The following is a 57,671-nucleotide window of genomic DNA, read 5'->3' on the forward strand; positions in this document are numbered from 1 at the left end:
TTTTGTTGTAGCTGTAGCCGGCTGTTAGGGTTAGGTAATCACTAGCAACATATTGCGCATCAATTTCAAACCCGTAACCGACACCCTTATCTGCATTTACCAGTGCAACATTGTTTGCGCCACCGCCAATGGCAGAGAACTGCATATCATCAATCTGGTAATAAAAAGTCGCTGCATTTAGGCGTAAAGTGTTGTCTAACAAGTCAGATTTGAAACCAAACTCGATTGAGTTAATAGTTTCAGCGTCAGCTACTGACGGTGCGCCTTCAAACGCGACATCACGGCCTTGTATAGACTGCGCTCTAAAGCCATTGGCTAAACGAGCAAATACGGACGTATCGCCGTTAATTTTGTAGTTTGCGCTTAACTCCCAGCTAATCTGACCATCGTCAACATCGATGTCTTCGTAATCTTGAACGCTTGCATCACCAGTCACCAGGGCAAAACCATTTACATTTTGCTCACCAACGCGAAGCGATTTTTCGTCATAGGTATAACGTATTCCACCCGTAACATTTAAACGCTCATTGACTTCATAAGTCGTTTGACCAAACACGGCCCAAGTGGTGTTTTCATGGAATACTGTGGTTGCACCAAAGTAACCGTCAATACTGGTCACATTGAATGACGAATCATAGTAAAAGGCACCCGTTTGCCAGCTTAAGGCGTCATCGGTTTCACTGGCAAAGCGGATCTCTTGAGTAAACTGCTCTAAGTCGTCTAGGTTATCCTGGGTAACGGCACTAAAGCCGATTGCGCCAGGGAAAGTTAGCACATCTTCAAAACCTGAATTGAAGTTTGCTGACGTTAATCCATCAGGTACCGGTGTGGTTAAATCATTGGTGTAAACACCACCATCAATATCGCCCAAGCTTGAGCCTTCGGCTTCTTCATAGGCAGTGATAGAGGTAATTGACATGTTTTCTAAGCCAAACTCTAGCTTTAATGACGCACCATAGTTTTCGTATTCTTGTGGGTTATTATCAGCACCATCACCATCGATATCTCCGTCGTAATAGACTGTATCGCGGTCAAAGTTTTGATTTAAATCATTGCTGCCCTTGGTGAACACGTTGGCACGAAATACCGAAGCAGTGCCGTCTAGTTCACGGCCATGAACGTTTAATAAAGCAGAGAAATCTTCAGATGGGGTATATAATAACTGCCCACGCCACGCTTTTTCGTCAAAGCCGCCAAGGGCGTCTTTTTCACCGGTAAAGCCATTGTCAATCCAGTCGTCACGATCTTGTGATAATACAGAGAAACGACCTGATAAGTCTTCGGCCAAACCGCCGCCAACAGCACCTTCAAAGTTCAATGTGCCTAGGTTACCTACGCTCATTTTGGCATAAGCATCAAAATCTTCGGTCGGTTTAGCGGTGTCAAACTTGACGATACCTGCTGTGGTGTTGCGGCCGAACAAGGTACCTTGTGGCCCGCGAATAACTTCTACTTGTTCTACATCGAACAAGGGAAAGCTTTTTAAAATGACGTTTTCTTTAACCACATCATCCATCACGATGGAAACAGGCTGTGAAGCGGCTAAATCGAAATCGGTATTGCCTAAACCACGAATGTAGAAACGTGGGGCCACTCGGCCATTAGACGATTCGGCGTACAAGCCTGGTACTCGCACTGCTAGGGCGAGAATGTCATCACCACCGGAAAATATGCTTTCAAAGCGCTCACCGTTTAAGGTCGCGATTGAAATCGGTACTTCTTGAATACTTTGCGTACGTTTTTGCGCTGTAACCGTGATTTGCTCTAGGCCTTTCTCTTTTGTTGCTGGCGCTTCCTGCGCGTTAAGAGTTTGGCTAAATAGAGCACCTTGGATACAGACGGCTAATGCTGCTTTATGAAAATTGGTCATTGTGTCACCGCTAGTAAATGTGTGGTTATAGTAAATGCATGGTTATCGAAACATGTCGTTCTACGATTGTATCATCGCATTTTTTCGCTAAGCGAAGTTCTAATCTTTAGTCTAATCAATTGCTTGAATATTGCACGTCGAAGAGCAGAGCTCATGATGACAATGTTCATGCAAAGGCACTACAAGATGGCTGCGTATTGTGCCTTTGTAACGAAACAATGTCTCGTAAATTGTGTGAATTAGGGGAACACATTGCTGTCATATTTGCGTTGCATTTGATTATTTAGGCGTGCTAGCACCACGCTTTAGCATAAAACCCTGCCTTATAAAATTGTTCAGATACAGCCAAAAGCTATTCGTCTAAAAAAGCAAAACCGAGCGCTAATTCAAGAAAACACTGAAGTTTATGCTTTAACTGATGACCAGAGTTGCCACTTCGCATGCGGGCAAACCGCGCCATGACTCCGTGTAACATTAATGAAATATTACTGTCATTTATACGTCACATAGCTGTAATAAAAATGCCACGACTAACCCCTATCCTTGCGCAAATTCTTAATGAAATTGGCTAATCCGCAAGGTTTAGACTATTTCGCCATTTCCTTCAAATAGGGTTTGAGTACATGAAGTCTACCACTACGTTATCAGCCAGCTTACTCAGTGTAAGTTTGCTTTTATCTGCATCTGGCTACGCCCAGGAAGATGCATACCTGAAGCCAGCTGTTGAAAAAGCGACAGAAATCAATGACTCGGCTGCTAACTCTCAGAAAAAAATCAATAAGATCAATGATCAGATTGATAATAAATTGCAGCAGTTCAAAGCCATTAACAAAGAGACTGAAGGCTTAGAGGTTTATAACACTCAGCTACGCAAGCAAATTGAGAATCAAGTGCAGGAAATGGCTGACCTTAATGCTGCAATCGATGACGTAAGTGTTATTGAACGTCAAATCACGCCGTTAATGATGCGCATGATTGATGGCCTTGAGCAGTTTATCGCCCTTGACGTGCCTTTCTTAGCGCAAGAGCGTGCCAATCGTATCGCTGGTTTGAAAAGCATGATGGACAAAGCAGATGTTGCCCCATCAGAAAAATTCCGCCGCGTGATGGAAGCTTACCAAGTGGAAATGGATTACGGACGCACCCTTGAAGCCTATGCCGGTTTACAAAACATCGACGGCCAAGAGCGCAACGTAGACTTTTTACGCGTTGGTCGTACCGCGTTGATATACCAAACGCGTGACGCAAGCATGCAAGGTATGTGGAACGCACAAACACGCCAGTGGGATGCGCTACCGTCAAGTTACCGCACTCAAGTGACTAAAGGCCTGCGTATGGCCAAAAAACAAATGGCACCAGATCTACTGATGTTGCCTGTAGCGATCACAGATTAAGAGCACGATGAAGATGAATCAATTAGTTAAAAATATCGCACTTACGTTGTTCGTTACATTAACGGCAACCACAGCCATGGCCGCTGATCCTTTGCCAAAGAAAGAGTCTGCCCTAGATTTAGACGCACTTCTTAAGCAGTTAGAGGAAGGTAAATTCCAACAGACGACGCAAAACAATGAACGTGAAAAAGAGTTTATTGCCAAGCGTGCTGAACAAGATCAAATGTTACGCAACGCGGCGAAAGCACGTGATGCCGCATTACAAACATCTGAAAACTTAGAAACGACGTTTGAAGAAAATGAATTTAAACTGGGTGACTTGAACGATGCGCTAACCAAGCGTTTAGGTTCACTAAAAGAATTGTTTGGTGTACTTCAGCAAGTGGCTGGTGATACGAAAAGCAAATTCTTTAACTCAGTTATATCTGCGCAAATACCTAACCGTGCAGAGTTCTTAGACGAAATGGCGCAATCTATGGGCTCAAGCTCAAAACTTGCTTCGATTGATGAAATAGAGCGCGTTTGGTTTGAAATGCAGCGCGAAATGACCGAATCGGGCAAAGTGACGCGTTTCACTACTGATGTAGTTGAAGCTGGCGGCGCTAAAGTAAGCAAAGAAGTGATTCGTGTTGGTACATTCGCTTTAGTCGCTGACGGTAAGTATCTTGATTATGAAGGTTCAACTAACTCATTAGGTGAGTTAATCCGTCAACCTGCAGGTCGTTACACAGCAAGCGCTGAAGCGCTTCAAGCGTCTAACGGTGAACTTGTTGAGTTCGGTTTAGACCCAACAGGTGGTTCTATTCTTAAATTGTTGGTGCAAGCACCAAGCTTAAAAGAGCGTGTTGAACAAGGTGGTTTAGTGGGTTACATCATCCTTATTGTTGGCGCGATTGGTTTGTTGCTAGCCTTAGAGCGTCTTATCAGCTTGACCATAATCAAAACCAAAGTGAACAAGCAGCTTAAGTCTGACAAGTTCACCTCAAACAACCCTCTTGGTCGTGTTATGCAAGTACGTGACAAGTACCCAGAAGCGGATACAGAATCACTTGAATTGCACCTAACCGAAGCAATTCTAGGTGAAATTCCTAAACTGTCACGCAACCTGACCATCATTAAGATTATCTCTGTTGTCGCACCGCTTATGGGTCTATTAGGTACGGTAACCGGTATGATTAACACCTTCCAAGCAATTACCTTGTTCGGAACAGGTGACCCTAAATTAATGGCGGGCGGTATCTCTACTGCGTTGGTAACAACTGTACTTGGTTTGGTTGTAGCCATCCCGATGACATTACTCTACGCAATGCTAAACACACGCTCTAAAGACGTGGTATTTATTCTACAAGAGCAAGCGTCAGGCGTGATTGCTGAACGCGCTGAGCGTATGGAAGCAAAGTCAACTCCAAGCGCCTAAGGTAATTAGCTATGTTGGAATTTTTCGAAGCAATACGTGATTTTACTGAAACAGGTGGCCAAGTTCTCTTGGTCATCGGGTTTCTCATATTCGTCATGTGGTTGCTAATCCTTGAACGAGCGTTGTACGTGTTTATCTGGCACAAGGCATATAAGAAAGAAACCATTGCTGCCTGGAATGCCCGTACTGACCGCCGTTCATGGAATGCAGAGCAGATACGCCAAGCGATGATTTCACGGGTTAGCCTGCGCTTAGGTGCTGGTATTCCGATCATTCAAGCGCTGGTGGCTTTATGTCCTTTACTGGGTTTAATGGGAACCGTCACTGGTATGATTGAAGTGTTTGACGTTATGGCCATTTCTGGCTCAGGGAATGCGCGTTCAATGGCATCAGGTGTTTCAAAAGCAACCATTCCTACCATGGCTGGTATGGTCGGCGCACTATCTGGGGTATTTGCCTCAACATGGTTGGCCCGCACCACGAAATCAGAACGTACGCATCTAGAAGACGCATTGACAATAGAGCGCAAGTAGCCTGCCTGCTGCGCCTTAGAAGAGACAGTTATGAAACAACATTTTCAAAATATGATGGATGAAGAAGAAGCAGCAATCGACATGACGCCGATGCTAGACGTGGTATTTATCATGTTGATCTTCTTCATCGTAACCGCATCTTTCGTAAAAGAAGCAGGTATCGATGTGAACCGTCCAGAAGCGGCCACGGCAGTTAAGAAAGACCGCGCGAATATACTTGTCGCAATCAGTGACAAAGGCGAGATCTGGATCAACAAGCGTAAAATCGATGTCCGTGCGGTACAAGCTAACATCGAGCGTCTTCATGCTGAAAACCCACAAGGTACAGTGGTAATTCAGGCAGACAAGAAAGCTACCACTGAAACCTTAATTAAGGTTATGGATGCGTCTCGTGCTGCAGGTATTACTGATGTTTCTATTGCAGCTCAAGAGCCCTAGATCATGCCTAGATTCCTGATAGCAATAATTCTGTCAGCCATTGTGACTTTGAGCTTGTTCTTCGTCATGCAATCGCTGATTAAAAGCGGCGGCAGCGCGTTGACTGAGCCGCCAAAGGGCAGCGTGCTGGATTTTGTTCGGGTCAAAAAAGAAGAGGCCGCGCAGAAAAAAGATCGTAAACCTAAAAAGCCACCCAAGCCTGAAACACCGCCTCCAGCGATGGAGCAGCCGCAAATGGATTCACCTACGCCAAATGCGGAAGGCAGCGGGTTAGACTTTGGGGCTGACGTAAACGAAGGCTTATCTCTTGACGGTGGTTTAGCGCTAGAGTCAGGCGACGGTGAGTATTTACCGATTGTTAAGGTCGCACCTGTATATCCGCGTCGCGCATTATCAAGAGGCATTGAAGGCTACGTGATTGTTGAATTTACTGTATCTAAGCAAGGGTCGGTTAAAAACCCATTTGTGGTAGACGCACAGCCAGCTGATTTATTCAATCAGGCTGCAATTGACGCCGCGCTTAAATTCAAATACAAACCACGGGTCGTGAACGGTGAGCCAGCAGAAGTCGCTGGCGTGCAAAACCGTATTACTTTCCAGATCGATGGTTAATTGGGGGCATGATGAGAACAAGTAGTAAAAAAAGTAATAATCTATCATGCAAGGTTTTGGGGCTCACCTTATGTGCAGTCGTAGGTCTTGGCTTAAATGTTACGCCTCTGACTATGAAAAGTGCCCAGGCACAAGAAGCAAGTAAGCGTGAAACTCGACGAACACCAGCGCTTAGAGTAAAAGTGTACGACCAGCTTTCACGCTCGCAAAGTTTAGCTGATGAAGGTAAGACTGATGAAGCCCTAGAAGCTTTAGAAAATGTAAAAAGCAAAGCGAGTTCGATGAACAGTTACGAACTTGCCATGATGTACAATTTCTATGGTTTCATATACTACAATGTTGAGCGTTTTGATGAGGCGATCACTGCCTTTGAAACCGTTGTAGAGCAACAGCCTATTCCTGAATCTTTTGAGTTAAGCACATTGTTTAGTTTGGCTCAGTTGCACATGATGCGCGGTAATTTTGACAAAACAGTAGCGTTTTTAGAGCGCTGGGAAACGTTAAATGCAGCGGTCAACCCTAACAGTGAAATACCGGCTAAAAACTATGTGCTTAAAGCGCAGGCTATGTACCAACAAAAGTCCTACGATAAATCGGCGGCTTACATAGAAAAGGCGATAGAGCTCGTTGAAGCCGAAGATGATATCCCTGATGAAAATTGGTACGTACTTCAGCGCGCTGTGTATTACGAATTGAAGCAGTCTGAAAAGGTAAAAGACGTATTGCTAAAACTCGTGAAGCACTTTGATGAGCCTAAGTATTGGGTTCAGCTAGGCGGTATGTACGGCGAGTTAGGTGAAGAGAAAAAGCAGCTAGCCATTCTTGAAACCGCTTACCAACAAGGTTATATCGAAAGCGGTTCTGATATGTTTAACCTTGCACAGCTTTATTATTATCACCAAATGCCCTTTAAAGGCGCACGCTTAATAGAGCAAGGCTTTGAAAGTGGCGCACTTGACAAAAATCTGAAAAATTTGAAGTTTTTGTCACAGTGTTGGGTGTTAGCCAAGGAAAATGAAGAAGCTGTGCCGGTTATGAAAGCGGCGGCTGACTTGTCTGACGACGGTGAACTTGATGCTCAGCTTGGTCAGATTTATCTGAACATGGAAAAGTGGCAGCAAGCGATTACCGCTTCAGAGGCAGCACTAGAAAAGGGCGGTTTGCGCAACGAAGGCACAGTACATTTAGTTAAAGGCATGGCGTTCTTTAATGTCGGGCAGTACAACGATGCGCTGAATGAGCTGGCCGAAGCTGAGAAGTTTAAAAGCAGTAAAGGCATGGCGCAGCAGTGGTCTAAGTTTGTCGAAACGGAAAAAAACAGTGCTGAAAAGCTGACTGTTTCGCTTTCGCAATAGTGACATTGAACGCAGCTAAACAATAAAGGTTTACTCAGAATAATAAAACCTATAATTCTAGCGTGCTGGTCACGCTAGCAGAGAACCTCTCACCGCTCATGTATTATCCATCGGACAATACTGAGCGGTTTTTTGCTTTTAACTGTGCAAAAGTAGCCACTGAATATCGTTGCCATGTCTTATACGAATTCCAATAAATAATTAACCACTCAGCGAGAATTTAAAATCACTTAATCAGAAAAAACGATTTCAATAATCGATTTTAATTAATTTAATTACTTCCCCTACATCCTTATTATTTATTTCGAAGTCACCCGAAACTAACTTAACGAGGAATATCGTAATGACACAATCTCTTATCAATACCAAAGTACTACCTTTTAAAGCAACTGCATTTAAAAACGGTGAGTTCGTTGACGTGTCTGAAAAGGACATCGCAGGTAAATGGGCAATCTTTATGTTTTACCCTGCTGATTTCACATTTGTTTGCCCGACCGAATTAGGCGATCTAGCTGACCATTACGCTAAATTGCAAGAGCTAGGTGTTGAGGTTTACTCAGTATCGACTGACACGCATTTCACCCATAAAGCGTGGCATAGCAGCTCAGATACTATCAACAAAATCGAATTTGCCATGATCGGCGACCCTACTGGCCAAATCACGCGTAATTTCGGTGTCATGATTGAAGAAGATGGTCTTGCACTTCGCGGAACATTTGTAGTTAACCCTGAAGGCGAAATCAAAATTGCTGAAGTTCATGATCTTGGTATCGGCCGTTCTGCAAGCGAACTACTGCGTAAAGTGCAAGCTGCTCAATACGTAGCGAACCACGACGGTGAAGTGTGCCCTGCTGCATGGCAGCCAGGTGAAGAAACATTAACTCCTTCACTTGACCTAGTAGGCAAAATCTAACAGTAGATATTTGTTGAATATGGGCTGGCAGATACTAGCAAGCCAGCCCTTTGTTTTCAGCCGGGTACTAACCGGCTGTTAACCAAGACATCGCCCATCTTCAGTCTATAGGAGTAAGAAATGTTAGACGCAAAATTAAAAGGCCAATTGGCCACCTATTTAGAAAACCTCACCTCACAAGTGGAGTTACGCATAGCTGTTGATGAGCAACATCAAGCAAAGAAATCAGCAGAAATAAGTGACCTTGCCAATGAAATTGCTGAATTATCACCTTTAGTCGATGTAGTAGCACAGACTAAAAGTGATGTAAGAAAACCGTCGATGGAGGTTGTTTCTGTTAAAAACAACACCTCAGTTACGTTTGCAGGTGTACCGATGGGACACGAGTTCACTTCACTTGTGTTGGCACTGTTAAACAGTGGTGGGCACCCGGTAAAAATCAGTGAAGAGCAAGTAGCCGAAATTAAGGCACTCTCTGGTTCTTATCAATTTGAGACATACGTTTCGTTGAGCTGTCAGACCTGCCCTGGGGTAGTGCAAGCATTAAACGTGTTGTCTGTTATCAACCCAAATATTACCAATACCATGATCGATGGCTCTTTATTCCAAGAAGAAGTAAGCCAACGCAATATCATGTCGGTACCCAGTGTGTACCTAAATGGTGAACTGTTTACTCAAGGCGCAGTCACCATAGATAAAATTTTAACTAAAATTGACCCGCAAGCTGGCGCAAAGCAAGCAGAGTCATTAAACGATAAAGCCCCCTACGACATGCTCATTGTCGGTGGCGGCCCAGCTGGTGCGGCAGCGGCAATTTATGCAGCACGAAAAGGTATTCGAACCGGTATTGTTGCCGAAAAATTTGGCGGCCAAGTGACCGATACCATGGCGATTGAAAATTTCATTTCAGTTAAAGCCACTGAAGGGCCAAAGCTAGTTACCGGACTTGAGCAGCACGTTAAAGATTACAACGTGGACATCATGGATAACAACAAAGCGGTGAAGTTATCAAAAGATGGTTTGATCAATATCGAGCTAGAAAACGGTGCGCGGTTATCAAGTAAAACAGTGATGCTAGCGACGGGTGCCAGATGGCGCGAAATGAATGTACCCGGCGAGCAGCAGTATCGTGGTGCAGGTGTCGCATATTGCCCACACTGCGATGGTCCTTTGTTTAAAGGTAAACGTGTTGCAGTTATCGGTGGTGGTAACTCGGGTATCGAAGCTGCGCTTGATTTAGCCAATATTGTTGAACACGTTACCGTACTTGAGTTCGACTCAAAATTACGGGCCGATGATGTTCTACAACGTAAAGCGAAAGCGGCTAAGAATATCGATATTATCTTAAATGCCATGACCACTGAAGTGGTAGGTGATGGCACACGTGTTACCGGTTTAATCTATCAAGACCGAGTAAGCCAAGTTAGCAAAAATGTCGAGCTGGCAGGTATCTTCGTGCAAATTGGCTTGGTGCCAAACAGCGAGTGGCTAAAAGGCGATATCGCCTTAACCGCTCGAGGTGAAATCGAAGTGGGGCAACGAGGTGAAACCTCTATCGAAGGCGTATTTGCCGCTGGAGACGTCACAACGGCGCCGTACAAACAAATTATCATCGCCATGGGTGATGGGGCAAATGCAGCATTAGGCGCATTTGATTATTTACTAAGAGCTCCATCAGCCGAAAGTGCTAATGACAGCGAGCAAGCCGCCTAAAGCGCAGCGAAAACAATTCATTGTGTGACACCCTTTGCCGAGCATATCTAAGATGTGTCTCGGCTTTTTTACTTTTTAATACCCTGCAGTTTCCTTGTATTTTTACGCAGTTTTATTTCTCTCTTATGAAAACAACTGAAATGTAAACTTAGTGTTAATTATTTATTATGCTTTATGTGGTCTTGGTGACTATAAGGTGTGCAAGCATATTGCCATTGGCCTTACACAGCACTGTGCTTGGCTCGACCTTATAAATAACCGACTAACAAGGCTCTAAACACGTAATTAACCTTTATCGCTAATGCTCGAAGTAGAGGTTCTAGTTGATATAAAAAGAGGGAAACACATGAAGCTAATACTATTTTTAACCTTGCTAATCAGTAGCATGAATGCCAATGCACTGCTTATCAATACAAGTGTCACCAAACTAGATAATCAGCAATATCAAGCTGACTACCAAATTTACAATAATACGCAAACGGCCGTTGATGGGCTGATTGTTTATTTTCAATTTGACTTATTCGATAACCTGACCTTGCTTCACAGCCCAGCTGAATGGGATGTTTTTGTTGCCCCTGCTCAAGACATTTTTGGTTTGCAAGAAGATGGGTTCGCAGATGCACTCGCTCTTACTTCCCCTTTGCAAGTCGGTGAGACATTAAACGGACTTTCACTTGTGTTTGATTGGGCGGGCAAGTCTGATTTTATTAGCACAACTCAGCGCTTTGAAACCTATGATGCCAATACTTTCGATGTCACAAGTGAAGGCAGCTATCAATTGCGTTTCGCACAATCTGTCAGTGCTCCTGCACGCGCCTTATTTTTTATTGTCTTAGTCGGTTTGCTAAACATATTTTATAAAGGCCGCCCCGGTAATAACCATTTGGGGAAACTCAGCGGCAAATACCCAAGTACACAAGCACAGGGAGTGGCGGCATGAAGCTTTCTTTGCTCAAAGATAAAAGCAAATACGGCCCTAGGATAAATTTTGGCCTTTTACGCTTAAGCGCAGGCGCTATTGCTGCTTTAGCAGGGCCGTTTTTAACGTCACTTAGTTTGCCTTTGTATGCGCAAGTGAGCATTGATCACTTAACGTTAAAAAGCAAAACGCGGGTAGGGCGCAGTGATTACCGCTATGAGTTTTCTGTGTTCGTTAAAAATGAGGCTGAACGCGTTGAAGATGTGCAAATAAATGTGACATCAAATAACCCCAATTCACAGATACAATTTACCCAAGCCAGCATTGATCAAATCGCTGAAAATACTTTGCTAGAACTCACACAGCCATTTGTGTTGGTACAAAACCGCCGAGCTCAATTTAATGAGCAGGACTTAAATTGGGTTGTCGAATATCAACAAGCTGGCAATGCCATAAGCGCTGACTTCTCCCGAAACGCAGCCTATCACACAGGGGAATATAAAAATTACTTCGTTGAGCGCGGGTTAGCAACACAAGAACAAGTCTCGGAAAAGATTAATGCGACGTATCAGCAACTGTTCGAGTTGGTTCCGGATCAACCCACTCCTGAGCCTGACAACGGCGAGCGCATTTACCAAGCAAGTTTTGCGCAAAGTACTGACAACTGGCAGTGGTATGCGGATAACGGCACAGAAGTGAGTGCGGCACTTTCTCAAGAAGAGGGGGTATTGATCATCACCCCAACATGGCAAAGTGGTAATGATGCGCTGGCCGTTCTATCTAGCCCCTTCAATCCCATTGATGCTACGCAGGGCGTAGATGTTGAATATACCATGGCTGCTCAGCAGGCCTACGCTGATGATGGCGCGATGGCGGTGCAGCTCTTTATACAGGATTCATCTGGGGGGATCGGCTTTTTCGCATATCGAACGTTAACTCAAGCAGCATCAAGCACAATCCAAATTAAAGGGGTGGGGCCTAACACAAACTTCGGGTACTTATCCGACGGATTCGATTTTAGCCAAATCAACACCATAGGGTTTCAGTTTTTAGCAAATGGTAAAGGCGCTGACATTGGTGGCAATATCACTGTTTCAGAAGTAAGTGTTTACCAACCAGTTAATGACTCAGGGGGAGACAACACTCCGAGTTTCTTAGATTCATTCGACAATGGTATTGCACAGTGGAGTGCAGGTGCGAACAATGGAAGTGCTATTGAGCCAGCGCTGACAGTGGGCAGTGAGGTAGACGGCGATGGCCAAAGTAATAATGTGTTATCAATTAGCCCGAATTGGTTAAGCGATAGTGACGCATTTACCGTTAAATACCAACAGTTCAACGCGCTTGATATCACTGATGGGCGCGATATCAGCTTTGATGTAAAGTTACCCGCTAATTATGTAGCCGACGGCAACCTAGTCGTGCAACTCGTGCTAGAAGATGCTAATTATCAGCCAGCATTTCTGGGGTATAGCCAAGTGGACGGGTTCGAAGGCGATACGTTTGTCTCGTTCACATTTCGTGACGTAGGCGCTGCTACCGAGTTTGGATACATAAGCGATAACTTTGATTTTAGCCAACTGCGTGGCATAGGCGTGCAATTTGTGGCTAACGGTAAAATGCCCACGGTGACTGGCGATATCCAAATCGACAATGTGGCTATTTCAGGTGCAGCCTCTAACGGTGGCGAGGCAGAGGTAGGGCCAGAACTTTCAGATAGCACAGTGCTTTATGGCGTCGGAGACGATATGGCGTTTATCAAGGCAATTGACTCCAACGATATCCGCTCTGAAGGTATGTCTTATGGCATGATTATTTCAGTGATGATGGATGATCAGGCTACTTTTGATAAGTTGTGGCGTTTTACCAAAGCGAAAATGCAAAATAAATCGGGCAACAGCAAAGATTTCTTTGCGTGGCGCTTAAGCGCGAATGCTCCCTACAATACAATCGACACCAATCCGGCACCTGACGGTGAAGAGTACTTTGCAATGGCGTTATTTCTGGCCGATAACCGCTGGGGCAGCGCAGAGGGAATATTTGACTACCAGCAAGAAGCCAATGCCATACTGCACGACATGATTTTCACCAAATCTGATAACAGCAGTACGCGCCTCATGATGCACCCTGTTTATCAGCAAGTGGAGTTTGTAACCACCACTAATGTAGAGAGCTTTTCGGATCCCTCATATCACTTACCCGCCTTTTATGAGATGTGGGCGCTGTGGGCTGATGAAAACAATGATTACTGGCACGAAACGGCTGAAATTAGTCGTCAGTACTTGTTAAAAGCAGCGCATCCGCAAACTGGTTTATTTAGCGATTACGCAAGCCATGAAGGAGTGCCACAGCCTACCAGCTTCAATCCTGATAGCCATAAAAGCGCATATGACTCATTTCGCGTTATGGGCAATATGGCAATGGATTATCATTGGGTAAGTCAGTCACCTCAATTAAAAGCGCTCGTTGAACAACAAGTCAGCTTTTTCGAAAACGAAATAGCTCAGTACGGCGATTTTATTGCTGTATATGAAGTTGATGGTACACGTGAGCCTAATATTGATTACCGCAGTCACGGGCGTACCGCTATGAACGCCGTAGGGGCAACTATTAGCGATAACCCATTCTCGACCGAAATGCTTAACTACCTATGGCAGCAAGATGCTCCCACTGGAATGTATCGTTATTATGATGGCTTACTGCATATGTTTGGACTTTTACATGCAAGCGGCGAGTTCAAAATTTACAAACCCAATGAAAATGAGTAATACCCACTCCAATAGATAATTAGCCACTCTGCGAAAATTTAAAAGGACTTAATCATTTGAAGCCCATAAAAAATGCCGAGCATTAGCTCGGCATTTTCCTGTTAACTACATGACTTACTAATAAGCGTTTTTATTAATAAATCCGCGCGTCACTGTGGCTAAAATAATGCGAATATCCATCCATACTGACCAACGATGAATATAATCTAAATCGTATTCAACACGTTTGATCATCTTATTGATGGTTTCAGTTTCACCACGGAAGCCGTTTATTTGCGCCCAGCCGGTAATACCGGGGCGAACTTTATGGCGCAGCATATAGCCTTCTATTAACTTACGATATTCCTCATTGTGCGCTACCGCATGAGGGCGCGGACCAACAACTGACATGCGGCCTTGTAACACGTTAATGAACTGAGGTAACTCATCTAAAGAGGTCTTTCTTAAAAACGCGCCCAACGGAGTAATACGTGCATCATTTTTGGTCGCTTGCTGAACCTTATCGCCGTTGTCTTGCACCGTCATAGAGCGAAACTTGTAGACTTTGATTTTTTTGCCATCCAAACCGTAACGATTTTGTTTGAAAATCACCGGGCCTTTTGACGTTAACTTGACCGCAATGGCAATGATCAACATGGGAATGGCAATCAGTGTTAAAATCAAAGAGGAAACCACTATGTCCTCAAGACGTTTAGTGACATCACCTGCACCTTGGAAGGGCGTATCGAATACACTCAAGGTTTGAATTGAGCCAACACTCTGCCAACGGGCATTGAGTAGGTTATACATAAAGAAGTTCGGGATAATATAAACCGTTGCCGTTGAATCACTGCACAAATTCAGAATTTGCATAATGCGCTTTTCGGCGCTCATTGGCATGGCAATATAGATGTAATCAACTTCACCTTTTTTGGCTAATTTCACTGCATCTTCAATGCTGCCCATGACTTGGTGCTGAATTTCATGAGGAATACGCGCTGGGGCACGATCGTCGTACATACCTTTGAAAATGATCCCTAATTGGTCATTTTCCATTATTTGTGTTGCTAGGTTATAACCAGACTGAGTAGCTCCGATAACAATCGCTTTACGGGTGTTATGGCCTTTTTTACGATGTCTGAATAAGATTTCGCGAAACGCAACACGCCAGCTTACTAGGGTAGGGGCGCACAAAACCAACCAGCTCAATACGACGAAGTTTGATGCAGCAATACTATCAGGGAAAATAAAGGCGTAAGTCGTGGTAGCAAGTGAGGAAATTCCCCAAGCGATCATAGCCCATTTGATCATCATGGTGTTGGGGGCCGTTCGCCAAGAACGGTATAGGTCAACTGCTTCCGCACATAACATGTAAGAAATGATGCTCACAAAAAGCAGCAATAAATCAGAGGAGTTGATGGATAACCCCTGATATAGCAACACAAGGAAATACACCAAGGTGATAATAACCATATCGACTAAACGATAAAGTGTAGAAAAACTACTTTGGTTACTCTGAATTATGCCCCCAGGGCTTTTGTTATGCATGATGTCTCTACCATTAAAGTGATGTACAGCTGATTAAGTTCATAGCGCTTAATAATGAGGCAACTCAAATTAAGCGATGTCTGTATTTTGCGACATATTTGTGTCGCTAATTTCCAACATCTAAAAGGTTATAAACTTAAAAAATTCCATTTAACTTCAATATCTTGACTGGATACTAAAGCCCGTCCAATACGAACTACTTAGATTATACCACGCTAAGCTGTTGTATAATTACGACATATTTTTGTTTTTTTTATGACATTCAGTGCAATATTCCTACAATTCTGAATGTTTTTGTTTAGTACTTTCAGATATTCAGGTCATTTGACTGATATTCAGCCAAATCAGTAGTTCAGCTCAAGCAAGTATGGGGCCATATTTAGTCTGCTGCTTATCAACCTCCCACAGTAAAGCGAAAAAATGGCACTGCGTTTCGTTTGACTGATTGCAATCTAATGGTAACTAGATGAATTAAGGTCGTATTGGTCATCGTATATGATGTAAAAACTACAGAGACTTGTTTTTTGATTGGCGCGATGCTGCGTCAGTTTCTTCATTCGAAGGGTTCTGTTTCGGCCGGTAATAAAATAACGGAAGAATAAAAATGAAATTTTGTCGAGCACGTTATGCAATACTTACATGCTTTACATAGGCTCATCTTGGTTTACTATGCCTGCACGCAAGCAGCCACAAATTATCACACAGCATTTTTATTTTCGCTTAGTGGCACAAAATTCGCTTAGGTCAGCCTCAGTTGATTTTTATAACGTGTATTTTGATAGACTAATCGTAATGTTTTTCACTTATAATTGATTACATTACGCTAATTTCATTAGATAATTGATACACTTAGTTTAAGTAAAATCATATTTTAACTTTTAAAACAGAGATGATTGAATGAGTAAAACTAAATTAGCGACTGCTATTGGAATGGCATGTTTATGTACTTCTTCATTTGCTCAAGAAGAAGTAGGGATAGATCTTGGGGCATTTGAGTTAGTACCAACCTTAACTACAACGGCTGGTTTTAATGACAACGTTACGCGTTCTAATGATGAAGGAATAGACAGCTGGTTTAGTACAATTGTTCCCAGATTTACTCTAGTGAATAATTTCGGTTTAAATAGTTTACGCTTTGGATATCAGTTATCACGTGGCGATTATTTCTCAAGTTCGGCAGATGACTACACGGATCATTTGCTATTCGCTTCATTAGATTACGAGCTAAATAGTCGTCATCGCATTAAAAGCAGTATTGACTTTGAAGACGGTCATGACGACCGAGGCGAAAGCTTTTCTCTTGGTCGTGGAGCTGAGCTATCATCCCCCGATGAATTCAAAGAAAGTGAAATAGACTTTACCTACTCATATGGTGCCTTAAGTGCCCAAGCTCGGTTTGATTTAAACCTTAATTATCGAGACCTCGATTACAAAATAGACACAGACGAGTACAAACTTCGAGACAGAAGCAAGAGTACGGTGGGGGGAACATTTTATTATAATTTAGGCGCTGCTACAGACCTACTCTTTGAAACCACTATTACTGATGTCGAGTACGCATTTTCCACTTCTGATGCATCGAGCTTAGACAGTGTGGAAACAGCCTATTTAATTGGTGCCCAATGGCAGTCCACCGCATCTACATCTGGTTATGCAAAAATCGGTTATCAAGATAAAAAGTTTGACGCGGCAGGTCGAGAAGACTTCTCAGGTACTACTTGGCAAGCGGGTATTGTTTGGGAGCCATTAGACCGCTCTACATTTATTCTTGATACTCGCAATCAAGCTCGTGAAACGAATGGTGACGGTAACTTTATACGTAATAAAGACGTCTCTTTGAGTTGGCGTCATGAGTGGCTACAACGTCTGCGCACTCAAGCCGGCGTTGCATTCGGTACTGATGACTATGAAGGCAGCGGTCGTACTGACGATATTCAGGAGCTAAACTTAGCTGTTATTTACGAATTTAGGCGTTGGCTAACGTTTAACTTGGGTTACACCTATAGTGAGCGAGACAGTAATAGAGATGTCATTGATTACGATCAGAATATCTATCGTTTAACTGCAAAAGTAACGCTATAACTTTTTTAAAATTGGAGTGCACATGAAAGCAAAATCCGTACTTTGGCTGTGGCTTATGCTTTTTAGTAGCGCCGCATGGTCCTTAGATGCCAGTTTGAGCCAGTATAAATTGGGCTCAGGAGATGTCATTAAAATCACTGTATTTGGTCAGCAAGACCTTTCTTTAACAACAAAGTTACCTAATCACGGTGTAATTAACTACCCCTTTTTGGGGGATTTAAGAGTGACGGGGTTAACAGGTGCAGAGCTTGAAGCAAAGCTTTATGCTGGGCTAAAGGGAGATTACTTAGTAGCACCTTCCATTTCAGTGACTGTCATCGAGTATCGGCCTTTCTTTATTGATGGCGAAGTGAAGCGCCCAGGGGGGTATCCCTATCAACCTGGCCTATCGGTAAACAAGGCTGCAGCTCTTGCGGGCGGGTATACCGAGCGAGCATCAAAAACCAAAATTTTTATTCGCCGAGAAAACGAATCTGGTCAACCTGAGCAGTTAAACGCAGATTCAAACGATGTTGTTTTACCCGGCGACATAGTTACTGTTCAGCAAAGCTTCTTTTAAAGGTATGTAGTTAAATATGTCAGCGAAATTAAATGGACAATTAGAGGCGAAATTACTGGACTCTGAAATGATTGACTTAGGTCAATATTGGCAAACTGTTCGTCGTTATTTATGGCGAATTATCAGTCTAGCGATTTTTATTACGGTACTAGTGGCTCTTATTGTGATGTCTATCACACCACAATACAAAGCAACTGCAAAGTTATTGATTGAATCCAAACAGGCAAAGGTGTTATCGATAGAAGAAGTTTATGGTTTAGACTCTTCGCGTAAAGAGTACTTTCAAACTCAATACGAAATTTTGAAATCTCGCCAAGTGGCCGAAAAAGTGGTTGAGAAATTAAAACTTTACGAAAACCCAACCTTTGCACCAGGTTATCAAGCGACACAGGCTAATTTTGTCAGCAAACAATTATCCGCATTAAAGTCTAGCATTATTGGCGCACTACCTTTTTTACCCCAGAAGGAAAAGGTTGAGCAAACTGAAGCGCAACAGCTGGCGGCGCGAAAGGGATATGCTACCTACAGAGTGATGCAGTCGCTGCAAATAGCGCCAATTAATAATACGCAAATTGTGGAAATCAGCTTCGAGCATGAAGATCGCCAGTTTTCCGCGATAGCAGCAAACGCTGTAGGTGATGTATACATTGAGAATTACCTTGAATCTAAGCTAGACATGACCACCAAGGCAACAACCTGGTTAAATGAGAGTCTGCAAGGGTTACGTACAAAGCTAACCACCGCCGAAAAGAGATTGTCTGAATTTTATGAAACTGAAAAATTGGTCAATATTGACGGTGTTGTTGGCCTTGCAGCCGAAGAACTACAGAAGCTAAGTCAGCAATTACTTGAGGCTCAAGTTGCGTATAACCGCGCTGAAACTTTGTATAACCAAGTAAATTCAGGGGCAACGATTGCTGAGTTGGCTGATTTACCCGAGGTACTAAACCACCCAGCTGTACAAAATGTGAAGCGTGAACAAATAGGCGCCCAAAGCAAGGTCTCTGAGCTAAGCAAGGTCTACGGCCCTAAGCATCCTAAAATGATTGCAGCGCAAGCAGAGCTAACCTCGATTCGCGAAAGTCTGAACGATCAAATTCGCTCATTAATCTCTGGTGTAAATACAGAGTTTAGCACCGCTAAGCTTAATTTAGCTGCGCTGAAACAAGAAGTCAGCGACAACAAGGAAAACTTTAGGAAGTTAACCAATTTAGAGAGCAGGCATAAAGCACTTCAACGTGAAGTGGATATCAACCAACAACTGTATAGCTCTTTCTTTACACGTTTAAATGAAACGTCAGAATTAGGTGGCTTTGAATCAGCTAATGCGCGCATGCTAGATTTGGCTGTTCCTCCAGGTTCACCCTCTAAACCGAAGAAAGGTTTAATTATTGCTGCTGCCTTTATTGTCAGTTTAGGCTTTGGCGTGTTTTTAGCCTTGGCGATGGACGCACTCAATAGCGGTATACGTTCAGTAGAAGACGTAGAGCGTAAGCTTGGTCAGCGCATGCTGGGCCTTATCCCTTGGGAGGCGCATAGCAAGAAGAAAAACCTCGCTATCAGACACTTCTTCGACGGCAAACATCACAGTTTCAGTGAAGCGGTGAGAACCCTTAGAACCAGTTTACAATTATTGAATATTGATAAGCCCTCTAAAACCATCTTAGTGACCTCAAGTGTTCCTAAAGAAGGTAAGAGCACTGTATCGATTAACCTAGCATTTGCTATGGGGCAACTGAGCAAAGTGTTATTAATTGATACTGATTTACGCCGCCCCACATTGGCCAGCCAGTTTAGTCTGCCTGGCTTCCAGCCTGGTATCGCTAATTTGATCTCTGGTACCCACACGCTTGAAGAATGTATCGTGACAGATGAAATGTCGGGTATTGATTTAATTTGTGCCGGAACAGTTCCGCCTAATCCGCAAGAATTACTCGCCTCGGATAGCTTCAAAGCCTTGATGCAAGACTTAAAGGGTAGATACGAGCATATTATTGTTGATAGCGCGCCCACCCAAGCGGTGAGTGATGCCATAGTGGTATCAAAAGTGTGTGATTCAGTGGTCTACGTAGTCAAAGCTGATAGCACAAGCGACAAGCTGATAAGTAATGGTTTAAGCCGTTTCTTACAAGTGGGCCATAGAGTGGATGGCGTAGTGCTGAACCAAGTGGATTTGCGTAAAGCGAAAAAACATGGGGAATACACAGGTTTCTATGATCAATATGGATATCATAGTTATAATTACGAATCGAATACTAAGGCTGAAAGTAACAAACAATCTTGATCGATTTACATAGTCACATATTGCCAGGAATAGATGATGGCGCCCCTGATTTGGCGGCGTCACTCGCTATGGCTGAGCAGTCTGTGGCGGTCGGTGTATCGCACATGGTGTGTACACCGCATATTCATCAAAGTTATTTCGATAACGATATTGACTCAATATCCCAAGCTTACCATTCATTAGTCAAGCATTTAGCCCAAGCGGGTTGCCCTCTTAAACTGTCGTTCGCGGCAGAAATTCGTATCACCCCTGACATCATGATCTGGCATAAACAGGGAAGAATTCCGTTTATTGGGCGCTGGCAAGATAAAGATGTGCTGCTGCTTGAGTTACCCCATAGCCACATTCCACCAGGTACTGATAATCTATTACGTTGGTTAGCAAGAAACGGTATCCAAGCGGTCATTGCCCATCCTGAGCGCAACCGAGACATCATCGCCAATCCTGATAAAATTAACGCGCTAAAGCGAGCAGGGTGCTTATTTCAAGCAACTGCAGGAGCATTTACCGGTAGATTTTCCGAGAAGGTTAAACATACTGCGGGTCTTCTGTTAGCGCGAGATCTTATTACTTACGTTGCATCAGACACTCACAGTGTCAATCGTCGCCCCAACGATATGGCGAAAGCTTTTATTGAAGTAGCTGCCATTAAAGATAAGGAATACGCTGAGCGTCTGTTTAAACAAACACCCTGGCTAATATCTCAAGGCAACCTATGGCAATAGCACTTCCGAACAACATCACTGAAGTACGGATTTTCGTTAAGCAGTACGTAGCGGTGATTAGTTTCGCTTTGCTTGCACTGGTGTGCTTGTTTGTCGCAATGCGCTTTACGGCTGCCAGTTTTGATTTTTATAAAGTGCGCAATATTGTGACATCCTGGCAAGATCAAGGTAACACTCAGTCTATTGAAGAGTATCATTTAGCTAAGCGTGCGATCGAATCAGCGGTTGATAGCCAGCCGAGCCATCCCTTGTATCAAGACTTACTGGCTCAGGTACATGAGTGGGGGGCAATTTCAGGCTACGAACCAGCAGAGCAAGCGCTTAAGGCTGCGAAAACGCATTATTTGCTAGCGACTCAGTTACGCCCTTTGTGGCCTGTTACGTGGGCTTCGCTAGCCATGGTCAAATGGCGTCAACAAGAGTTCGACGATGAGATGCTCACCTATTTGAATAGAGCTGGCGAATTAGGCCCGAAGAAGCCAGAAGTACATCTATTATATGTGCAATTAGGTATGGCCTTGTACGACAATAATCACCCAATGCTGCTGACAATTCGCAACGAGTTTTATCATCGTATCAGTTTAGGACTACGCGCGCCTCAGAGCAGACAAAAAGTGCTAGATTTAATCAAACAATATAAAGCAGAAAAGCGTGTTTGTCGTTGGCTACGTAAAGAGCCTATTCCGGTTCAGAATTTGATACCGAATTGCCCTGCTTATAAAGCATAGATGCAATATATTGTTGACCTGCGCTTGGTCGCTAAAGTAAGAATTGGTTAGTCAGTCTAACTTTTAAACCAATCCCAAACCCCAAGTGAGTAGTCAGGTAATAAATCAATCCCGAGTGCGGATTTGAGCAAGTAAATCAGTAATATACCTATTAACGCAGAGAACGTCATAAAACCGGCTAGCAGCAAGGCATTTATAAAGCGACTTGCCCGCACTTGTGCCCGGGTCATGTTTCTATGGTTTTTCCCAGCTAAAAATACGTAGTAGTAGCGATACTTAAACCAAGGAATCGTTCCCCGCACATCTACAGGGTGGTGGCCCCACTGGCGGCTACTCACTGCGTTTCGTAAGTAGGATAATTGCTCTTCACTAAATGAGGCTTGAACAGACTTTGGCATTCGTTCCAGTAAATTAACAATCGCGGGGTCTTGTTCTATCGGCCCACTGAATTTTTTACTCATGTTGCCACCTTGTTAGAGCGTCGCTTTTTGCCCGTTGTTATCTTTAACTGGTTTATGACTAACGATAAAGCCAGATAAACCACAAAGTAACATGCGTTGGCGGGCGCTTGCAGTGGGAAATCTACGGTCATGTGTATGGCCATACCCAGCATCGCCATACAACAAGCAAAAGCAGTGCCTTTAAAAATGGATGGCCTGCGCTTGCGCATTGCTCGCACGCTTTTAGCGAAACACCAGAATACGAGTAAACCTAAAAATAATGTAGCGGGTACACCGTATTCTACTGCCATTTGCAAATAATCATTGTGCGCATGATCGTAGAAGGCATGTATGTTTGACTCTTTATAACTAGGAAATGAACTGTAAAAACTGCCACCGCCGCTACCGAAAACCGGAAAATCTTTTAGCATAGGTAAAGCATCAATGACGACATCTCCTCGTCCTTCAGAGGACAAATTAGTCGATTCTAAACGTTCTTGTACCTTGTCTAAACCAAACCAAGCACTGACAATAAATACATCAATCACAAACATACTGATAATCAAAATAGACAGCCCTCTACTGCGATTTTTGATAATCACCAGTGCGAGAATACCGATTAACGTCATTGCTGCGAAAAATGCCGTGTTTCCCATACGCGAACGAGACATGACTAACGCAATAACCATGATGGCCAAACTAATACGAATGAGTGCCTTGCTGCCCAAGAGTGTGGACAAAATGGATCGCATAATATCTCTAGGGCTACCGCCCTGGTTACTCTGTAACGTGGCCACCATTAAGCCGATACCAGCGGATAAGCACAGTATAAGGAAATTGGCAAAATGGTTTTTATACACAAAGCTTCCCGTGGCAATATCGGTAACGGGTAAGGCAAATACCAAGCTGAATTTGCTGCCTGATAATACTTCTAGCGTCCCGTAAAGGGCCTGAATAGCACCGCTGGCTAATATGGTCAGTAGTATTAAGCGTAACCGCTTCTCTGTGTCAACCAGCACGATCACCACTATGAGTAAGCAGAAATAGCTCAGCCCTTTGAGTAAATTGACATAGCTTTGCCCTATATCGAGTGATAAATGAAACTGCTCAACGCCGTGGGCTAACTGAGTAGCATAACTGACAGGGCTTAAGACGCTCACGATGGAAGCGGGCAAGGGTAAAACCTGAATGACGGCAAAAAATAGAAAGGCCAGCCACAACCCTATAGGTAATCTATAGGCGCGTAAGCCCATCCAAGCTTTGTCTTTGCGCAAATAAGCGCAGCACAAAGATAATGAAAAAATAACGATTTCCATCAAGCCCCACGCCCAAGGGCGATTAGAGCCTAAAGGGATAGGTAGCCAAACAAGCAAACCTAACAAAACATAAAACGCGTAGCTATGAAGTTTGGTATTCAAAGGATCCCTTTCGCCATTTTTAGGTGCTTGTGAAATAGGTATAACTAAATGATTATAAACAAAAAAGCCAGGTATTAAACCTGGCTTTAGTAAATTCGTAAAATGATTTAGCTTGTTGATGCCGTAATATCGCCACCGCCGGCACCGCCGGCACCTGTACCTGACCCGACAGGTGTATCTGTACCGGGATCTACTGCGTCTTCATTCTCTCCAGTGTCGGTATCCGCCCCTGTATCTGAATCTGTTTCACCGTCGGTATCTGTTCCGCTGTCGGTCCCATTATCCGTTCCTGTGTCTGTACCTGAATCAGTTTCAGTGCCAGTATCTGTTCCGCTGTCGGTCCCAGTGTCCGTTCCTGTGTCTGTACCTGAATCAGTTTCAGTGCCAGTATCTGTTCCGCTGTCGGTCCCAGTGTCTGCACCTGAATCTGTTTCAGTGCCAGTATCTGTTCCACTATCGGTCCCAGTGTCCGTTCCTGTGTCTGTACCTGAATCAGTTTCAGTGCCTGTACCTGAATCTGTTTCGCTGTCGGACCCAGTATCCGTTCCTGTGTCCGTACCCGTATCTGTGTCGGTGTCAGTATCCGTTCCAGTTTGTGCTTCTGAAACTGTACCACCGCCAGTGGGGAGGCTAGAACCACTTGGTGTATTTACATTAATAGTTATTCTATCGCCTGCCGCTGTAGCTGATGAAATTGCTGTTGGATCAGCACCAGCTGAAATCGCGGCTAATAAGGCATCATTAGGTTCAATTTCACCTGTAATAACGGCTGAGTCAATGACTTCTTGAGCAAAGTTAGGATACAAGGTAACGGCCAATTGCACGACATTCGCAGCATCACCAGGGAAGGTCTCTATAGAGCCTTTAGTCGTGTCAGACAATTTATTGTAATTCACCATATTGCGCATAAAGTTAACGCTAATACCTTTATTTAGGCCAACAACTAATCTTGCAGTACCACTAATTAACGTGTCTTCTTCTCGCGTCACCTTAGCGATGCTTTGACTAACTGCATCGTCTAAAGCAACTCCATTGTTAATAAGCGCTACTATCTCTAAATGAATTGAGCGGCCTGGTTGGTTTTCGTCACCGAAAAGAATTTGTTCAGAATCGCTAGTTTGCGCAGATGCCGCGGTTTGCTGACTCGCTGTATTTGTCTGCTGCGCACCAGTAGTCGGTGCTAACATCGCACTAGACAAGAACAAACACGTTAGAATATGTCGCATAAAAGCTCCAATAAATTAGGCAGTGAGAACAAAACTCACTAAAAGCCCGATAATCATAAGTTTTGTCGCCTTAAAAAGCAACATTATACAATGGTCGACCAGGTAAAAATACGAACCTTTTCAGTGTCTTGCTAACGGTAATTAATTACACATTAAGTAAGTGTTAACTGACCATTTATGCTTTGTTTTTAATGACATACACCTACATTTTAAGCAAAATAACGATTTGCTTTGCATATTGTCAGCAACAGCTACTTTTCGTTCATACTTTGGTATCAGTGGGCATACCAATATGATATCCCTGTAGGTGATCCACAAATAAGTCAAGCAAGCATCGTGCCTCTGCTTCACCTTCGACCATTTCCGCAATCACTTGAATATTAAGGCCATGGGCAATGTTGACTAAAGATTGTACAAACAACTGATTATCAGGCTCGTTATGTATATTACGAACGAAACGACCGTCTAGTTTCAGATAATCGGGTTTAATTTTGCGTAAATGGGTAATAGCTGCGAGTTGCGCTCCAAAACGTTCTACCGTGATCCGCACGCCCTTTGACTTCAACTGCGCAATAAAATGGCTAAGTTCTTCGGTACCATTGACCAAAGCACGCTCAGGAATTTCTAAAACCAACTTCGCACACGCTGCTTTATCCTGAGGCAATGCCTTGATTAGCCATTGGTGAAAACTGGTTTGGCTTAGCGATAAACGGGATACATTTAGCCCTATAGCATGATTATGGGAGCTGAGCTGTGTTAACGCACTAGTGATTAATAGCTCATCGAGTTTTTGCGCATAGTTAAGCCTGACTGACGCGGGCACTAATTGCCCCATTGGTAAATAGCGCTGGGCCTCATCGCTGGCACCCGTTAAAGCGGCCGTACTAAATCGCGCAAACCACTCATTATACAGCGTTTCTCCTTGGCGGTTTTTAATCGGCTGGGCGACAAAGTCTGCATGATTTTGCTGCAATATCGTATTTAACTGAGTTCGCCATTCAGTATTGCTATGGTGCTGGTCTCTTTGCTGGGCAAGTTGCCATCTGTCGGTGGCAACACTCGCGCCTGACAATGCATTGTCTGCGCGTTCTAGAACGTCTGTGCGCGTATCACCAAAGCTAAATGAACCAACGCCCACATGCGCGGTGCCTAAACGATACTCGCTTTTTTCAATGGCGTTAAGTTGGGCAATAATGCTCTGAGTAAAGGCAATGCATGCTTGTTGCGCGGTATCTTCTAATAGCACCACGAAATCTGCTCCCGATACTCGGTATAAAGCCCCGTTTAAATCAGCTTGGGCAAGTACACTTTGCAGCTCTTGGCCGACTAATTTGACGTATTCGTCGCCTGCTTGATAACCCAAGTTAGTATTGACTTCGTTTAAACTGGTTAAACGCACTAGTAGCAAATAACCTTGGGCATGTTGTTCACTGTCAGTCAGTAACTGCTCAAATGCTAATTCAAATGCACGCCTGTTGGCCACACCAGTCAGTTGATCTTTGTAGGCAAAATCACGGTAGCGCTTTGCCTGGTTTGATAGTTGGTTAAAGAGCTTGGCTAATTGCGCTGACATGCGGTTGACTGCTACTACTATGCGTTTTAACTCAGGAGTACGCGGAATCACGCCAATTTGTTCGAATTGCTGCTTGCTGATGGCGTCGGCCTGCTTAACTACCGCCAATAACGGTGTGGTGATCATTCTGACCAGAGCGTAAAGTAATATTAGTGCAACGATGAACACAGCTAAGATCATCCAGAATGCTTGCGTAGCATTAAGCCATAATTGCTGGTAACCGAAACCAGGGTGACTTTTTACCGTTAACGTACCCGCTATGGTCCAGCCGTCATTTACATCAGTCGTGCTTTTAGGCGGGGTAAGAGGCAATAGATTGCGAAACCATAACGGCACTCCCTCCACTGAATTAGGATTGTGCTTTTCAAGCAACACGTTTTGCTTGGCATCCTTGAGCACCATGCTTTGATAAAATCCGCGATCGAAAATAGCGTTCATCATGGTGTCGACTACAGGTAAGTCTTCCTCATTTGCCATGTAAGGTGCTATTGATAATCCCAGTGATGTAGCTGTATCTTGTGCGTGGGACGCAAGTTGCTGATCAACAAAGTCTCGGGTGTTATTTGCGTTAATCCATAGCGTGCCTATAAAGACCAGAATCAGCACAGCTAAAAGGCTCAAGCCTAGTTGTCTAGACAGCGGCATAGTCAGTTTCCTTCAGCATCATTAATCGCCCATTTGCATTCGTTTGTTTAAATCGTTCCATAAATTGTTATTGCCCCCTTGCTGTACTTTTTGCCCTCGGCCTTGTTCTTTTGCCAGCCATAAGCCGTCACCGTTAAAACTGTAAACGGGCAACAAATCTCGTCTTCTTGAGGCAGGTAAAATACGTCTGTTGATATTGTCGAGTACCAAAGGCACCGAATTGGGTTCTTCATAATAGGCCAGCACCATGTGAGCTTGGCGTAAGCGAGTCGCGGTAACATACATTAGGCGTAATTTTTCGGCGGGCACCCCTAGTTCTTTTAAGCTGAAATACTTAGCAATGACAAAATCTTCGCAATCACCGCCTTCAGTGGCTAAAAATTCTACTGGTGTGGCCCAATAATCGTCCTTACCCCAATGATCGATATCATCGACAAACTCAAGTTCATTAAAGAAGTTATTCACTTGGTAGAGCTTTTCATCAATCGGCAGTGTGTGGCTAGTGTTGAGCAGTTGCTGCCAATCCTGCACGCGCTCAAGTGCATCATTATCATATTGATTTTTAATTTTATTAAACAGCGCATCATTAAATACAATGTTGCTGTCTGCTATCGCGCGCAACATAAATACCATCGACACTGCCGTTATGAAATACCAAATATAACGCATGAACGAAATGAAAATCCTTTATCTGACTATGCAGCTGTATGGTGTCTGGTGATAACGCTAATGAGAGTCATCTTAATACTCGAAAGAAGTCGCTGTTATCTTTGACAAAATGCCTATGGGTAAAAATTTTAACGTTTAGTTGCACGCTATTTTAGTCATGATTATCAATAGTATGCTAGCCCGTTTGGCATAAGCAAAGTATTCTTATTTAGGCGGCGCTTTGAAACCGAAGGTATTTGGTGCTTGTTCTTTTGCCCCCTAGCCTGATAAATCAGGTATCAGAACAAACTCATTCGTCGTCAACTTAATACCTTTTACCACTTTTATAGTGCTTTGCATGGTATATAATGGGTATAAATAATTACCTTTAATGTTTTGGGTAGTTAGATGCTGGCCGCTACGAACGTATCCTAGCCCTTTTAGCTTTAGCTGGTGTGTATAATTAAACGGCAGGAGGATAAATGATTATGTGTCAAGCCAACAAAACTAAGTGGGGGAGTATAATATTCGCCGCCATATTTCTCGTGCTCGCAATAACAGGCTGTTCGCAATTTCGCGCCCCAGAGAACGTATCAGCAACAGACCAACTTGGCAGTGTCCTTATTAGTGAAATAAAAAGGCAAAAACTTGAAAGCCATTCGGGTACTTTGGCTCTGTTAGAAAACCCAACATATACCTCAAAGAAAAAGCACCGTTTTCTCGGTGAGGATAAACAAAATGTATCTAAGCTTCTTTTAGAAATATTAAACTCACAAAGTGTTACGCAGGCAGTGATCAGTTTAAGGGAAAAAGACTCCTCGCTGACGAGTAAATGGGTCACATTGGCACTTCGTCTTTATCCAATAGATGCTTATCGAATACTCGAACAGTTGTATGCAGACTCTACAATCAAAAACACAATCTTGGAAACAGCGGCATTGTCTGCGGGGTTAAACCCCTCGCGCATATTCCCTGCTCCGGCTTCTAATGATATAGATTACCGTATTGTGCCCTTAATACATTCCGCCAGTCTAACGGTATACAACCAATCGGAAGATGCTAATACCCGCCTGTGGTACAAGCGCAGTGATGAAGGCACATGGTTGCCAGCGTTAGAGTTGCAATGGGAGCCTATACAGGGCGCTTTATCAGGATCTATTGTACATCTTGATGCCCAGACAGAGTACGACGTTAAGTTGGAATACATGGATAATGATAATGTCATCGAGGAGCAAAGATACCGCTTCCAGACCCGCCCTAATTCGCCCCCGATCGATCCAGAAAAAATATATCACCTCTCAGACATCTACAATGGTGGGCAACTTAATTTAACCACACTAGGTATACAAGGTGATGAGGATGGCTGGGCGCTGATAAAAGGCGATGGCATTGAGATTATTGCGGCTGAAGGTGACAACTCTGCGATTGACGTTGGCAGCCAGAGCTACATCAAATTTGAAAACATTACCGTAAAAGGCGGCCGACTATATGGTATAGGCGCTAAAAAGGCTCATCATTTGTGGATTGACGGTTGTGATATATCTGAATTTGGCAGAGTCGCTGGTGACATGCGTGACGGCGTCGGCTATGCAAGTACAGAAAGCACCAAGGTGATAAACTATGACTCGGGTATCTTTCTGCAAGAAACCGGCGTCGTAACCATTGAGAACTGTGAGATTCACAGTCCGAATGGTAAAGCAAATCACTGGGGATATGGTCACCCGTATGGACCAAGTGCCTTACTGCTTGCAGCTCGGCATTCTGTCGATGAATACAGAGGACAATATATAATACGCCACAATAGGTTTTATGGTACTGACACCCATAGATTTAATGACGTGATTGAAAGCCGAGCAAATGCGCGTTCTTGGGGAGGCTTCCTGCGTGATTCCGCTATCCATGATAACTATCTTGCTTATGCCAACGATGACATCATTGAGCTAGACGGCGGGCAAAGCAATGTATTGTTTTATAACAATGAAATCGAACAAGGATATTGCGGAATAAGCGCTATTCCCAACATGTTGGGGCCAAGTTATATTTTTAATAATTATATTCATAACTTGGGGGACGAACGACAAAAGGCTTGGGCCGCTTTTAAACTGGGTGGCTTGATGTCAATGCCAGCGGGTGTAGTTAATATTTTCGAAAATTTAGTTATTACAAGCAGTAATGGTGTCACCGCGTCAAGGTTTGAAGGTGACTATACATTTTGGACTAATGTGAAGAATAACGTATTAATCCATGATAAATACTGGACCAAAATGGGACAAGGTATATATGATGTAGAGCAGTACAGCAATTCAGAGTTCACCAATAACGTTATATATAATAGCCAAATCAACGCCCCAAGCGTGCATGCTAATGTGGGAGAAAATTTCTATCATCCCTGGTCTGAGCGTGCTGATGTAGTTGAGAACATTAGTCATTCAGCAACCAGTTTCAATTTGGAAATTGAAGAACAATTTATTATTCCTAATTTTTCACGTTTTTCGTCTGCAGCACAAAATACATTAGCCAAGGTCGATGCTACGTCAGAATTAACAGAGTCAGATTTTTCAATCAATTTTAACCAAGTTCCAATTAAATCTTTTGACACTCAGGATGAAGACGGTGATTACCGTACTAGTGCTAATGGTGACACGATCACGCTCTTCGGCAATACGTGGAAAAGTGTGGCCATCGATGTGAGTATTACTCCTGAAACTGTGTTGCAGCTTGAGCTAAGAAGTAACGGTGCGGGGGAGATAGTTGGCATCGCATTTGAGAACGACAATACGTTAACTAGTTCGAAACTGTATAAATTTTCCGGCAGCCAGAAGTGGTCAAACGACGCTTTTAATTACAGCAAGATAGATGAATTTGAAACGATAACGATACCAGTCGGCAGTTTAAATTTAGAGGAAATTGATCGACTGGTGCTGGTAATGGATGACGACAAACCAACAAATACAATATCTCAAGTTTCGTTTCAAAACGTAAGGTTTTTAGAGCCTGTCACAGCCCAGCAGAATGAGATGAACTCAGTGATCAAAGTCGGGGTATCGGCCGATTAAAAAAGTGGTTGCAAAAATTTGGTAAACAAAGCAGTTGGGCGCTATATTTGAAGTGCAATGAGGATTAGCACTTTATAATAAAACTGCTTTTTACTGTTTATGCAGTGAAAGTGTCTTCAAACAGAAGCAGCGTTAAAGACTATTTGTTTAGCATCAATAAGGTTTGTTTATGAAAATGATAAACTGGGTTAAGTACGTGTGCATTTTATCTGTGGTTTGCGTATCCCATTACGCCAACGGGGCGTTGATTACTCGAAATAACTTTTCCCTTGATACCTCAACCAACATTATCACCGGTAACGGGCTTAATTGGGCACGTTGGGACACCCTCGCGGGTGTGTCAATTACTCAAGCGTTAGATTTATATGCCGCAGACGGTTGGAGGCTCGCTTCGGGTGACGAAATGGTAGGTATGTACAGTAACTTTATCCCTGGAGTTGACTGGTCGAGTGCCCGAGGCGAAAACAGCGCAGTTAGTGATTTTATTTCAGTAGATGATTATCACGATTTAATTACTATCTTCGGAGTGAGTTTCAACGAATTCGGGGGGATATCAAACATAATTTTCGGCAATGATTTGGATAACGACGGAGAGTATCGCTCAGCAGGAGCATATTACACTGATTATGATCCTGCGGCAGGAATTTATGCTGATAATAGTCGTAATACTGTGGATTTTTCAGCGAGTGATTACAGCGTGCAACTAGTCAGAGCGATTAGGGTTGCTGAGCCCAAGTTAGTTTACTTAATTATCTTTACTCTATTAATGAGGCTAGTTTTAAAACACTTTTATCAAACTAAAAGTACTAGCTACGCCAATCCAATGACTCTGCGAAAAGATTGATGCTGAGATAGCACTTTATCTAATATTAACGCACCAATTGCAGTTATCAACAACGTAGCTAACGTAATTATCAGTACAAACAATATCTGATTATTATAGATTATTGAGAACTTTGCGAAAAAATACTTAACTTTTAACAGAACTAGCATATGTGAGAGATAAAAATAGTAGCTGCGTTGGCCTAGCCAAGAGAGGAAGTTTTCTTTTTTATCTTTAGAATAGGACCAACTAGCCAAAACTAAAACACAAACAGTGCCGGTTGTTAGCATTGAAGTCATCTTTAACTGTGAGGTTGCAAGACTGCGTAAATCTTCAAGTATCCACAATGCTTCTATTAAGGACAAACCGACACACACAATATATGCGCCTACAATTGGTGAAACTTTTAAACTTTGCCAACATGTTTCCCCTTTTTTACCAAAAATAAGTCCCCCTATATAGAATGGAAGCCAAATAATAAATGGCAATGGATAATAGGGAAATTTGCTCCATATATTTTCGGGTAAAATAAAATTTAAGGTGTAAGTAGCACATATTGATACAAAAAATGAAAGAGAAAGGAGCTGGATGAGTTGATGGGTTTTTAAACGCTCTAAAAACGGAGAAATCAAACTCATTTGAATCATTACTATCACAAAGTATCCGACAGACACTGATGTGCCATTTATAAGCATTAAGGGTACGTTAGTTAATTCAAGGTTGCCTCTAAAAATCCTAACCCCGAAATAAATGATTGACCATAGTAGAAAAGGCAAGACTAATCGTAAAACACGTTTTTTCACATTCTGGTAATAACTCAAATTGGAGCCTTTAGACTTACTAGCGAAAAAAGCAGCTAAAAAGATAAAAAGGCCAACGGGAAAATTAATAAACTGTCGCAAGATTATACCAAGTTCATTATTAAAACTATCTGGAGGAAAGTTTGCCGTAGAGCCTAAGGCATGAATAAGTACTACGGCGAGTATTGCTGCACCTTTCCATTTGTCCCAGTAACTAATTCTCATGAACTTACCTGCTTTTATTCTGTTTTAGTAATAATTTTCGAATTAATCTTCCCAACCGACTGTAGTGGCTAATCAGTTTTTGAATACGCTGTGCTTTGGCGGTGTTTGTTTTAACAAAGTTTGTATAAACATCTAATGAGCTTTTTGTTTTTGCTTTTAAAAAATATTCATGAGATTGTTGACTATAATTTGCTCTAAAATTCCAGTTCAATTTTGTAAGAAAGTTAGGATTGTCTATTCCCGAAAATTTGCGTTTAATCGGATGCCAAGTCGAAGACTTCTCATATTGTTTTGTACGGTGTTTCACACCGTGTCTTCGATGCCTAAAGCTTGCATCTTGGGATTTAACAACCTCTTTAGAGCTTATCTCCTCAGTGTAAAAACTTTTTTCCTGTAGACCTTTTTGAAAAATATCTTCAATTATTTCATTTCTAATAATAATTAGGTTTGTTCCTTTGCTATCAGCTCTATATTTATCTAACCAAGCATCTCCAAATGAAACATCTGCAACTTCACCAACTATGTCATCACAAAAATCACAGGCTTTTAAACGAAATGCTCCCATTCCCCAGTCTTTGCCAAGTAATTCGTTCATTGGAGATATATGTATTTCTGATTCACGATCTGTGACTTTAATACCGTAATTATTTGCCGGAGCGGATAATATTTTGTGTCTAAAGTCAATTTTCTTTATTTTTATTGGCGAAACGCCTAACTGCCACGCAAGACTTTCGCCAAAAGCAGCTGACTTCAAATGGCCACAAAAGATAGAAATCGTGAATTTGAGTTTCCGTGAGAAATCTTCATCAATGACAGCAAGGCGCTTAACTGCCTTGACGAAGCATGGTACACCTACGAACGCGTAATTAGCGTCATTATTCTTAACAAATTCAATAACTTCAGATAATTCTATCGGGTAATAGCGAGTCTTGGCACCTTGGTTAATTTCATCGATAGATTTTGATACTGAGTATTTAAATAGTTTTCCCTCTTCATCTGATTCCGTAACATGAATAACCTTATTTATAAGTCCACGTTCAAATAGTTGTTTTAATATCCAACTGGCTCCGCCACCAGAACTACTGTGTAAGCGGGCAGATTCATCTAGGTCATACCCAGCCTTTAACGATAAGTACGTACCTAGCTTATCTTCATCAGTTTTATCCATTGACGGATTGGCCAATGCGTCTTCATTTGGTCCTTTGTTAGAAAATGGACACACTTCATCAATTTTGGGGTTAGTGACTTTCTCGATAATTGGTTGGTAAACTCCAGAGTCCATGAAACGCATATTAATCCCGCTATCAATAGCGGCGCAGCCACCACAACCTACACAAAAACCCCCATCAACTACTTTCTCAACATCGGTCTTTATAAGACTGGTACTCATATTCATTCCTTAAAAGTGCGTCATACTTTAAATGAGCTTTATATACAAACTAACTTGAAACTTAAATATAATATCCATATGTTATAGTAGGCCTCTTATTTTTTTTCTTGTAAAGTTTCTATCAGATAATTTTTAGAAATATTTCTATATTGTGAAAGCCTAGAATTCACATCAGTCCAATCAATTTTCTCTTTTATTTTCTCAATAGTAATTTCTTCTTTACTAACTACTAACCTATTTTGTAAGCCAAAAATTTTTAGGAGTGAGTTAAATCTTGCCATTCCTCTTGCTTTGTTTCCATAAGCGATAAACGGTTTATTAAAAAGAATAGCGAAAGCACAACCATGAAAAGAATCAGTTATCACATACTCAGCATCATCGAACCCCTTTAACCAAGCTGTGACGGTAGGGTATATCATGTCTTGTATTCCGCTCATCTTTTCTTTTGGCTTTAAATTAACTTGAAATGGTTGTATATTTAATTCTGAACTAGCTAAATCAATAATGCTTTGCTTATCTTCGTTAAGATCCAGTATATAAGTTAAAAGTTTTCTTTGATCACCGGGTTCATTTTCCTCTTTTATTATTCTTCTATAATCATCGGGATCTAGTAACATTGTAGGATCTAGTACATGAACGGCTTCTTTATCGAAGTATTTTTTACAAAGTTCTACACCTGAATCTTCTCTAACAGCAACGCCAGAAAACCTTTGAATTTGAGCTTTAAAACGCGAGGTTTGTTCTTCGGTATAATCCCAAGTATCGACCCCAAAAGATGCAGCGTAAGACATCAATATTGGCTTATTGCTCTTTACAAAACCTAAGAATGCATAGTCAATATACCGATAAACTTTAGCTCGCCACACTTGGTCACTACCAACCAAATACGCATCATAGTTATTTTTAGTTATTTTTGAGAAATGTCTTTCCGTGTAAATAGGCTTAGTTTTTGGTGTTATATACTTATCGATAAAATATCTAGTATTTTTTTCAATTAATGCCTTTTCACCATCTTCTTGCCATCTACTGGATAAGTAAGAAAAAAAGTTTTCTTTTAAATATTTTTTAAATATTGCCTTTCTAGATATAGCGTTTTTAGACAAATTTATTGATGGAACCAGTAAATGTTCAGGCTCATGATTCAGTTTCTTCAAAATCTCAAGCATGGCATATGCTTGAAGCATCCCACCATAGTTATTATTAAAGTTGTATGTTAATACTGCTATTTTCATAATATGTTTCCATTTTGCTTGTTTTTAACATCTAAATTTTCGGTTTAAAATATAGCCATCTAACATGTCTTTTTAATAAAATTCAACAATTTACTATGTGTTTATATTTTTTGTGATTTTTTTGCAGCTCAATATTATTTTTAATGTCGTGCTATATTGTGTACGTTATAAATCGTGAGTTAAATTAATTTTAGCATCCTGTTTAAGGTTAAATAATTATGCTTTTTTTCGACTTTTAAAGAACATGTCTTTAATTTGTTGCAGTTCCCCAATTGTGTGTCTATAAAAAAAACAAAAACTAAAAAGTGGATAAGCAATACATCCCGACAGAATTAGGATGATGAGTAATATAACTTGATTTGAAACTACGGGCTCTAAAAAACTTTTAATAAATATAATGGAAGCAAACATCGCAAAAGCACAAAAGTAGGATGGGAAAATACTGACGACCAACTTTTTAATATCAATTTCTATATGTTTCATTACTACTTTAAAACGAATTGGAAGTATTAAGAAATTCGCAACTACTATACAAATCAACATAGTAGAAATACCGAACCAAATGGTGCAACCCGCGACCAATAAACTATTGGTTACACTAATAATAGTCAATTTAAACGCGTCACTTGTTTTTCCCTGAGACACGAGGAGAGTAGGTAAAAACCATCCAACGATCGCAGGGTACATAATGAAAGCTGAAATGCTCATGAAAACGGCACTCTCGCTAAACTTATCGCCAAAGATAATAGTGACAAACGGATCAGCTATGGCCGCTAGTCCCATAAACATTGGAATGACGATGGTCGCGGTAATAACAACCAACTTTATGTATAAATCGCCTAAATTTGTTCCTTCTTTTACCCGAGAGAAGCTGGGCACAACCATGGAGTTGATGGAACCCATCGTTATTTGATTTATCATGGTTTCGCCTCTTTTGGCGGCGTTTAATAGCGCGAAGTTAGCTGGGCCTAATACTAAACCTGTAAATAACGACACACACTTTTGATTCACGTTAGACAATACTGCCGCACCTAATAGTGGTAGGCAGAATTCTCTCAACTCTTTTTTGTCTTCATTATTAAAATAAAATTTAGGTTTGAAATCAGCGATATACGAGAATAGTAGCAATTCTAACGTAGCAAGCAGTAAACGACCAATAACTAAGGACCATAGCCCATATCCAAGCTCAGCCAGAGAAATAATTACAACTGCTGATAATATAGAGGCAATAAACTTAACAATGCCCATTTGTTTGTTTTTAAAATCTCTAACCAACTTACCGTTAAACACTACCTGTAGGCTTAACAATATGGTTATGGGGGCAAGGCTCATGAAAACGTAAGCTGCTATATGAGAATAGGTGTAGTAAGCAATTGGAGCGCCGATGAAAATTAAACCAGAAGCAACTACAACAGCCAAACCGACAACATATACCATCGTACTCGAAGCATATTGTTCATCCCATGTTTTGCGTTGCACAATATTTTGGTTGACTCCTGCATTTATTGAAACATTCGCGAACTCAATAAAAAGCATACAAAAAGCGACTAAACCAAAATCTTCAAGCGATAGAATACGTGCAAGGTAAACAAACACAAGAAAGTCTATAACACTAACCCCTGTACGAGTGATTGAAATCCACAACCCTCCTTTTGCAGCTTGTTTTTTTAACGACATTTACTCACTCTCATTTTAATCCTTTCTTTCAAAACTCTTTGATTCCTACTCAATCAATTGAGCGTTCAATTACTTATGGTTATTTTTCTCCACTGCTGAATGAAGAAACCTTGGCTAACTAGGCATTAATAGTGCCAACATTTACACAGAAAACTTACACAGCGTACTTTTCACCTGCTATGCGGGCTCTAACTTAAATAAACTCCGTATTGTAATCACTTTTTATATCAAGATCATGACATTACACAGAAGTTAGTTTGCATTATCGGAGGGCTGTTTCTTAAGTTGTTTGTTTTTTGACCTGTTATGACGCGGTAGCATGCGTGCTTTGTGGGCAGTAAGGTGCAAAATGCTCAATGTGGGGCGAATAATATAATAATTTAGCTGTAGGTACTTGGGTAAATCATTGATGAAGGCTCTTTTTTGTGTCGGTACAACTAGAACGTACAGGTTATCTTGCATGGTTCGCACATTACTCTTATGATCATGCGCCAAAATGGATTAATTAAGTCGGAATTTTATGAAGCATCGTCAAGATATTGATGGTTTGAGAGCGTTAGCTGTACTTGCGGTTGTTTTGTTCCATTTCGGTGTAACTGGGATGTCCGGTGGTTACGCTGGGGTCGATATATTTTTTGTTATTTCTGGGTTTCTGATTACTTCGATTTTAATGAAAGACGCAGAAAAACAATCTATAAGTTTTCTTGGGTTTTACGAAAAGCGAATTAGGCGCTTATTCCCCGCACTATTCGCTACCATTCTTGCCTCGTTTGTAGCGGCGTACTTTATTTTCATGCCAGACGAGTTTCGAGAATTTGGCCGCAGCGCTATCGCGGCTATCGCATATTTATCGAATGTGTTTTTCTGGTTAAGTAGTGATTACTTTCAAGGTTCATCTGAATTAAGCCCGCTATTACATACTTGGTCATTAGCCGTTGAAGAACAATTTTATTTGATTTTTCCTGTTATTGTATGGGCAAGTTATAAGGTAGGTAAGCGAGCTTTTTATTGGTCTGTAGCAGCTTTGTTCGTGTGTTCTTTTCTAGCTTCAATTTGGTATATCAACACATCCGCCAGCACAGTGTTCTATTTGTCGCCATTTCGCTTTTGGGAATTGCTCGCAGGCTCCATTGTCGCCATAGCGTTTAAAGAGAATATTGTCCCCAATGCGAAAGCTGGTAATTTGTTGAGCATATTGGGCTTGGCGTTGCTGATTTGCCCGATTTTTGTCTTAAATAAAGAAAGCCTGTTCCCAGGGTGGGCCGCCGTTCCCTCTTGTTTAGGCACAGCCTTGCTCATTTGGGCGAATGATCAGAATCAGTGGATTGGTCGTTTCTTGAAGCTCAAGTTTATGCAGTTTACCGGCAAAATCTCCTATTCTATGTACCTTTGGCATTGGCCAATAGTTGTGTTTTACGGTTATTGGATTATTAGAGAGCTGGTTTGGTGGGATACGCTACTGCTTCTACTTGTTACCTACGGAATAAGTCACTTGTCATGCAAATACTTAGAGGGGCCGTTTAGATTACAACGCGGGAGTATATTGCGACCGTTAAAAGTATATTCCACCTCAATTGCATTTAGCGCGGTAATTTTGATTCTTGGCGTTATTGTATGGAAAGGCGACGGATTTAAAAGCAGATTCCCCGAGTTTGTGGAACAAGCTAACCTCCAAGAGTCACATAAAAAGAGCGGGTTTGCAGACTGTTTTATTAAAGAAGATCAGTTCTATTATGATTATTGGAACTACGATACCTGCGTTATGAAAGTGCCAGGAGCAACTGACACAATTTTGTTATGGGGTGACTCACATGCTTTTCACTTAATTGGAGGTTTAAAAACAATCCAACGTGAACTCAATGTCAATATCGCACTATACGCAAGTGCAGGCTGCTCACCTCTATTTGATACAGATATTCCACGTAATCCGCAATGTAGGGCCAACAATGAGTTTGTCAAAGAGTTAATAGACAAGCATCAAATTAGTCGTTTAATTTTAGCGGGTAACTGGGCTTGGGCGTTTAAAGTCGAAGATCCTGATATTGACTTGTCGAGCGTGCAATCCACCTTTAACACGTTGGCCCAATGGAACAAAAAAGTATTTATTGTTAATCAGGTTCCTATTTACCCAGTTAAAAACCCAGCTTTTTTAGGTATGCGTTTAGCAACATCTTCTAAAGCACCAGCGGACTATCTGTTAGCTCCTGAGTATGGTGTGAAAGCATCAGAACAGATTAAATCACTTTTGCCCGCTGAAAATGTATTTAGCCCGCAAGATTTACTATGTGAAAAAGGAAAATGCCTAATATACCGAGATCATGAAATAATGGTCAGAGATAGGGCACACCTTTCTAGTGCTGCGAGTAGTTATATTGTGCAATCTATGGCACCGAAGCTAAAAATCGCGTTCGATATACAATAGCTACCTGTTAGATGCTTAAAGACGAATTACTACTGTCAGTAGGTTGGCTTAGAACTGCACACAGTAATGTGGCAGTACTATGTTCGTTAAATGACTCGATCATCTTGTGGGAGCATGCAGGTTTTCTATAATACCTGCATGTTTGTTGCTTTGGCTGCAGAACGTGTTGATTCCTTTGGGTTATTGAAACGACGTAAATAACGTCAACCATTTTTCTTGAATTGATTGGGAATCAGTTGTCGCCGCGAGGGCCACGCTTTCTTTTGACATTCGTTGATATACCGATTCATCAGCGAGTATTTTGCGAATGCCGTCCCTAAATGATGTTTGATCAAATGGCTCTATTAGAAAGCCATTTTTTTCGTGAGCAACAACTGATTGCGCGGCATCAAAGGTATTAAATAGTACTATGGGTAACCCTTGGCTTCTCGCCTCGATAAGCGATTGCCCATAACCCTCATAGTAAGATGTCATAATAAATACACTGTATTTGGAAAGGGTCTCTGCGACATCATTTGTTTTACCAAGGAATTTTATATTAGGATGGGCTGAAATTTTGCTCTCTAAAGCACTGACTTCTTCTGTGGACCCCGCACCGTATATATCTAACGTTAATTCAGGTGCTTGCGCCATAATGCCAATCATCGCGTCGAAATTCTTTTGGTTTTCAGAAATCCTACATATGGTAACAAGTGTGTTGTTGTGGGTTTGTCTTGGCTCTGCGCTAGGTAATTTACACGCTCTTGGAATAATAAAAACTTTACTACCATCTACCTGAAATCGTTGACATAAAGCAATCTCATCAAACGAAGTATACAAAGTTATTGCGTCAACTCTATCAAGAATTTTCTGTGCTAATGCTTTTAGTAGCCTTCCTTGAAATAGTTTTTCTACGCTGTTTGATTGAACTAATACTATCTTGGGTTTACGTTTTGTGATTAAGAAAAATAGTAGGTTTGCTGGGTGATAGGTGACCACAACGTCATACTTTCCGCGCATAGCTTGCCGATAGAAAACCCAAGCTTTATTGAATGTTGCTAGAAACCCGGAATCAAAAATAAGCTTTCTTTGGATATCAAGTGCAGTGCGCTCAATCTCAATCTCTTCGACCGGAGGCTCTCGGTTATACAACTCATAGACGGTTATAGCGCTTTTCTTTACTGAAAGCTTAATTGACCTAACGAGGTTTTCAATTCCACCAAAACCAGAACAGCGATTAGGGTGATACGACAACACAGACAGTTTCTTCTTCATGATTATATATTAAGTACTAAACTTTAATTGCTAGATTGTCCTTGAACATTACTGTTCAAGAAGGCGTTGCCATTGCTGTGCAATCACAGTATCAGAATAAGTATGATTGGCTAAGGCGATAATTTTTTCTCTAGGGAATGGGGTGAGAGCTGACAGAGCATCATCCCCAAAATCTCTTACTAAGTGCACTAACGGAAACTCCTTTTTAACGCTTCTACCATAGGCTGAATCTTTTAAGATCACATTCGCCCCATAAGAAATAGCATGATAAAAAGTGCCACTTACAATCATTGAGTCTTCTTCATGCCCAAGGATAGCGAACGTAACAGAACTTAAAAGGCCATTTAACTCCTCAACATCCATAAAACGATTCTCATAGGTTACCTTCGGCAACCCATCTTTTATTAAAGCAGTAATTTCATCGTTAAGTTCTGCGCTTTTGCACTTACCAATGATTTTCAGCTCTCGCTCTGGTGCCCAGTTTCGAAGAATAAGGGGAATATTTTTGTACGGCTTGATATTGCCGAATATTAAATAATTAAACGCATCGACTTTATTAGCGTCGGTTTGTTTGTAAAGGGGGTGAGGAATCACATGAGACGCAAATTCCTCTACATTCCGGTGGGTAACTATTTCATCACTGAATAAACGAATTGCGCCACATAAAATACGATAGCAAAATTTACTATGTTCTAAATGTGGTTTGTAGTTATGTCTTACCCAAATAATTTTTCGGTAATACAAACTAGCGATAACCATACCTAATACAACTCGGAGTGACTCTAGACCTTCTGCAAAAACGCCCTTTTTCAGACAGGGATAATCTTCTAACCAGTTGAGTATTAAAACATCGGCTCTTCTGCCTTTTAACAGATTTTTCAACATGGTTTTGGGAGAAAGAGCCACAAATTCAACATCTGTATACTGGCTTTTTAGTATTAAAGATAGGTTTAGTAAGTACTCATTATCACCTTGGAATTTGGGGAAAATACATATGTTTTTATCCGTTTTACAATCTTGCATTATTCAATACTTTCTCTTTTTCGTTAGTGAACTCTGGCCTTGGCTGCACTATTCTTAAAATAATCTCTTAAAAAAATGATGCTTCGTGTTCTGCTCCAGTCTAGAACTGAGCGTTTGACCTCGGTGTAAATTAGTTGGTGATTCAAGTACTTCACTTAAGCACGATTAGCACCACTTTTAGCATTCTACTTGTTATTTTTAGCTTATGTTCATAGAAGGGCCGCTTCACTGACTATCGTAGCGAAGTCAATACCGCCTTTCCTTAGCGAATGTCTAGGTAAGTTACTTCCTTAATGTTGCAAATTTTAGAGGCTTTAGCATAACTTTCATTTTACGAGCATACTGCCGCGCTTTCAGTAAGCGATCATACAGCCGCGCTAACATCATTTCATCGACTTTATGAGCTAAGTCTCAATTGAGCCCTAGCAAACTTAATTTTTGTTGTAGTGTACCTCCCGATAATAAAGCGGAGTTTTACTGGCTATTTATCACTGTTAGCTAGCGAGTAGTGAATGCGCTATACATATACCCGCTCAGAGAGACCCATTCAGAAAAATTCGATTTAGATGGGCCGCGATATAGGCATTGATTCAATACTAGAGTTTCTGTTTAGTTTTACAGAAGGTATAATGCGCTGAAACGGCGTAATCTATATTTTGGATGACAACTTTACCGCGACAGTGGGAAATTGCGCGCTAAACAATTGGGCAGGGCCGTTTTCACATCTTACACCGCTACAGGAGCGAAATGGATTGCTGCTCGATTTTTGAAAAACGCTAATAAAAAACACGTGCTTCATGGTAACTCAAACAAACCCTTAGTGATTCGTTATTTAAGGGTAGGGCTGTGGGCCTGCTATTTGCATACAGCGACTTAAGCGGGTGGTGTTTCACGTTTTTTGGGTATAGCCCATTCAAGTGACATGAGTATTTAGCGTGAAACGGCAAACAATCAATATTAATGAGTGAATTTATGAGAGATGGATTATGAAGTATTTAGTTACTGGCGCTGCGGGATTCATTGGTAACTATGTTGCTGAAAAACTGTGTAATCAAGGGCATGAGGTCATAGGGTTAGACAACCTAAACGATTATTATGACCCTGATTTAAAATTAGCTCGACTCAAACGTATTGAACATTTTGATAATTTCACTTTTGTTAAAGCGGATATATCAGACCGAGATACGATTGCCACTTTGTTCTCGCAGCAAAAATTTGACCGGGTAATCCATTTGGCGGCGCAGGCTGGGGTGCGCTACTCTATCGAAAACCCCATGGCATATATAGATTCTAACCTTACCGGAATGGCCACTATTCTCGAAGGCTGCCGCCACAATAACGTTGAGCATTTAGTCTACGCCTCTTCAAGCTCTGTATACGGTGCAAATAAGAAGATACCATTCGCTGAAAGCGACCGAGTAGATTACCCTGTGTCCTTGTACGCTGCGACAAAAAAGTCCAATGAATTAATGGCCCATACCTATAGCCACCTTTATGCATTACCTACCACAGGATTGCGTTTTTTTACGGTTTATGGCCCCTGGGGTCGCCCAGATATGGCCCCATTTTTATTTACGGACGCCGTGGCCAATGACCGTCCAATAAAAGTGTTTAACGATGGCAAAATGCAGCGCGACTTTACTTACATCGATGATATTGTAGAAGGGATAGTACGTATACAAGATGTAATACCTAAGCCTGTTGAACAAGCGCCAACTGAGTCGTCTCCATATTACAAGTTATATAACATAGGTAACAATTCTCCTGTTGAGCTTGAAGCTTTTATTACTTGTATTGAGAATGCGTTAGGCAAAAAAGCAGTAAAAAATTACATGCCTATGCAAGATGGCGATGTAGTAAGAACCTTCGCTGATATCACTAACCTTGAAAGTGAGATTGGCTTTAAACCGAAAACTGACCTTCAGGACGGGATTAATCATTTTGTTGATTGGTTCAAAGACTATCACGCTAATAAAGCAAGCTAGACTAGGCCACCCATGCTATTAAAGGCGTTAAAGGCCGCGAGATAAAACGTCGGGGAGTTCTGTCACATTGGCTAAATATCTTTGCACTATGATAATGTGAAAAGTGATTTTGTTGGTTTGGGCTAATAGGCTATTGAGCTGAAATAGTTATCTAGCATTTTGGTATTACTTTTGCTTAAACGCTAAAGAAGCATCATTAGCTACCCTAGTGTATGCAAAGTCTGTTATTAAGTGGCTCTCTCGTTATACAAAGCAGGGAATCGAATTGAAATAGTGAAACGAGAAGAATCAATGAAGTTAGAAGAAGTAGTGAAAACAAATGTAGGTGGTTTAATCACTGCCTGTATTGACCGGAAGCAGTTAGTCGACTTAATGGTGTGTCGTGTATTAGATACACGCGCAGGGGAGAAACATTCTCCTCTTGTGATTTTTTCATCCAACGGACACAGTATTTCGATCGCCAATAGTGACGCTCCAATGGGTCGTATGCTTAACGAAGCTGACATTTTACATGCCGATGGGCAAAGCGTTGTTAGTTTTTCGCGTTGGTTCAGTGATACACCTATTCCCGAACGCAGTGCTACGACTGACACTATTCATGACGTCCCGCTTATGTCTTCTGAAAACATTAAGCACTTTCTTCTTGGGGCCAATCAAGCAACCATTGAAAAATGCGGTGCGATATTGTCCGAAAAATACAGCAATTTTGACGTGGTCGGCACTCAACATGGCTATTTTGATGAAGCAGATGAAGATGGAATCGTTGCAAAAATTAATGCTTCGGGGTGCGAAGTACTCTGGGTTGGCCTTGGTAAACCCAAAGAGCAATTATTTATTTTGCGCAACAAAAGTAAGCTCACCGTGCCTGTGATTATATCGTGTGGCGGTTGCTACAATTTTGTCACCGGTGACTACAAGCGAGCGCCCGAGTTCTTCCAAAAGCTAGGGTTAGAATGGTTACACAGAGCCATGACTGAACCTAAGAAGCTCCTATGGCGATATATCACGACCAACCCTCATGCTGTATATTGTGTTATCAAGCATCGCTACTTTGTTTAGGGAATAAACGTGGGTAACAAAAAAGTACTGTTTCTACACAAGTGGTTCTCTTTATCGGGGGGAGTTGAACGTGTCCATCAAAATTTATCTAATGCATTAGCCAGTGAAGACATAACGTCAGAATTCTATGTTTATGATATTACAGGTGATAAGAAAGCTGGCTACGATAAACTCATAGAATCAAAAACGGCCACTCATCCAGTTCAATCAGATAGTTTTCTAAAGAAGCTAGGACATTTATTCGCACATATCAAAGCACAAGAAATTGACGTAATCATAGCAGCCACTGAAACAGCAAACATACTCGCTGCATTTTGTGCGATTAGATTTCCTAAATTGTCTGTTGTGTACACAAGACACTGCGCGTTTGATGTGAGTGACCAGAAGCTTTCACCAGCAAAGATTAAACTGTTATACAATTTCTATTCGCTAACTGGTGGTGCAATTGTGACCGTTTCTGGTTCATTACAACAAGAGTTACTGAGCAATATCAAATTAGGAAGAAAGCATGTTGAGTTTATTCCTAACGCTGTGGTCGATGAGAAAGTTATTGAAAAATCTCAGTTGAACACAGATAACTTTGTCTCATCTGACTATTTTTGTGCAGTAGGTCGGTTAGTTGAGCAAAAAGGCTTTGATATGCTCATTCAGGCTTACGCGCAGGCCCGTCAGAAGAACAATGATCTACCCAAGTTAATCGTAGTGGGTATTGGTGATTTGTTAACAGAGTTAACCCAACTCGCAGAATCATTAAATATCAAAGAGTATGTGGAATTCTACGGTTTCACCGACAACCCTTATTATATTATCCGCAATGCTCAAGCGTTTATCTTGTCATCTCGCCATGAAGGGATGCCCACTGCGTTAGTTGAAGCCATGTACCTTAACACCCCAGTTATCGCATTTGATTGCCCCACAGGGCCTTCAGAGTTAATTGAAAATGGCAAAAATGGCTTTTTAGTTGAAGCAAATAATGTAGATAAGCTCGCAGGTGCCATCAGCAAGTATAAACAATTACATGGTAAAGAGATTGCTCAGAGTGTTAGTGCGTTCGAGTATCAGAGTGTTGCGCGTCGTTATATCAATGAATTTAGTGGGTAAGTAATGGCGAAAATCAGTATTGTTTTGCACGATTTGCGTGGCGGTGGTGCCGAAAAAATGATGGTGCGCCTTGCAAACCAATTAGCAGAAAACGGTGATAGCGTTGAAATGATTCTGTTAACCGCTGGCGGGGTAAATAAACCTTTTTTAAGTAAATCAGTCACCTTAGTTGAATTAAACTCGACACGTACATTATCGGCTTTTTCCCCTTTGCGTAAACATTTAAAAGCATCGCAACCAGACGGTATCTTGGCTGCGTTAACTCATGTTAACGTGATAACCAGTGTAGTGTGCGCCAGTTTAGGGTGGTTATCACGTTTATCCGTCAGCGAGCGAAACACGTTTTCATTAGACAGGAAGGTAAACAACGGCCTGGTAATGAAAGCGACTTACGCCATAGCCCCTTATATCTACCGTTACATACCCAACCCTGTTATAGCCGTTTCCAAAGGAGTTGCCGACGACCTAGTAGCATGTTCTGTCGTAAGGCAAAAAGATGTATGTAGCGCATCAAATCCGGTTATTACTAACGATACACTCGAAGCAGCTAAGCAACAGGCTAAGCACCCTTGGCTAACGAACAAAACAGGTAAAACGGTGGTTGCAGTAGGTCGCCTTAGCGATCAAAAGGGTTTTGATATGCTAATCGATGCCTTTGCTACGGTTTTGAAAGAGGTAGACGCGCGATTGGTCATTTTCGGTGAAGGTGAATTACGCGATGAACTTCAGCGTAAAATCGAGCAACATAACATGGCGCAATCAGTAGACCTAGCTGGCTACACTGACAACCCCATTGCAGAAATTAAACAAGCTGACTTATTCGTCTTGTCTTCACGTTTTGAAGGAAGTCCAAATGTATTGGTCGAGGCGATGTCGGTAGGGTGTAAGGTGGCTGCTTTTGATTGCCCTTCGGGACCGATGGAAACACTCGATGGTGGCGCTGTGGCCCCCTTAATCGAATACAAAAACGTATCTGCTCTAGCGAAAACCATAAAAGCTGAACTGGCCACCGATAACAGTTTAGAAAACCGTAGTAGGATTATTGGCGCGGTAGAGCGATTCAGTGCTGAAAATTCAGCGAATGAATATCGAAAACTCATTTTCGCCAATGCTCAGGTGAAGTAAATAGCTGCTATGAAAATCACTATTGATACCCTTAAACGTGCTTACTTATTCACCACTGTTTTTTATTACTTCGGTTTTTTGAGCTTTACTTCGCGCATTTTAAGCGGTGGAGGCTCAAGTGATTTAATGAGCGCGAATGCCTCGGGCAATGCCGCAAAGCAAGTTATTGGTATTCTTTTATTGCTTTCAGGTGTTTATCTGTTATTGAAAGTTGATAAGAAATTATTATTTTCCATGCTCATTAAAAGTCTATGGTGGTGGGTGTTAATTGCTTTCTTTCTAGCATCTATTTATTGGTCATATGAGCCAGGAATCACCTTCCGTCGCAGTATTGCTTTTATTACCTTGGTTGTTGCCGGCTTTTGCGTTGTATCTCATTTCACCGCTGAATCTTTGATGTATTTTATCGCTAAGGCGATATTTGTTGCCGCAGTCATGGGGCTTATTTATTTGGTGATCTCCCCCAGCAACGCTTTAGGTGGTCATGGTGAAGGTGACAGAGCTAATATGTTCATCGGTATCATGAGTGATAAAAACGGCGGTGCGCGCTTATATGCTTACGGTATCTTGATTTTGGTTGGGTTGGGGTACTACCGAGCGCGTAATCATAAAATAATGCTGGCAGTTTTAGGTGTCTGTTTAATTTTTGCCAACTCAGCAACTGCTATAGTTATGGTATTTGCAGGTGTTGGTCTAATAACGCTATTTAAGATTATGCGCACACATAGCCCAAATGTAAATTTACGTCGCGTAATCATCATTACTTTGCTGCTCATTGCCGCAGCAGTTGTCGTTTCCTATTTATACGCTTTTTTATTAGAGCTACTTGGGCGAGACCCGACTTTAACTAACCGAACTGTCATTTGGGGACTGCTTGATGAATATATTCAAGCTGAAAGTACCTTGGGATATGGCTTTGGTGCTTTTTGGGTTAGTGATGCGGTAACCAGTTTTGTAGATCGCTGGAGTTATATAGGAAATGCCCACAGTGGTTATTACGAAGTCATGCTGTACGGAGGGAAAGTTGGTCTGTTTTTGGTAGTCTTTCTTACCCTTAAAATTGTCAAAGATTTAGTGCAGGGTTATATCGTCAGTGAGAAAAATGGACTGCTTGCTGCGCTCTTAGCCATTATTTTAATGCAATGCATAGTGAATTACATTGGTTTTGTCATTATGAACCACAATAGCGCTGACATGCTTATATATGCCGTTATTTCATTTGTCGCTATGCTCTCTATTACTGACAAGAGGCCTGCCAGCGAAATAAAAAATCCCTCTTTAATGGTGAAAAATTTATAAATTATGATAGTCAATGCGAATCTAAATCCGATTTATTCAGATGTCTCTGTCATTATACCTGCCTACAATTGCAGCCAAAGTATACTCAGAGCGCTAGAGTCTATTTTTATGCAAAGCGCACCGCCAAAGGAAGTTATAATTGTCGATGATGGCTCACAAGATGATACACAGGGTGTGGTAGAGGGCAGCGAGTACGCTAACCGTGTAACATATGTAAAACAAACCAATGCAGGCCCTTCTAAAGCGCGTAATAACGCAATTTCATTAGCTACTTGTGAATGGTTAGCTTTTCTAGATGCAGATGATTTGTGGGTAGATAAAGATAAGCTTCGCCTACAAATGGAACTGATTGATAAACATCCAGACGCAGTATTAATTGATACTTATGCTTCGGTGGATTGGCATGGTCAGCGAGAGGAGACTGAATCGCGTCAGAAAGACGGCGAGGTTTTAAAGCAGTTCCTTTATAGCAATATTATTAATGCCACCTCATCTGTTTTAGCCAAGCGAGAAGACGTTGTTGAAATAGGTGGGTTTGTCGATGATTTACGCTTCGGTGAAGACAGGCTACTGTGGGCGCAACTAGCTAAAGTCGGGGGGGTGTACACATTGCCGCTGGTGACGGTTAAAAAATTTAATGCCATCGGTAACTTAACCTCAAAAGGCGATAAAAACTACCATTATCGCGTTGATTTAGTGAATAGGTTGCTCGGGTTTATTGATGCACCGAAGTCAGAACTTGCCGATATTTGGTTAACAAATGTAATCGACTTTTTCCGGTTAAGCTTTAAAGCAAACGATCCTGCCACTTATTTATTGATATTTAATGATACCCTAAAGCACAAGGGTGCTAAATTATGGCTTACCAAATATGGATTTTTGGCTATTCAAGCTAAGATATTTAGTAGTTTTACGCCTTTACTCTTTCTAAAAAGTAACTTAAAGAAAGGAAGTAAAACAGACTCTGATACAGCGAAAATCTAGCTCAGCGGTGGTAGTAGGCTTTTTATTTTCCGCATAATTTTGACAAATAATGCTATGTTTATGTTTCAGTATTTTTAATGTAGACGATTCTTAAGAAGAGTTAGACTTGCAACTTCTTTGTAAGTCTAGCACCTCTGTTGCTCTGGATACTTTCTACTAGCAAACTCAAGGATGTCGCTAATGAATAAAATATCACTACAGCTAACAGAAAAACTCGCCTTTTTCCTTGCCTCGCTCTGTTTTTGCCAAAGTCTATCGGCCACTGTGATTAGTACAGCGGTAACAGCAGAAGCTTACACCGTTAGTTATCCAGAACCTGATAAAGGCTGGAGAGAGCATGATGCGGGGATGGAATATGCCTCGGCTCTTACCCGCTCTGAGATTTATGATACGAGCGTCTACGCCGATGCTTACATTGAGGCGAATGCACGAGGTGTTGCTATTTTGTCTATGAATAAGTATGAGGCTAGCGCTGCAAGTGGAAGTGCCACGATAAGTTATCAATTAGAAAATGATTCATCACTCGCACAACAATTCGATCTGCGATTCAGCCCTCTTTCTGGCTACTTACAAGCTTATTGTGCTGACCCTGAAGATTTGTTCAAAGACGGCAGTGGATCAAGACTACCGTGCGCTGCTGATGACTTTTCTTCTGCGAGTTACGCCGCAAAAATCTTGCTAAATGACGAATTGATTTGGTCGAGTATGGCTCGTGTGCGCTCAGACATTATTGGCGTTGATGTTGTCACCGAGGGGGCTGTGCTGGGCGTTTTTGATGCTGAAACCTATTCATATCGCTGGGATACTCAATGGTTTGACCTTCCGCTCGGTGTATTCGAGCCAAACGAAAAATTGAATCTTGTTTATAGTGTCAGTGTAGTAACTGATGGCAAAGCGAGCTTAGACGGTACAGCAACTTGCGAGCCTTTTAATTGCTCTTATCCTGAAAACAATGCCTTTGCAGAATATGGCTTTCCGCAGTCTATTAACTGGCCTGAGAGCATTTTTCAATTTTCGACCAGTTCAATTTCAGTCAATGAGCCTATTCATTTAGGGCTGTTAGGCTTGGCTGCGCTTCTGATTATTCGTTTGAAACGAAATTATTAGCGCATTTCATATTCGTTACTTGAAGGTTGATGATGAAATTGCGCAGTTAATCATTTCGTCAAACCAATCAAAATTTCGAGGTCGAACAGCCGCTTTTGTTTTTCATCAGCTCAGTTCGATCTTATTTAGTTCACACTGAATAAGGCGTAACGTTTTTAACTTCTTTTCGACACTTTGGCCGTTCGAAGAATAGCTTGATCGGTTGCTTTGTATATAGCTTGCTCGCAATGATACCAATACATACTGCTAATCCTACAGCTATCAGTATATTGGCTGAAAACGAATAAAGGCCAATCTTACTTAATAACATCCGTGTCGCAGCAGGTAACGCAAAATGTGTGAGGTATATGAATAAACTAATGCTCCCTATATATACGCTAAATTTAAATAGCATAGTATTTTTAAATACTAATTCAGCGCGATAGCAAATAATTAAAAATGAGATCGCCATAAATAGGGAAACAATAGGTTTAGTTACCCAGGGTAACTCTGAGCGAAATAGCGCTATAAATACCCCAAAACCGACAAAAAACAGTGGCCCCCATGTTGCTAACTTTTCATTCTTTATCATTTCGATCAACCAGTTACCTTTGAAAAAACCAATGGCATAGAACAGATAAACCCAAGCGAAACGCTCGAATATACTTCCTGAGAACCAGCCAAAGTAATAACTATTTAAAAGGTTCGCTGCGAGAGCAACGCTAATTACCAAGCTTGGGGGCACGTTTTTGATAAGTAAGGTAACAAAATGCGAAAGTGCTAGCGCATAGATAAACCAAATGGTGGGTACTGGGTCCCACAAAATTAATAGTATTTCATCTGCAGCCATATTGGTATTAGTAAAACTATTTGAAAATAATCTTACTAAATAAATAATAATGCTCCACACAAAATATATATAAACCCAATCTAATAGCTTCGAGCGATGCTTTTGAATTGGTTTATTGCAGATTGAGTTTCTAATAAGAATCCCTGATACCATAAAAAACATCGGCATCAGCCAGCTTCTAAAAAAATTCGTTAATGCTTGAATGGCTTCAGCGCCAAATTGAAAACTATTGAGTATTCCTTCACATGTGTGATAAGTGACGACTAGGCAAATACCGATACCTTTAGCTAAATCAAGGTATTTTTGGTGACTCATTACATAAAGTTTTGGATCGCTCATATCGTGCGCCCCTCAGTTAAAGGTAGTTGTCTATCAGCTGGCTCATAGCAGTAAGAAGGTCGCATCCAGCTTAAGAAAAATGGCAAAATGGACTGAATGGTAGAAAACAGGCTTTACTTTCTCTTACTGTGCTAGAAACAAGTTTAGGTGTTATTCGCTATAGCTTTAGCAGTTTTTGAGCCATATAATTTGCTTAAGTGCGAAGATGTTGGTAGTAGCGGGAAGGTTAATCTAATGTATTGTTACTTAACGTTTTTTAATTTCTCTTTTTCCGTTTATAAATAAAAAAGTTAAAATCTCAGGGCTCAGAATATAGTAATGAATAGAAGTTAAGGTAATAAACGAATATGTGTCACCTTTTTCCGACTCTCCACACAAAAGTACTGAAAATTGCTAATAAAAAGTGAGTGGGAGGTGGCTGTGTATTATATATTAGCTAGGTGGTTTACGTGACCGCAGCTTCACTAACGGTTTTTAGTGTTTCGAAGATAAGAGTCTTTCTTAGCATACTCTCTTCGAAAACAAGAGGCTGCACGTAGTAGTAGAGTCCCAAAGCGTTAATCAAATCTCTCCTAGGCGGGAATATAAAAACTATCCCATCAATACCTGTCTTAGTCATTGAACTACTGGTGGGGCTTAATATCGTATAAGCTGATAGATACTCCCATTGTTTAGGTTGTAGTTCAGCTTTTTACCATTCTTTTGAGCTTTCTTAAAACTTTGCGCACAAATGATTTTTTGTGAGCGGCGACATTTTGTTTTGGAAAGGGGGTTGCAGGTATAGGCATTTCGAGAAAAGGGCATAATTTTTCCCATCCATCCCCTTGCGTGACATCAAACACTAACAGTTCGCTTTCTCTGCTCTCGAAGTGTTTAGTGACCTGCTGATAATGATTGTTAAATTGTTTTGTCCAACCCTCTCTATCAATTGTAAGCCATTGGATATCCGCGTCTGGGTTTTTTCTTTTTCTTTCTTGGTTTCGTATCACATGTTTTTCGCGGCTATTGAGCCAGCCATCTAAGTCCCTAATATTCAGTATGAATTTACTGTTTGGGTACTGTTTATCAAACTCTTTTACGATATCAACGGTTGAAGGCCCTAAATCCCAATCTGAGAATGCCTCATAGTGCTCCAACCCCTTGAGTATGTTATTACCAGCGAGATAATTGCTTTGAATAATATCCTTAATATTTCTCTCTTCTGCGCCCTTAAAATGCACGCTTTTTATACCCAATATTAAAAACGCGTCATGCAAAGAGGATGTTCCCGTTTTATTTAACCCGACACAAAATATCTTTTTGTTCATCTTATTTCGTCCACTATCGTTAACCTGTTGGGCAACTGCGCTTTATTCCACATGCACTCGTTTGTACTCAATTTTCTAGTTTTTTGAAGGTGTGTGCAGATGAAAGCAAGGTCTGCGCCAAAGCCAAAATACTTCGCCCTTGGCTCGAGTGAAGAGTTGAGTAGGGCCGAGTGTAGCATCTATATTTAGCGCTAACGTAAGAGCTCGGATCACGGTTTTAAAGGGGAGGTGGCGGCTTTTAAATCTAGTTTAGGCTTGTGGTTGAGAGGGGCGTTTACGGGCGATATACAATTAATAACAAGGCTGCTTTTCTCGGTAGCTTAATCATCACGCTGAAAACCTGATTCGACTGCGCATATCTTTGTCGAAATGGTCTGCTTTTAGAGACTGCTTCTCGCCTGTTTGTAATAGTTACAATGTGTTTGTCGCGAGTGTGCCCCTGCTAACCCAAATCAATTACAAACTTAGAATAACGTACAGGGCCCAATTCTAAAGGCTTAGCTGCATGCTAACTACGCCCATATTTCTCCTCTTATATTTGTGATGCAAGCTTAAAAAGCTGGTACATGCATTGCTGAACCAGTATTGCGGTGTCGTGCATGACGAGTGTAAACGACGACGAAGTATTTTTCAGGTCATGGCAGTTAACCGCAAAGCGAACAGTTTCGTGAAACCGACTTTGCGCTAAATATAAGGGGTAGGAAATTGAATTTATTTAGAAAGAAAGTCGATGACAGACGTTATCAAAACGAGTTTGAAAGTAAGGCTCAGTCGCTGGCCTATTATTGGCAACCTAAGACGAAAGCACCGAATATTGGCGATTATTTAGCCTTAGATACAGTGCAACAAATGCTGCATTTAAAAAACAAATCTGTGCTGGATAAGCTCAATTCTTCCAATAAGTTATTATCAATAGGTTCAGTACTGCACTTTGCTGAAAATAACGATGTGCTATGGGGGACAGGTAGAAACGGTAAGGTAAGAGAAGATATGCACCGTTTCGAAAAGTTAGACGTAAGAGCCGTTCGCGGTCCATTAACGCGAGAATATTTAATTTCTAAAGGGATCGAGTGCCCAGAGGTGTATGGCGACCCAGCAATTTTAACGCCCCACTTTTATTCAGAGCAACTTGTGTGTCCTGAGGGGCCCAGCCAAGAGTGCGTTATTGTTCCTCAACTAAACGATGATATGAATTTTTACGCCGGATACGAAGAGCTTTTGGTTTCACCAAGGTTGTATCCTGGTGATTTTATTAAAGCTATTTTGAAAGGTAAAACCGTCATTAGCTCAAGCCTTCATGGTGTTATTCTAGCTGAGGCCTATGGCAGAAACGCAATTTTCCTTGATTCAGGTAGTGGTGAAACGCAGTTCAAATATGAAGATTACTATTCAGGCACAGGCAGAGATTCATACCACAGAGTCAGTGAGATCGAAGAAGCGAAAACCTTAGTATCGCAACCGATCCCTGATTTAAAAGCTCGTCAGAATGCGCTTGTAGACGCTTTTCCTTATGATTTGTGGGAATAGTGGTCACGTGCAAAGCACGATTAAGCACATATGAGGTCATTGCTATCGGAGCTTTTGGGTGATAAAAATTGAGATGTAACTTCAATTATCAGCGAATTGTATATAGCATTTAAGCTAACGACAGTATGTCGGCAGACCTTGGTAGCAGTGGCTCTCGAAGTTACAAATTTTGTTATTTACTTAAAGTTAAGAGCCTATGAAATTCAGGGAAGATATCAACGCGTTGCGGGCTATTGCCGTTATTGCGGTAGTAATATTTCATTTTAATCACGCATGGTTGTCAGGCGGCTTCGCGGGAGTAGACGTATTCTTTGTCATATCTGGCTTTTTGATGACGATGATTATCGTCAAAGGGTTAGAGCGAGAAAACTTCTCGATAATTGCGTTTTATAAAGCAAGAGTTAGGCGAATCATTCCGGCTTTAGCCTTTCTCTGCTTCGCTCTAATGGTGCTAGGGTGCTTTTTGTTATCCCCTATTGATTACCTGAATATGGGTAAACACACCTCAGCAAGTTTAACCTTCACTTCAAATTTCGTGTATTGGAAAGAATCAAATTACTTCGACGCATCATCAATTGAAAAGTGGCTATTGCACACTTGGAGCCTATCTGTAGAGTGGCAGTTTTACTTACTGTACCCTGTGGTTCTGGTTGTATTAAATAAGTTTTTGAATTTAAAGCAGCTTAAGTTATTGCTGGTGGCTGCTACCATTCTAGCGGTGCTCCTTTCCATTTACGTCACATCTAATACCAGCAGGGCTGCATATTTCTTGTTACCTACTCGGGCTTGGCAAATGCTTGCTGGGGGATTGGTCTTTTTATATCCCATTGCTCTGGGTCCAAAAGCGAAGAGCTTTGGTTTAACGTTTGGCTTAGGGTTAATCGTATTGTCATTTTTCTTATTCTCCGCTGAAACGCCTTGGCCTGGTTACGCAGCATTGCTTCCCATAATTGGTGCTTGTTTAGTTTTGGTTTCAAATAATGGCGAGTCGGTATTGGTTGATAACAGGGTATGCCATTTAATAGGTAAATGGTCTTATTCCATCTACTTATGGCATTGGCCGATCATTGTTGCTGGTTTTTATTTCTCACTAGGGGAAAATTGGTGGGTGATTGGCTTACCGCTTTCAGTTTTTTTAGGGGCGCTTAGTTTTAAATTTATAGAGTCGAAAACGTTAGCTGATTATGGTCTTAATAAAGGTAGATATTTGTTAAAGCCATTACCTGCAGCTTCGATTCTTGCTGTATTTTCACTTGTGGTTTTTCAAACGAACGGGCTTTTAAATCGACTAGCTGAGCCAGAGCGAACATTAATTGCATCTGCTATCGCAGCTAAAGAAGACTGGAGCTACCCCGAGGCAAATAAAATCATAGGCCCTCTCAAAGTCAGATTAATAAGCGGGAAAACAGATAAGAATATCTTGATCCTTGGCTCTAGCCACGCAGAGCAGCTATACCCATATGTGAAAAGCCTAGACTCGGATTACAACGTTTATTTTTTAACTAATGGTGGGTGCCTAGCAACGCCATCTATGAAGCACCCCAAATGGAACTGCGATAATCTACAGAAATATCAGCTTCTGCTGGATAATGTCAAATTTGACAAGATTGTGACTACTTTTTTTAATTTCGACGTTTATCTTTCTGACAATGATACGAAAAGACAGCAACAATTTGCGACTAGAACCAAGGAGTACGACATTTTTCTATCTAACCTAAAAGCAGCCTCGAAAGAAATTTATCTTATTTTAGGTGAGCCGAGAGGGGAGGAGTTTAACCCGCCGGCGGCAATTCGACATGGGCTAAAAGACTTCATGACTGAAGAAGACACTCGAAAGACATACGCTATTCATCAAAAAGCACTGAGCCATTTCACTGAATTAGATGGTATTAACATAATAGACCCAATCGAACACCTGTGCAGTGAAGGTATTTGCAGAACCAGCAATCATGAGCAGGGCTTTTTCTACCGAGACAACAATCATATGCGGCCTTGGTATGCGGTTAAAAGCTTGACTTACTTAGAGGATATATTTCGTTGAATTGCCTGTTTATACCGAGATATATCGTTATTTTTGTGGCGCGCATATATTAATAGTTTGAACAGCGATTCTCAGAATAAAAAAAGCAGCTAAATAAAAGCCCCGAATAATCGGATGTTGTAATGACTAGGGGGCTTTTCTAGGTGTTATGTAAGTACGCCTTAAGCGGCGTACTGCCATAAGCTTACTTACGGCGTAAACGAAATACTGCAGCGGCTGCGCCTAGCAATACAAGCAATGTTCCAGGGGCTGGAACGTCAGTCGGTGCACTAGGGTTAGCAGAAACGAACGTGAAGCGCACTGCATCGGCAATTATGTTTTGACCTGATGTAGAGTTACTGTCGTCGATCATGACTGACGCGCCACTAAGATCAAAGCTATATTCACCTAGGTCGTTCCAAACCGTGCCATTAAGTAACTGGTTGACGACTAAGTCAGATGTAGTCGAACCAGAGTCAATGGTGACTGCGGCGTTATCAGCACGCGTCGGGCCTGAGGTCCACATCATTTCCACTTTCCAAATACCAGCAACCCAATCGCTGCTACCTGTTGGATCCCACAGACCGAAATCGCCGGGAGAGTCCCTTGTATCGGCCATGTAATTATCGCCAAAATAACCAGGCTCATAGGTGCTCAAGTTAAGGCCGCTTGAGCTAAAGCCTGCATCTGTGTTGTCAACAGTAATCACCGCTGCATTGGCGGCAACAGAGGTAGTTAACAATGCACCAGCAGCTAAACGGGTAAATATACGTCTTAAATCCATTTTATTGTTCCTACTAAGTTAAAATACGACATGTCTAACTGATTGAATTTTCTAATAAATGAAATTCAGCCTCTTAGACTAAAGTCTAGAAAAGCAAAAAACGGGCCTTTATAATTTATCTATATTTTACAATTGGTTATTGTGATTTTAGGTGCAAATGAATTTTAAGTGTAAAATTATCCGACATTATCTGGTGCAGGGTGTATGAAAATTGCTAACAAATTCGTACAATTATTGTACTAAAGATGGCAGCTAGGAATTGCTGGTTAGCCGAAAAGTGATACGAGCTTAGTCCATATCGATGACTGAGTGAGCAGTGATTATAGCTGAAAGTAAATTAATTTTTGCTGGCTTAAATATACATGCTGTAGCCATACGTATTGTCTCGCCAATTATGATTAATAAATTATAACTACGCCTATCTTTACTAGCTTGATACAGCCAGTATTGGGTGTGCTTGTAAATCATTCAAAAATAGAGCACAAAGCTGACTAAAACTTTTCAAACACAAGGGCT

The 57,671-nt window shown here is 41.6% G+C and carries 43 protein-coding genes (1 of these 43 only partly in view); 27 read left to right on the forward strand and 16 right to left on the reverse strand.

Going from position 1 to position 57,671, the window contains the following annotated elements:
- Positions 1-1,870: the 5' portion of a TonB-dependent receptor gene (locus GCHA_RS20850; RefSeq protein ID WP_007991897.1), read on the reverse strand. It extends 464 nt beyond the left edge of the window; only the first 1,870 of its 2,334 coding nucleotides appear in the window; it begins with the start codon at positions 1,868-1,870; the stop codon falls past the left edge of the window.
- 623 nt (positions 1,871-2,493) lie between these two features.
- Here GCHA_RS20850 and GCHA_RS20855 point away from each other — a divergent pair.
- The 10 genes from GCHA_RS20855 to GCHA_RS20900 all read left to right on the forward strand — a co-directional run bounded on the left by GCHA_RS20855 (position 2,494) and on the right by GCHA_RS20900 (position 13,932).
- Entirely contained in the window at positions 2,494-3,264 is a 771-nt protein-coding gene (locus tag GCHA_RS20855; RefSeq protein WP_007991904.1) for a DUF3450 domain-containing protein, read from the forward strand.
- Positions 3,265-3,277: 13 nt separating this feature from the next.
- Positions 3,278-4,681 (forward strand): MotA/TolQ/ExbB proton channel family protein, encoded by a 1,404-nt coding sequence (locus GCHA_RS20860; protein WP_007991906.1) that lies wholly within the window; start codon positions 3,278-3,280, stop codon positions 4,679-4,681.
- Between the two features lie 11 nt (positions 4,682-4,692).
- Positions 4,693-5,214 (forward strand): MotA/TolQ/ExbB proton channel family protein, encoded by a 522-nt coding sequence (locus tag GCHA_RS20865; RefSeq protein ID WP_007991908.1) that lies wholly within the window; start codon positions 4,693-4,695, stop codon positions 5,212-5,214.
- 30 nt (positions 5,215-5,244) lie between these two features.
- A complete protein-coding gene (locus GCHA_RS20870) occupies positions 5,245-5,652 on the forward strand; it encodes an ExbD/TolR family protein (protein WP_007991909.1) in 408 nt (135 codons plus the stop codon).
- 3 nt (positions 5,653-5,655) lie between these two features.
- Entirely contained in the window at positions 5,656-6,264 is a 609-nt protein-coding gene (locus tag GCHA_RS20875) for an energy transducer TonB (protein ID WP_013754512.1), read from the forward strand.
- 11 nt (positions 6,265-6,275) lie between these two features.
- Positions 6,276-7,619: a tetratricopeptide repeat protein gene (locus GCHA_RS20880; RefSeq protein ID WP_193362844.1), complete on the forward strand. Its 1,344-nt coding sequence runs from the start codon at positions 6,276-6,278 to the stop codon at positions 7,617-7,619.
- A gap of 343 nt (positions 7,620-7,962) precedes the next feature.
- Entirely contained in the window at positions 7,963-8,532 is a 570-nt protein-coding gene (gene ahpC, locus GCHA_RS20885; RefSeq protein WP_007991913.1) for an alkyl hydroperoxide reductase subunit C, read from the forward strand.
- A 120-nt stretch (positions 8,533-8,652) separates the two neighbouring features.
- The gene (ahpF, locus tag GCHA_RS20890) at positions 8,653-10,245 is read left to right on the forward strand and encodes an alkyl hydroperoxide reductase subunit F (RefSeq protein WP_007991915.1); all 1,593 of its coding nucleotides are present in this window, start codon (positions 8,653-8,655) and stop codon (positions 10,243-10,245) included.
- Between the two features lie 346 nt (positions 10,246-10,591).
- Positions 10,592-11,185 carry a hypothetical protein gene (locus tag GCHA_RS20895; RefSeq protein ID WP_007991916.1) on the forward strand — a complete coding sequence of 198 codons (594 nt, stop codon included), beginning with the start codon at positions 10,592-10,594 and terminating at the stop codon, positions 11,183-11,185.
- Positions 11,182-13,932 (forward strand): family 8 glycosyl hydrolase, encoded by a 2,751-nt coding sequence (locus GCHA_RS20900; protein ID WP_007991918.1) that lies wholly within the window; start codon positions 11,182-11,184, stop codon positions 13,930-13,932. The genes GCHA_RS20895 and GCHA_RS20900 overlap by 4 nt, the downstream gene beginning before the upstream one ends.
- Before the next feature lie 117 nt (positions 13,933-14,049).
- On the opposite strand, the gene GCHA_RS20905 is transcribed toward GCHA_RS20900, so the two are convergent.
- Positions 14,050-15,459 carry an undecaprenyl-phosphate glucose phosphotransferase gene (locus GCHA_RS20905; RefSeq protein WP_007991920.1) on the reverse strand — a complete coding sequence of 470 codons (1,410 nt, stop codon included), beginning with the start codon at positions 15,457-15,459 and terminating at the stop codon, positions 14,050-14,052.
- An 897-nt stretch (positions 15,460-16,356) separates the two neighbouring features.
- On the opposite strand from GCHA_RS20905, the gene GCHA_RS20910 reads away from it, so the two are divergent.
- The 5 genes from GCHA_RS20910 to GCHA_RS20930 are packed head-to-tail and all read left to right on the forward strand — an operon-like array spanning position 16,357 to position 21,837.
- Positions 16,357-17,541: an outer membrane beta-barrel protein gene (locus GCHA_RS20910; protein ID WP_007991924.1), complete on the forward strand. Its 1,185-nt coding sequence runs from the start codon at positions 16,357-16,359 to the stop codon at positions 17,539-17,541.
- A gap of 22 nt (positions 17,542-17,563) precedes the next feature.
- A complete protein-coding gene (locus GCHA_RS20915) occupies positions 17,564-18,100 on the forward strand; it encodes a polysaccharide biosynthesis/export family protein (RefSeq protein ID WP_007991926.1) in 537 nt (178 codons plus the stop codon).
- Between the two features lie 16 nt (positions 18,101-18,116).
- Positions 18,117-20,384: a GumC family protein gene (locus GCHA_RS20920; RefSeq protein ID WP_007991928.1), complete on the forward strand. Its 2,268-nt coding sequence runs from the start codon at positions 18,117-18,119 to the stop codon at positions 20,382-20,384.
- On the forward strand, positions 20,381-21,109 hold the full coding sequence (locus GCHA_RS20925) for a tyrosine-protein phosphatase (protein ID WP_007991929.1): 729 nt from the start codon (positions 20,381-20,383) through the stop codon (positions 21,107-21,109). The genes GCHA_RS20920 and GCHA_RS20925 overlap by 4 nt, the downstream gene beginning before the upstream one ends.
- A complete protein-coding gene (locus GCHA_RS20930; RefSeq protein ID WP_007991930.1) occupies positions 21,100-21,837 on the forward strand; it encodes a VpsP family polysaccharide biosynthesis protein in 738 nt (245 codons plus the stop codon). Before GCHA_RS20925 ends, GCHA_RS20930 begins: the two co-directional genes overlap by 10 nt.
- 56 nt (positions 21,838-21,893) lie before the next feature.
- Here the strand turns inward: GCHA_RS20930 and GCHA_RS20935 are convergent, their stop codons facing one another.
- The 5 genes from GCHA_RS20935 to GCHA_RS20960 all read right to left on the reverse strand — a co-directional run bounded on the left by GCHA_RS20935 (position 21,894) and on the right by GCHA_RS20960 (position 27,808).
- The gene (locus tag GCHA_RS20935; protein ID WP_007991931.1) at positions 21,894-22,298 is read right to left on the reverse strand and encodes a hypothetical protein; all 405 of its coding nucleotides are present in this window, start codon (positions 22,296-22,298) and stop codon (positions 21,894-21,896) included.
- Entirely contained in the window at positions 22,295-23,695 is a 1,401-nt protein-coding gene (locus GCHA_RS20940) for an O-antigen ligase family protein (protein WP_007991932.1), read from the reverse strand. The genes GCHA_RS20935 and GCHA_RS20940 overlap by 4 nt, the downstream gene beginning before the upstream one ends.
- 107 nt (positions 23,696-23,802) lie before the next feature.
- Entirely contained in the window at positions 23,803-24,921 is a 1,119-nt protein-coding gene (locus tag GCHA_RS23275; RefSeq protein ID WP_007991933.1) for a hypothetical protein, read from the reverse strand.
- Between the two features lie 262 nt (positions 24,922-25,183).
- Positions 25,184-27,139, reverse strand: coding sequence for a bifunctional diguanylate cyclase/phosphodiesterase (locus tag GCHA_RS20955; RefSeq protein ID WP_007991934.1), 1,956 nt, complete (start codon positions 27,137-27,139; stop codon positions 25,184-25,186).
- A 21-nt stretch (positions 27,140-27,160) separates the two neighbouring features.
- Positions 27,161-27,808: a transglutaminase-like cysteine peptidase gene (locus GCHA_RS20960; protein ID WP_007991935.1), complete on the reverse strand. Its 648-nt coding sequence runs from the start codon at positions 27,806-27,808 to the stop codon at positions 27,161-27,163.
- Between the two features lie 461 nt (positions 27,809-28,269).
- Here GCHA_RS20960 and GCHA_RS20965 point away from each other — a divergent pair, with 461 nt between their 5' ends.
- Both GCHA_RS20965 and GCHA_RS20970 read left to right on the forward strand, forming a co-directional pair.
- On the forward strand, positions 28,270-30,843 hold the full coding sequence (locus tag GCHA_RS20965) for a right-handed parallel beta-helix repeat-containing protein (protein WP_007991936.1): 2,574 nt from the start codon (positions 28,270-28,272) through the stop codon (positions 30,841-30,843).
- A gap of 169 nt (positions 30,844-31,012) precedes the next feature.
- Positions 31,013-31,687 (forward strand): hypothetical protein, encoded by a 675-nt coding sequence (locus GCHA_RS20970; RefSeq protein ID WP_007991938.1) that lies wholly within the window; start codon positions 31,013-31,015, stop codon positions 31,685-31,687.
- Here GCHA_RS20970 and GCHA_RS20975 read toward each other — a convergent pair.
- From GCHA_RS20975 to GCHA_RS20990, 4 genes are all read right to left on the reverse strand, one after another.
- Positions 31,654-32,691, reverse strand: coding sequence for an acyltransferase (locus tag GCHA_RS20975; protein ID WP_007991945.1), 1,038 nt, complete (start codon positions 32,689-32,691; stop codon positions 31,654-31,656). The genes GCHA_RS20970 and GCHA_RS20975 overlap by 34 nt on opposite strands.
- A 4-nt stretch (positions 32,692-32,695) precedes the next feature.
- The gene (locus tag GCHA_RS20980) at positions 32,696-34,081 is read right to left on the reverse strand and encodes a Coenzyme F420 hydrogenase/dehydrogenase, beta subunit C-terminal domain (RefSeq protein ID WP_007991947.1); all 1,386 of its coding nucleotides are present in this window, start codon (positions 34,079-34,081) and stop codon (positions 32,696-32,698) included.
- Positions 34,082-34,176: 95 nt separating this feature from the next.
- Positions 34,177-35,313, reverse strand: a complete 1,137-nt coding sequence (locus GCHA_RS20985) for a polysaccharide pyruvyl transferase family protein (protein ID WP_007991948.1) — start codon at positions 35,311-35,313, stop codon at positions 34,177-34,179.
- A gap of 216 nt (positions 35,314-35,529) precedes the next feature.
- The gene (locus GCHA_RS20990) at positions 35,530-36,990 is read right to left on the reverse strand and encodes an oligosaccharide flippase family protein (RefSeq protein ID WP_007991951.1); all 1,461 of its coding nucleotides are present in this window, start codon (positions 36,988-36,990) and stop codon (positions 35,530-35,532) included.
- A gap of 520 nt (positions 36,991-37,510) precedes the next feature.
- Between GCHA_RS20990 and GCHA_RS21000 the strand changes: the two genes are divergently transcribed.
- Positions 37,511-39,412, forward strand: a complete 1,902-nt coding sequence (locus GCHA_RS21000) for an acyltransferase family protein (protein ID WP_007991953.1) — start codon at positions 37,511-37,513, stop codon at positions 39,410-39,412.
- Between the two features lie 180 nt (positions 39,413-39,592).
- Here the strand turns inward: GCHA_RS21000 and GCHA_RS21005 are convergent, their stop codons facing one another.
- Both GCHA_RS21005 and GCHA_RS21010 read right to left on the reverse strand, forming a co-directional pair.
- Positions 39,593-40,666, reverse strand: a complete 1,074-nt coding sequence (locus tag GCHA_RS21005) for a glycosyltransferase (protein ID WP_039992884.1) — start codon at positions 40,664-40,666, stop codon at positions 39,593-39,595.
- A 48-nt stretch (positions 40,667-40,714) separates the two neighbouring features.
- On the reverse strand, positions 40,715-41,689 hold the full coding sequence (locus GCHA_RS21010) for a hypothetical protein (RefSeq protein ID WP_007991960.1): 975 nt from the start codon (positions 41,687-41,689) through the stop codon (positions 40,715-40,717).
- A gap of 986 nt (positions 41,690-42,675) precedes the next feature.
- Between GCHA_RS21010 and GCHA_RS21015 the strand changes: the two genes are divergently transcribed.
- The 7 genes from GCHA_RS21015 to GCHA_RS21045 all read left to right on the forward strand — a co-directional run bounded on the left by GCHA_RS21015 (position 42,676) and on the right by GCHA_RS21045 (position 50,349).
- Entirely contained in the window at positions 42,676-43,674 is a 999-nt protein-coding gene (locus GCHA_RS21015; RefSeq protein WP_007991962.1) for an NAD-dependent epimerase, read from the forward strand.
- A gap of 291 nt (positions 43,675-43,965) precedes the next feature.
- Positions 43,966-44,733 (forward strand): WecB/TagA/CpsF family glycosyltransferase, encoded by a 768-nt coding sequence (locus tag GCHA_RS21020; RefSeq protein ID WP_007991963.1) that lies wholly within the window; start codon positions 43,966-43,968, stop codon positions 44,731-44,733.
- 9 nt (positions 44,734-44,742) lie between these two features.
- Positions 44,743-45,834, forward strand: coding sequence for a glycosyltransferase (locus GCHA_RS21025; protein WP_007991964.1), 1,092 nt, complete (start codon positions 44,743-44,745; stop codon positions 45,832-45,834).
- A 3-nt stretch (positions 45,835-45,837) separates the two neighbouring features.
- Complete coding sequence (locus GCHA_RS21030; protein ID WP_007991965.1) at positions 45,838-46,959, forward strand: glycosyltransferase; 1,122 nt, start codon at positions 45,838-45,840, stop codon at positions 46,957-46,959.
- Positions 46,960-46,968: 9 nt separating this feature from the next.
- Positions 46,969-48,258, forward strand: a complete 1,290-nt coding sequence (locus GCHA_RS21035; RefSeq protein WP_007991966.1) for an O-antigen ligase family protein — start codon at positions 46,969-46,971, stop codon at positions 48,256-48,258.
- Positions 48,259-48,261: 3 nt separating this feature from the next.
- Positions 48,262-49,242, forward strand: a complete 981-nt coding sequence (locus GCHA_RS22330) for a glycosyltransferase family 2 protein (protein WP_007991968.1) — start codon at positions 48,262-48,264, stop codon at positions 49,240-49,242.
- Between the two features lie 180 nt (positions 49,243-49,422).
- On the forward strand, positions 49,423-50,349 hold the full coding sequence (locus GCHA_RS21045) for a hypothetical protein (RefSeq protein ID WP_007991970.1): 927 nt from the start codon (positions 49,423-49,425) through the stop codon (positions 50,347-50,349).
- Positions 50,350-50,479: 130 nt separating this feature from the next.
- On the opposite strand, the gene GCHA_RS21050 is transcribed toward GCHA_RS21045, so the two are convergent.
- Both GCHA_RS21050 and GCHA_RS21055 read right to left on the reverse strand, forming a co-directional pair.
- On the reverse strand, positions 50,480-51,517 hold the full coding sequence (locus GCHA_RS21050; protein WP_007991971.1) for an acyltransferase family protein: 1,038 nt from the start codon (positions 51,515-51,517) through the stop codon (positions 50,480-50,482).
- 683 nt (positions 51,518-52,200) lie between these two features.
- On the reverse strand, positions 52,201-52,824 hold the full coding sequence (locus GCHA_RS21055; RefSeq protein ID WP_007991972.1) for a sulfotransferase family protein: 624 nt from the start codon (positions 52,822-52,824) through the stop codon (positions 52,201-52,203).
- Between the two features lie 705 nt (positions 52,825-53,529).
- On the opposite strand from GCHA_RS21055, the gene GCHA_RS21060 reads away from it, so the two are divergent.
- Together GCHA_RS21060 and GCHA_RS21065 are read left to right on the forward strand one after the other, a co-directional pair.
- Positions 53,530-54,351, forward strand: a complete 822-nt coding sequence (locus GCHA_RS21060; RefSeq protein WP_007991973.1) for a polysaccharide pyruvyl transferase family protein — start codon at positions 53,530-53,532, stop codon at positions 54,349-54,351.
- Between the two features lie 196 nt (positions 54,352-54,547).
- Positions 54,548-56,392, forward strand: coding sequence for an acyltransferase family protein (locus tag GCHA_RS21065; RefSeq protein WP_007991974.1), 1,845 nt, complete (start codon positions 54,548-54,550; stop codon positions 56,390-56,392).
- Positions 56,393-56,576: 184 nt separating this feature from the next.
- On the opposite strand, the gene GCHA_RS21070 is transcribed toward GCHA_RS21065, so the two are convergent.
- The gene (locus GCHA_RS21070; protein WP_007991975.1) at positions 56,577-57,155 is read right to left on the reverse strand and encodes a golvesin C-terminal-like domain-containing protein; all 579 of its coding nucleotides are present in this window, start codon (positions 57,153-57,155) and stop codon (positions 56,577-56,579) included.
- Between the last annotated feature and the right edge of the window lie 516 nt (positions 57,156-57,671).

Origin of the sequence: Paraglaciecola chathamensis S18K6 (genome assembly GCA_000314955.1) — a bacterium.
In the GTDB taxonomy this organism is placed as follows: domain Bacteria; phylum Pseudomonadota; class Gammaproteobacteria; order Enterobacterales; family Alteromonadaceae; genus Paraglaciecola; species Paraglaciecola chathamensis.

Excerpts from the sequence above, each read along its gene's own strand:
- GCHA_RS20855 (WP_007991904.1), top strand. The coding sequence starts at position 2,494 with ATGAAGTCTACCACTACGTTATCAGCCAGCTTACTCAGTGTAAGTTTG.
- GCHA_RS20860 (WP_007991906.1), top strand. The coding sequence starts at position 3,278 with ATGAATCAATTAGTTAAAAATATCGCACTTACGTTGTTCGTTACATTA.
- GCHA_RS20865 (WP_007991908.1), top strand. The coding sequence starts at position 4,693 with ATGTTGGAATTTTTCGAAGCAATACGTGATTTTACTGAAACAGGTGGC.
- GCHA_RS20870 (WP_007991909.1), top strand. The coding sequence starts at position 5,245 with ATGAAACAACATTTTCAAAATATGATGGATGAAGAAGAAGCAGCAATC.
- GCHA_RS20875 (WP_013754512.1), top strand. The coding sequence starts at position 5,656 with ATGCCTAGATTCCTGATAGCAATAATTCTGTCAGCCATTGTGACTTTG.
- GCHA_RS20880 (WP_193362844.1), top strand. The coding sequence starts at position 6,276 with ATGAGAACAAGTAGTAAAAAAAGTAATAATCTATCATGCAAGGTTTTG.
- ahpC (WP_007991913.1), top strand. The coding sequence starts at position 7,963 with ATGACACAATCTCTTATCAATACCAAAGTACTACCTTTTAAAGCAACT.
- ahpF (WP_007991915.1), top strand. The coding sequence starts at position 8,653 with ATGTTAGACGCAAAATTAAAAGGCCAATTGGCCACCTATTTAGAAAAC.
- GCHA_RS20895 (WP_007991916.1), top strand. The coding sequence starts at position 10,592 with ATGAAGCTAATACTATTTTTAACCTTGCTAATCAGTAGCATGAATGCC.
- GCHA_RS20900 (WP_007991918.1), top strand. The coding sequence starts at position 11,182 with ATGAAGCTTTCTTTGCTCAAAGATAAAAGCAAATACGGCCCTAGGATA.
- GCHA_RS20905 (WP_007991920.1), bottom strand. The coding sequence starts at position 15,459 with ATGCATAACAAAAGCCCTGGGGGCATAATTCAGAGTAACCAAAGTAGT.
- GCHA_RS20910 (WP_007991924.1), top strand. The coding sequence starts at position 16,357 with ATGAGTAAAACTAAATTAGCGACTGCTATTGGAATGGCATGTTTATGT.
- GCHA_RS20915 (WP_007991926.1), top strand. The coding sequence starts at position 17,564 with ATGAAAGCAAAATCCGTACTTTGGCTGTGGCTTATGCTTTTTAGTAGC.
- GCHA_RS20920 (WP_007991928.1), top strand. The coding sequence starts at position 18,117 with ATGTCAGCGAAATTAAATGGACAATTAGAGGCGAAATTACTGGACTCT.
- GCHA_RS20930 (WP_007991930.1), top strand. The coding sequence starts at position 21,100 with ATGGCAATAGCACTTCCGAACAACATCACTGAAGTACGGATTTTCGTT.
- GCHA_RS20935 (WP_007991931.1), bottom strand. The coding sequence starts at position 22,298 with ATGAGTAAAAAATTCAGTGGGCCGATAGAACAAGACCCCGCGATTGTT.
- GCHA_RS23275 (WP_007991933.1), bottom strand. The coding sequence starts at position 24,921 with ATGCGACATATTCTAACGTGTTTGTTCTTGTCTAGTGCGATGTTAGCA.
- GCHA_RS20955 (WP_007991934.1), bottom strand. The coding sequence starts at position 27,139 with ATGCCGCTGTCTAGACAACTAGGCTTGAGCCTTTTAGCTGTGCTGATT.
- GCHA_RS20960 (WP_007991935.1), bottom strand. The coding sequence starts at position 27,808 with ATGCGTTATATTTGGTATTTCATAACGGCAGTGTCGATGGTATTTATG.
- GCHA_RS20965 (WP_007991936.1), top strand. The coding sequence starts at position 28,270 with ATGATTATGTGTCAAGCCAACAAAACTAAGTGGGGGAGTATAATATTC.
- GCHA_RS20970 (WP_007991938.1), top strand. The coding sequence starts at position 31,013 with ATGAAAATGATAAACTGGGTTAAGTACGTGTGCATTTTATCTGTGGTT.
- GCHA_RS20975 (WP_007991945.1), bottom strand. The coding sequence starts at position 32,691 with ATGAGAATTAGTTACTGGGACAAATGGAAAGGTGCAGCAATACTCGCC.
- GCHA_RS20980 (WP_007991947.1), bottom strand. The coding sequence starts at position 34,081 with ATGAGTACCAGTCTTATAAAGACCGATGTTGAGAAAGTAGTTGATGGG.
- GCHA_RS20985 (WP_007991948.1), bottom strand. The coding sequence starts at position 35,313 with ATGAAAATAGCAGTATTAACATACAACTTTAATAATAACTATGGTGGG.
- GCHA_RS20990 (WP_007991951.1), bottom strand. The coding sequence starts at position 36,990 with ATGTCGTTAAAAAAACAAGCTGCAAAAGGAGGGTTGTGGATTTCAATC.
- GCHA_RS21000 (WP_007991953.1), top strand. The coding sequence starts at position 37,511 with ATGAAGCATCGTCAAGATATTGATGGTTTGAGAGCGTTAGCTGTACTT.
- GCHA_RS21005 (WP_039992884.1), bottom strand. The coding sequence starts at position 40,666 with ATGAAGAAGAAACTGTCTGTGTTGTCGTATCACCCTAATCGCTGTTCT.
- GCHA_RS21010 (WP_007991960.1), bottom strand. The coding sequence starts at position 41,689 with ATGCAAGATTGTAAAACGGATAAAAACATATGTATTTTCCCCAAATTC.
- GCHA_RS21015 (WP_007991962.1), top strand. The coding sequence starts at position 42,676 with ATGAAGTATTTAGTTACTGGCGCTGCGGGATTCATTGGTAACTATGTT.
- GCHA_RS21020 (WP_007991963.1), top strand. The coding sequence starts at position 43,966 with ATGAAGTTAGAAGAAGTAGTGAAAACAAATGTAGGTGGTTTAATCACT.
- GCHA_RS21030 (WP_007991965.1), top strand. The coding sequence starts at position 45,838 with ATGGCGAAAATCAGTATTGTTTTGCACGATTTGCGTGGCGGTGGTGCC.
- GCHA_RS21035 (WP_007991966.1), top strand. The coding sequence starts at position 46,969 with ATGAAAATCACTATTGATACCCTTAAACGTGCTTACTTATTCACCACT.
- GCHA_RS22330 (WP_007991968.1), top strand. The coding sequence starts at position 48,262 with ATGATAGTCAATGCGAATCTAAATCCGATTTATTCAGATGTCTCTGTC.
- GCHA_RS21045 (WP_007991970.1), top strand. The coding sequence starts at position 49,423 with ATGAATAAAATATCACTACAGCTAACAGAAAAACTCGCCTTTTTCCTT.
- GCHA_RS21050 (WP_007991971.1), bottom strand. The coding sequence starts at position 51,517 with ATGAGCGATCCAAAACTTTATGTAATGAGTCACCAAAAATACCTTGAT.
- GCHA_RS21055 (WP_007991972.1), bottom strand. The coding sequence starts at position 52,824 with ATGAACAAAAAGATATTTTGTGTCGGGTTAAATAAAACGGGAACATCC.
- GCHA_RS21065 (WP_007991974.1), top strand. The coding sequence starts at position 54,548 with ATGAAATTCAGGGAAGATATCAACGCGTTGCGGGCTATTGCCGTTATT.
- GCHA_RS21070 (WP_007991975.1), bottom strand. The coding sequence starts at position 57,155 with ATGGATTTAAGACGTATATTTACCCGTTTAGCTGCTGGTGCATTGTTA.